Source organism: Streptomyces sp. CC53 (assembly GCF_001865245.1).
Taxonomy (GTDB): domain Bacteria; phylum Actinomycetota; class Actinomycetes; order Streptomycetales; family Streptomycetaceae; genus Streptomyces.
In genome coordinates this window covers 4,086-61,756 of record NZ_MKXB01000169.1, presented here as the reverse complement: position 1 = coordinate 61,756, position 57,671 = coordinate 4,086, and the positions used below count along the sequence as shown (strand labels likewise).

48 protein-coding genes and 1 pseudogene (1 of these 49 only partly in view) are annotated in these 57,671 nt (G+C 72.0%); 28 read left to right on the top strand and 21 right to left on the bottom strand.

The genetic code is table 11. The annotated features are described in order from the left end of the window. A protein-coding gene (gene hemB, locus BJP40_RS20570) for a porphobilinogen synthase (protein WP_071265412.1) crosses the window boundary here: on the top strand, window positions 1–685 show its 3' portion. 314 nt of this gene lie to the left of the window's left edge; 685 of the gene's 999 nt are visible here — the last part of the coding sequence; its start codon lies off the left edge, out of view; it ends in the stop codon at window positions 683–685. Between the two features lie 240 nt (window positions 686–925). On the opposite strand, the gene BJP40_RS20565 is transcribed toward hemB, so the two are convergent. The 6 genes from BJP40_RS20565 to BJP40_RS20540 all read right to left on the bottom strand — a co-directional run bounded on the left by BJP40_RS20565 (window position 926) and on the right by BJP40_RS20540 (window position 4,960). After that, the gene (locus tag BJP40_RS20565; RefSeq protein ID WP_071281630.1) at window positions 926–1,669 is read right to left on the bottom strand and encodes a hypothetical protein; all 744 of its coding nucleotides are present in this window, start codon (window positions 1,667–1,669) and stop codon (window positions 926–928) included. Next, window positions 1,666–2,220 carry a SigE family RNA polymerase sigma factor gene (locus BJP40_RS20560; protein WP_071281629.1) on the bottom strand — a complete coding sequence of 185 codons (555 nt, stop codon included), beginning with the start codon at window positions 2,218–2,220 and terminating at the stop codon, window positions 1,666–1,668. Before BJP40_RS20560 ends, BJP40_RS20565 begins: the two co-directional genes overlap by 4 nt. Before the next feature lie 70 nt (window positions 2,221–2,290). Beyond that, the gene (locus BJP40_RS20555; RefSeq protein WP_071281628.1) at window positions 2,291–2,869 is read right to left on the bottom strand and encodes a hypothetical protein; all 579 of its coding nucleotides are present in this window, start codon (window positions 2,867–2,869) and stop codon (window positions 2,291–2,293) included. Between the two features lie 105 nt (window positions 2,870–2,974). After that, window positions 2,975–3,679 (bottom strand): DUF4253 domain-containing protein, encoded by a 705-nt coding sequence (locus BJP40_RS20550; protein ID WP_071281627.1) that lies wholly within the window; start codon window positions 3,677–3,679, stop codon window positions 2,975–2,977. Between the two features lie 157 nt (window positions 3,680–3,836). Further along, window positions 3,837–4,427: a hypothetical protein gene (locus BJP40_RS20545; protein ID WP_071281626.1), complete on the bottom strand. Its 591-nt coding sequence runs from the start codon at window positions 4,425–4,427 to the stop codon at window positions 3,837–3,839. Further along, window positions 4,424–4,960, bottom strand: a complete 537-nt coding sequence (locus BJP40_RS20540; protein WP_071268568.1) for an SRPBCC family protein — start codon at window positions 4,958–4,960, stop codon at window positions 4,424–4,426. Before BJP40_RS20540 ends, BJP40_RS20545 begins: the two co-directional genes overlap by 4 nt. A 149-nt stretch (window positions 4,961–5,109) precedes the next feature. On the opposite strand from BJP40_RS20540, the gene BJP40_RS20535 reads away from it, so the two are divergent. Further along, a complete protein-coding gene (locus BJP40_RS20535) occupies window positions 5,110–5,385 on the top strand; it encodes a DUF1876 domain-containing protein (protein ID WP_071268569.1) in 276 nt (91 codons plus the stop codon). Window positions 5,386–5,488: 103 nt separating this feature from the next. Here the strand turns inward: BJP40_RS20535 and argS are convergent, their stop codons facing one another. After that, entirely contained in the window at window positions 5,489–7,279 is a 1,791-nt protein-coding gene (gene argS, locus BJP40_RS20530; RefSeq protein WP_071281625.1) for an arginine--tRNA ligase, read from the bottom strand. Between the two features lie 274 nt (window positions 7,280–7,553). On the opposite strand from argS, the gene lysS reads away from it, so the two are divergent. Together lysS and BJP40_RS20520 are read left to right on the top strand one after the other, a co-directional pair. Next, on the top strand, window positions 7,554–9,305 hold the full coding sequence (gene lysS, locus BJP40_RS20525; RefSeq protein WP_071281624.1) for a lysine--tRNA ligase: 1,752 nt from the start codon (window positions 7,554–7,556) through the stop codon (window positions 9,303–9,305). Window positions 9,306–9,742: 437 nt separating this feature from the next. Beyond that, window positions 9,743–9,958: a hypothetical protein gene (locus BJP40_RS20520; protein WP_071281623.1), complete on the top strand. Its 216-nt coding sequence runs from the start codon at window positions 9,743–9,745 to the stop codon at window positions 9,956–9,958. Window positions 9,959–10,284: 326 nt separating this feature from the next. Here the strand turns inward: BJP40_RS20520 and BJP40_RS35765 are convergent, their stop codons facing one another. The 3 genes from BJP40_RS35765 to BJP40_RS20505 form a co-directional block, all read right to left on the bottom strand. Beyond that, window positions 10,285–12,123: a DUF2637 domain-containing protein gene (locus BJP40_RS35765; RefSeq protein ID WP_071281622.1), complete on the bottom strand. Its 1,839-nt coding sequence runs from the start codon at window positions 12,121–12,123 to the stop codon at window positions 10,285–10,287. A gap of 160 nt (window positions 12,124–12,283) precedes the next feature. Next, complete coding sequence (locus BJP40_RS20510) at window positions 12,284–13,030, bottom strand: DUF3558 domain-containing protein (RefSeq protein WP_071281621.1); 747 nt, start codon at window positions 13,028–13,030, stop codon at window positions 12,284–12,286. 122 nt (window positions 13,031–13,152) lie between these two features. Beyond that, window positions 13,153–14,013 carry a hypothetical protein gene (locus BJP40_RS20505; protein WP_071281620.1) on the bottom strand — a complete coding sequence of 287 codons (861 nt, stop codon included), beginning with the start codon at window positions 14,011–14,013 and terminating at the stop codon, window positions 13,153–13,155. A gap of 174 nt (window positions 14,014–14,187) precedes the next feature. On the opposite strand from BJP40_RS20505, the gene BJP40_RS20500 reads away from it, so the two are divergent. Continuing rightward, window positions 14,188–15,381: an RtcB family protein gene (locus tag BJP40_RS20500; RefSeq protein WP_071281619.1), complete on the top strand. Its 1,194-nt coding sequence runs from the start codon at window positions 14,188–14,190 to the stop codon at window positions 15,379–15,381. Between the two features lie 7 nt (window positions 15,382–15,388). Here BJP40_RS20500 and BJP40_RS20495 read toward each other — a convergent pair whose 3' ends face one another. Further along, on the bottom strand, window positions 15,389–16,153 hold the full coding sequence (locus BJP40_RS20495; RefSeq protein ID WP_071281618.1) for an SDR family NAD(P)-dependent oxidoreductase: 765 nt from the start codon (window positions 16,151–16,153) through the stop codon (window positions 15,389–15,391). A gap of 131 nt (window positions 16,154–16,284) precedes the next feature. Between BJP40_RS20495 and BJP40_RS20490 the strand changes: the two genes are divergently transcribed. Then, window positions 16,285–16,761 (top strand): hypothetical protein, encoded by a 477-nt coding sequence (locus tag BJP40_RS20490; RefSeq protein ID WP_071281617.1) that lies wholly within the window; start codon window positions 16,285–16,287, stop codon window positions 16,759–16,761. Between the two features lie 251 nt (window positions 16,762–17,012). On the opposite strand, the gene BJP40_RS20485 is transcribed toward BJP40_RS20490, so the two are convergent. Then, complete coding sequence (locus tag BJP40_RS20485; protein WP_071281616.1) at window positions 17,013–17,750, bottom strand: Mut7-C RNAse domain-containing protein; 738 nt, start codon at window positions 17,748–17,750, stop codon at window positions 17,013–17,015. 345 nt (window positions 17,751–18,095) lie between these two features. Continuing rightward, complete coding sequence (locus tag BJP40_RS20480) at window positions 18,096–18,758, bottom strand: hypothetical protein (RefSeq protein ID WP_079171332.1); 663 nt, start codon at window positions 18,756–18,758, stop codon at window positions 18,096–18,098. 397 nt (window positions 18,759–19,155) lie between these two features. Here BJP40_RS20480 and hemL point away from each other — a divergent pair, with 397 nt between their 5' ends. From hemL to BJP40_RS20440, 8 genes are all read left to right on the top strand, one after another. Then, window positions 19,156–20,475, top strand: coding sequence for a glutamate-1-semialdehyde 2,1-aminomutase (hemL, locus tag BJP40_RS20475; RefSeq protein WP_071281615.1), 1,320 nt, complete (start codon window positions 19,156–19,158; stop codon window positions 20,473–20,475). Next, window positions 20,472–21,155, top strand: a complete 684-nt coding sequence (locus tag BJP40_RS20470) for a histidine phosphatase family protein (RefSeq protein WP_071281614.1) — start codon at window positions 20,472–20,474, stop codon at window positions 21,153–21,155. The genes hemL and BJP40_RS20470 overlap by 4 nt, the downstream gene beginning before the upstream one ends. Before the next feature lie 401 nt (window positions 21,156–21,556). Next, window positions 21,557–22,807, top strand: a complete 1,251-nt coding sequence (locus tag BJP40_RS20465) for a hypothetical protein (protein WP_071281613.1) — start codon at window positions 21,557–21,559, stop codon at window positions 22,805–22,807. Between the two features lie 147 nt (window positions 22,808–22,954). Beyond that, window positions 22,955–23,569: a TlpA disulfide reductase family protein gene (locus BJP40_RS20460; protein WP_071281612.1), complete on the top strand. Its 615-nt coding sequence runs from the start codon at window positions 22,955–22,957 to the stop codon at window positions 23,567–23,569. A 3-nt stretch (window positions 23,570–23,572) separates the two neighbouring features. Continuing rightward, window positions 23,573–24,310 carry a cytochrome c biogenesis CcdA family protein gene (locus BJP40_RS20455; protein ID WP_071281611.1) on the top strand — a complete coding sequence of 246 codons (738 nt, stop codon included), beginning with the start codon at window positions 23,573–23,575 and terminating at the stop codon, window positions 24,308–24,310. A 6-nt stretch (window positions 24,311–24,316) separates the two neighbouring features. After that, window positions 24,317–26,221: a cytochrome c biogenesis protein ResB gene (locus BJP40_RS20450; RefSeq protein WP_079171330.1), complete on the top strand. Its 1,905-nt coding sequence runs from the start codon at window positions 24,317–24,319 to the stop codon at window positions 26,219–26,221. Beyond that, complete coding sequence (gene ccsB, locus BJP40_RS20445; RefSeq protein WP_071281610.1) at window positions 26,218–27,306, top strand: c-type cytochrome biogenesis protein CcsB; 1,089 nt, start codon at window positions 26,218–26,220, stop codon at window positions 27,304–27,306. Before BJP40_RS20450 ends, ccsB begins: the two co-directional genes overlap by 4 nt. A gap of 97 nt (window positions 27,307–27,403) precedes the next feature. Further along, window positions 27,404–27,823, top strand: a complete 420-nt coding sequence (locus BJP40_RS20440; RefSeq protein WP_071281609.1) for an SRPBCC family protein — start codon at window positions 27,404–27,406, stop codon at window positions 27,821–27,823. A gap of 107 nt (window positions 27,824–27,930) precedes the next feature. On the opposite strand, the gene BJP40_RS20435 is transcribed toward BJP40_RS20440, so the two are convergent. The 3 genes from BJP40_RS20435 to BJP40_RS20425 form a co-directional block, all read right to left on the bottom strand. After that, window positions 27,931–29,478, bottom strand: coding sequence for an ABC transporter substrate-binding protein (locus BJP40_RS20435; RefSeq protein ID WP_071281608.1), 1,548 nt, complete (start codon window positions 29,476–29,478; stop codon window positions 27,931–27,933). A gap of 5 nt (window positions 29,479–29,483) precedes the next feature. Beyond that, a complete protein-coding gene (locus BJP40_RS20430) occupies window positions 29,484–31,574 on the bottom strand; it encodes a hypothetical protein (RefSeq protein ID WP_071281607.1) in 2,091 nt (696 codons plus the stop codon). A gap of 383 nt (window positions 31,575–31,957) precedes the next feature. Beyond that, on the bottom strand, window positions 31,958–32,401 hold the full coding sequence (locus BJP40_RS20425) for a PLD nuclease N-terminal domain-containing protein (protein ID WP_071268602.1): 444 nt from the start codon (window positions 32,399–32,401) through the stop codon (window positions 31,958–31,960). Between the two features lie 156 nt (window positions 32,402–32,557). On the opposite strand from BJP40_RS20425, the gene BJP40_RS20420 reads away from it, so the two are divergent. Genes BJP40_RS20420 through BJP40_RS20410 form a run of 3 tightly spaced genes read left to right on the top strand, consistent with a single transcriptional unit; the run spans window position 32,558 to window position 35,533 of the window. Then, the gene (locus BJP40_RS20420) at window positions 32,558–34,009 is read left to right on the top strand and encodes a menaquinone biosynthesis decarboxylase (RefSeq protein ID WP_071281606.1); all 1,452 of its coding nucleotides are present in this window, start codon (window positions 32,558–32,560) and stop codon (window positions 34,007–34,009) included. Next, complete coding sequence (mqnP, locus tag BJP40_RS20415) at window positions 34,006–34,923, top strand: menaquinone biosynthesis prenyltransferase MqnP (RefSeq protein ID WP_071281605.1); 918 nt, start codon at window positions 34,006–34,008, stop codon at window positions 34,921–34,923. The genes BJP40_RS20420 and mqnP overlap by 4 nt, the downstream gene beginning before the upstream one ends. Before the next feature lie 43 nt (window positions 34,924–34,966). Continuing rightward, window positions 34,967–35,533 (top strand): Uma2 family endonuclease, encoded by a 567-nt coding sequence (locus BJP40_RS20410; RefSeq protein ID WP_071268605.1) that lies wholly within the window; start codon window positions 34,967–34,969, stop codon window positions 35,531–35,533. 5 nt (window positions 35,534–35,538) lie between these two features. Here the strand turns inward: BJP40_RS20410 and BJP40_RS20405 are convergent, their stop codons facing one another. Next, window positions 35,539–36,159, bottom strand: a complete 621-nt coding sequence (locus tag BJP40_RS20405; protein WP_071281604.1) for a rhomboid family intramembrane serine protease — start codon at window positions 36,157–36,159, stop codon at window positions 35,539–35,541. A gap of 116 nt (window positions 36,160–36,275) precedes the next feature. On the opposite strand from BJP40_RS20405, the gene BJP40_RS20400 reads away from it, so the two are divergent. Next, window positions 36,276–36,977: a UbiX family flavin prenyltransferase gene (locus BJP40_RS20400; protein WP_226962517.1), complete on the top strand. Its 702-nt coding sequence runs from the start codon at window positions 36,276–36,278 to the stop codon at window positions 36,975–36,977. A gap of 100 nt (window positions 36,978–37,077) precedes the next feature. Here BJP40_RS20400 and BJP40_RS20395 read toward each other — a convergent pair whose 3' ends face one another. Then, complete coding sequence (locus BJP40_RS20395) at window positions 37,078–37,266, bottom strand: hypothetical protein (RefSeq protein WP_071281603.1); 189 nt, start codon at window positions 37,264–37,266, stop codon at window positions 37,078–37,080. A 131-nt stretch (window positions 37,267–37,397) separates the two neighbouring features. On the opposite strand from BJP40_RS20395, the gene BJP40_RS20390 reads away from it, so the two are divergent. From BJP40_RS20390 to BJP40_RS33690, 8 genes are all read left to right on the top strand, one after another. Beyond that, the gene (locus tag BJP40_RS20390) at window positions 37,398–37,853 is read left to right on the top strand and encodes an Lrp/AsnC family transcriptional regulator (RefSeq protein ID WP_071268608.1); all 456 of its coding nucleotides are present in this window, start codon (window positions 37,398–37,400) and stop codon (window positions 37,851–37,853) included. A gap of 103 nt (window positions 37,854–37,956) precedes the next feature. Continuing rightward, window positions 37,957–39,120, top strand: a complete 1,164-nt coding sequence (gene mqnE / locus BJP40_RS20385; protein ID WP_071268613.1) for an aminofutalosine synthase MqnE — start codon at window positions 37,957–37,959, stop codon at window positions 39,118–39,120. A 423-nt stretch (window positions 39,121–39,543) separates the two neighbouring features. Next, complete coding sequence (locus tag BJP40_RS20380) at window positions 39,544–40,206, top strand: UdgX family uracil-DNA binding protein (RefSeq protein WP_071281602.1); 663 nt, start codon at window positions 39,544–39,546, stop codon at window positions 40,204–40,206. A gap of 18 nt (window positions 40,207–40,224) precedes the next feature. Further along, window positions 40,225–40,749, top strand: coding sequence for a GNAT family N-acetyltransferase (locus tag BJP40_RS20375; protein ID WP_071281601.1), 525 nt, complete (start codon window positions 40,225–40,227; stop codon window positions 40,747–40,749). Window positions 40,750–40,917: 168 nt separating this feature from the next. Continuing rightward, the gene (locus BJP40_RS20370; RefSeq protein ID WP_071271304.1) at window positions 40,918–41,166 is read left to right on the top strand and encodes a DUF4229 domain-containing protein; all 249 of its coding nucleotides are present in this window, start codon (window positions 40,918–40,920) and stop codon (window positions 41,164–41,166) included. A gap of 381 nt (window positions 41,167–41,547) precedes the next feature. Next, on the top strand, window positions 41,548–42,855 hold the full coding sequence (locus BJP40_RS20365; RefSeq protein WP_071281600.1) for a dicarboxylate/amino acid:cation symporter: 1,308 nt from the start codon (window positions 41,548–41,550) through the stop codon (window positions 42,853–42,855). A 155-nt stretch (window positions 42,856–43,010) separates the two neighbouring features. Further along, window positions 43,011–43,616, top strand: coding sequence for a TetR/AcrR family transcriptional regulator (locus BJP40_RS20360; RefSeq protein WP_071281599.1), 606 nt, complete (start codon window positions 43,011–43,013; stop codon window positions 43,614–43,616). Then, window positions 43,577–44,074, top strand: coding sequence for a hypothetical protein (locus BJP40_RS33690; RefSeq protein ID WP_143065979.1), 498 nt, complete (start codon window positions 43,577–43,579; stop codon window positions 44,072–44,074). Before BJP40_RS20360 ends, BJP40_RS33690 begins: the two co-directional genes overlap by 40 nt. Window positions 44,075–44,134: 60 nt before the next feature. On the opposite strand, the gene BJP40_RS20350 is transcribed toward BJP40_RS33690, so the two are convergent. After that, window positions 44,135–47,407, bottom strand: a complete 3,273-nt coding sequence (locus BJP40_RS20350; protein WP_177204431.1) for a DNRLRE domain-containing protein — start codon at window positions 47,405–47,407, stop codon at window positions 44,135–44,137. Between the two features lie 665 nt (window positions 47,408–48,072). Here BJP40_RS20350 and BJP40_RS20345 point away from each other — a divergent pair. Together BJP40_RS20345 and BJP40_RS20340 are read left to right on the top strand one after the other, a co-directional pair. Continuing rightward, on the top strand, window positions 48,073–55,113 hold the full coding sequence (locus tag BJP40_RS20345; protein ID WP_256220783.1) for a polymorphic toxin-type HINT domain-containing protein: 7,041 nt from the start codon (window positions 48,073–48,075) through the stop codon (window positions 55,111–55,113). Between the two features lie 848 nt (window positions 55,114–55,961). Then, a complete protein-coding gene (locus BJP40_RS20340; RefSeq protein ID WP_256220782.1) occupies window positions 55,962–56,306 on the top strand; it encodes a hypothetical protein in 345 nt (114 codons plus the stop codon). Here BJP40_RS20340 and BJP40_RS20335 read toward each other — a convergent pair. Both BJP40_RS20335 and BJP40_RS20330 read right to left on the bottom strand, forming a co-directional pair. Then, entirely contained in the window at window positions 56,301–57,140 is an 840-nt protein-coding gene (locus BJP40_RS20335; protein ID WP_071281595.1) for an IS5 family transposase, read from the bottom strand. The two genes, BJP40_RS20340 and BJP40_RS20335, sit on opposite strands and share 6 nt — an antisense overlap. A gap of 236 nt (window positions 57,141–57,376) precedes the next feature. After that, window positions 57,377–57,671 (bottom strand): annotated as a pseudogene (locus BJP40_RS20330) (hypothetical protein); the annotation flags it as partial.

Below are 57,671 nucleotides of genomic sequence, written 5' to 3'. Positions count from 1 at the left end.
CCAGGTCGCCATCCGGGACGTGCGGGCCGAGGTGGGCGACGACCTCGTCGTGATGTCCGACCTGTGCCTCGACGAGTACACCGACCACGGGCACTGCGGCGTGCTCGACGCGGAGGGGCGGGTCGACAACGACGCCACCCTGGAGCGGTACGCCGAGATGGCCCAGGTCCAGGCGGACGCCGGCGTCCACGTCGTGGGGCCGAGCGGCATGATGGACGGCCAGGTCGGCGTGGTCCGCGAGGCGCTCGACACCATCGGCAAGGAGGACGTGGCGATCCTGGCGTACACCGCCAAGTACGCGTCCGCCTTCTACGGTCCGTTCCGCGAGGCCGTCGGGTCGTCGCTGCGGGGCGACCGCAAGACGTACCAGCAGGACTCCGCCAACGTGCGGGAGTCGATGCGGGAGCTCGCCCTCGACCTCGACGAGGGCGCCGACATCGTCATGGTCAAGCCGGCTGGCCCCTACCTCGACATCCTGGCCAAGGTGGCGGACGCCGTAGACGTGCCCGTCGCCGCGTACCAGATCAGCGGCGAGTACGCGATGATCGAGGCCGCCGCCGAGCGGGGCTGGATCGACCGGGACAAGGCCGTGCTGGAGTCCCTCACCGGCATCCGCCGGGCCGGCGCCCGGATGATCCTCACGTACTGGGCGACCGAGGCCGCGCGCTGGCTGCGCGCGGGGTGATGCGCGGCTGAGGCACCCCCGTGGGGCCGGTGGCGGGGACCCGGGGGTCGCCCGTCGCGGCCCTGGGGACGGTACGGGCTGGGCCGGCGGGCCGGCCGGCTGCGGGTGTGCCGTGGTGCGGGGCCGGCCGTGGGGCCGGCTCCTGGTGTGCTGAGGGGTGTGCCTGGTCGGCCGCCGGCGGGGCGCCTGCGGGGCGGAGGGCCTGGCGGGGCGTGGGCCGGGCCGCCCGCCCGGGCGCCGCTAGGAAGTGGCCTGCAGGGTCGCCACCGGGACGCCCTTCGTGTCGTACAGGGTCACCGCGAAACCCGTGCGGTCGCCGTCCGCGGCGGGTGGGGTGGGGGCGTACCAGCCGCCCCAGCCCGGTCTGCCGGGCAGCTCCACCAGGGTCCCGGGGACCTTGGTGCCCCGGCCGTCGGTGAGCTCCAGACGTGCGGCGCTCCTCGTGCCGTAGAACAGGCCCGAGTGGAAGCCGCCTTGTGCGCCCGTCACCGACTGGTGGGTGACCCCGGGGGCCGACGTGTCGAGGTTGGCGGTGGTGATGGGACTGAAGTCCTCCTCACCATCGGTGTCCGACGTGTGCTTGCCGTCCTCCGTGAGCCACAGCGTCCAGCCCTTCCCCGCGTCCACCCGTTCGCCCGGGGACACCACGGTCGGCGGCGCGGCCGGCGGTGTGCCGGGGGAGGGCTCCTGGGAGGCGGGCGGGCTGCTGGGGCGCGGGGGCGTCGCCACCGGCGCGGAGACCGGGTCGGTCAGCGCCCGTACGACCAGGAGCGGCAGGACCGTGGCCACCAGCGCCGCGCCCGTGGCCAGGGCGGTGGCCCGGCGTCTTTGCCGGGCCCGGCCCTCGCGCCGGACGGCGGCCAGCGGCAGCGGTCCCGGGCTGACGCCGTGGGCGGCTTCGGCGAAGGCCGCGCGGAGCCGGCGGGCGGCCTCGTCGGTCCCGTCGGCTCCGGCTCCGGGCTCTGCTGCGGAGGAGGGGGTCATGGTCGGGCTCCGGGGGTGGCATGGGGGTGGACGTCGCGCACGGTGAGGCCGGGGTGGGCGCGCAGGGCCTCAAGTCCGCGGCGGGCATGGGTCTTCACCGTGCCGAGGGAGCAGCCCAGGACCTTCGCGATGTCCTGCTCGCTGAGGTCCTCCCAGTAGCGGAGCACCATCACGGCCCGCTGCCGGGGCGTGAGGTCCGCGAGCGCCTCCAGCAGGGCGGTGCGCTGCTCGACCGCCTCGGCGTGGCCCGCGTGGGCGTGGCGGGCCGAGTCGGGCAGTAACGGCGTCAGCAGGTGCACGACCCGTCTGCGGCGGACCCGGCTGAGGTTGTTGTTGACGAGCGCCCGGCGGACGTACAGGCCGAGGTCCTCCCGCGGCACCTTCCCCCACCGGCCGTACAGCTTGGCCAGCGTCGTCTGCACCAGGTCCTCCGCCTCGTGGAAGTCCCCGGTGAGGAGCTGGGCGGTGCGCACCAGGCGGGGCCAGGCCGCCGAGGCGAACTCGGCGAAGCCGTCGTCTTCGGAGCGCGACGTGTACGGCACGGTGGGCATCCTCGTGGTGGTGTACGGGTGGCGGGACCCGCCCCGTCGCCGGGTCCCGCCACCGGTTCGGTGCGGCCGGTCAGAAGTCCCGTGCCGGCAGCTCGGCCAGCAGCTTCCCGGCCCGGTCGTACAGCGCGACCCCGGGGATGCCCGACTGGTCGTACACCGGCGTGGTGAGGTGCCACGCACCCCAGCCGGGCCTGCCCGGCAGTTCGACGAGGGCGGCCCGGACGGTGGTGGAGCCGCCGTACGTGAGCTCTACGCGGCCGACGTGCCGGGTGCCGTAGTAGAGGCCGGTGTGGAGGATCCCGGTGTCTGAGCCGTCGGTCTGGAGGCTGACACCGGGCTGCGTCGGGTCGATGTTGCCGTCGACGACGCTGCGGAAGTTCTCGTAGCCGTCGGGGCCGGACCAGTGCTTGCCCTCCTGCGTCAGCCACATCTCCCAGCCGGGGGCCACGCCGACGCGCTCACCGGGCAGCACGACGCGGACGCGCCGGTCGTGGAGCCGCTTCCCGGCGGGTGCGGCGGCCGTGGCGGCGGCACCCGCCGGGGCTGCCGTGTGCGTGGCGGTCACGGTGGGGGCGGCTGCGACCGCGGCGGTCGGCGCCGCCACCAGCGCGACAGCCGCGAGGGACGCGGTCAGCACGTGCTTGTTCATCCTGGTGCTCCTTGTTCGTGCGGTGTCGTACGGGCGGAGTGGCGCCTCTCCACCTCTACAAACGCCGTGGACCGCGGAGTCGGATGACAGCGTGGGGGCGCTACCTCAGTCCCACCAGAACCACCAGTCCGTCCTGTTGAGCACGTCCTCCTCCGCGTACTCCTCGATCGAGCCGACTCCCTGACTCACGATGTCCGGGCAGAACGCGAAGTGCTCCCGCGCCACCGCGAGCGCGTGCCCCCTCGTGCGGGGCGGCGCGGCGACGGACACCGACATGATGTCGGGGCCGAGCCCGACGACGCGTATCCCGAAGCGGTCCTCCCACGAGCGCAGGACCGAGGCCAGCCGGGCCGCCTCCGTGAAGTTGCAGGCCCCGCTCCAGCCGAGGGCGGTCACGATGTCCGCGCTGCTGCGGGCAGGCACGAGGGCGGCGCGCGCGCCGGTGAAGTACTTGTCGTCCGTGAGGAGTTCGTCCGCGAGCAGCGCGGCACGGTCGTCCGGGTCGGCGGTGCGGGTCCCCGGCGCGGCGGGTCCCGCCCAGGGCTCCTCGCGGCCGGTCTCCTGGACGTGTCCCCACAGCGCGGACAGGGTCGCAGCGGGGTCGTGGTCGTCGGCGTCGCCCGACAGGTCGGTGGGCGGGAACTGCTTCTCCGTCAGCAGCACCGGCTGCAGTCCGGTCGCCTCGCGCGCGGTCAGCAGTCGGGACCAGATCTCGGGCGCAGCGGGCTCGTCCGCGTACCAGTACGACGGCTGGACGTGTACGGTGCCGGGCGGCAGGTCCAGGTCCAGCGCGTTGGGGTTGATGACCATGTCCTCGACCCTACGGCCCGCCACTGACAGTCAGCCGGGCGTGCGGGTGCAGCGGGCCTCCGCTGTCACGGAGTTGGTGGCTCCGGTCGAGCCGGGCGTGTACCCCGCCGCTGCCGCCGCCGCCGCGCGCCGCCGTCGCGCCCCGCGGCCGTCGTGCTCAGTGGCCGTACGGTGGCTCGAAACAGCCGCCCTCCATGTACACGCCGTTCGTCCTCACCTCGACGTTCGACGGCTGGACGAACCCGGTGACGCAGGCGCCCGGCTCGACGAAGAGGCCGATCCGGGTGCCCTCCGGGGTGACGTAGTGGTCGGTCTCGTAGCGCGCGGGCATGTGCTGGACGGCCTCGGTGAGCCGCTGCTCGTCGTATCCGAGGGTGCGCAGCGCTGCGCGGACGCTCGCCGCGTCCCAGGTCTTCTGTTCCCTGAGCCGTTCGAGGACGGGCCGGATGCGGTCCGCCTCCCTCTGCGCGTTGCGCGCGCCTTCGGCGGACATGCCGGCCGAGCGGCGGTAGGCGTTGTTGCCGCCGTGGTGGGGAGCGCCGTCCACGACGCCGGGCTCCACGTACGGGGAGGCGCCCGATGGGGAGGCGTGCGCGGTCGTGGTGGGCGTGCCTGCGGCGGGTGGCGACGGGACTGCGGGGTGTGCCGTCGGGTCGGCGGGGCGTGCCGTCCCGCAGGCGGTGAGGGTGGCGGCGACGAGGCCGGCGACCGCCGCGGCCCGCGCCCGGGCGGGGGGACGGCGGCTCACGGACGGGTCTGCCGTTCTTCCGCCAGTGCCTTCACCCCGCGCAGGGTCGCTTCGATGTTGGTGCGGAGCTGGCCCAGCCGGGCGGCGACGATCTGCTCCTCGTGCTCCGGCGCCTTCTCGATGAACGGTGTGACCCCGGAGGGCGCGGGACCCATGCGGGCCGTCTGGCGCAGCAGGGTGCCGGTGCCGTCGGCCAGGGGCTCCAAGGCGAAGCTCCAGGTGGCCATGGGGTGGGTGAAGTCGGGGTTCCGGTCGGGCCGGGCGGAGACGACCGCCCAGGTGAACCGGGTCGGTGCGTCCAGGACCTCCACCCGCGAGTGGGTGCGCCACTCGCCGACCGTCTCGTGCACGTTGCGGCCCTCGAACCGGGCGCCGACGGTCGGGCCGGTCGCCCCGTCCAGCCACTCGGCCTGCCGGAGCTCCGGGCTGAGCCGCGCCGGGAGGGTGATGTCGGTGACCAGCTCCCAGACCCGCTCCGGGGGCGCCTCGATGGTGATCTCGACTGTCGCGGTGGGGCCGTCTGCGTAGCGCATGCGGCGAGCGTACGTTCGAGCCGTGCGGCGGTGGAGGCTGTAGCCGAGGGTGTGGGCAGCGTCACGGTAGAGATCCGGCCACGCGGAGGACGGGCGGATCAGGCGGGCGCGGAGCACCCTGGAGGAAGGACCACCCGGAGGTGACCGCCATGCAACAACACACGCTCGTCGGATGGCACGTCGACATGGAGTTCCAGGAGGACGGCAACCGCACCAAGTCCGCCGCCATGGTCCGGCTCGCTGACGGCACCGAGGTGCGCGGCCACGGCCAGGCCCAGCGGCACCCCTCCGACTCGGAGCAGCTACGGGTCGGTGAGGAGATCGCCGGGGCCCGGGCGCTGATGGACATCGCCACGCAGCTGCTGCAGAAGGCGCACGTCGAGATCGACGAGGTGAAGGGCAAGCCCTCCCGCCCGCTCATCTGACCCGGCCGCTCACGCCGAAGGGGCGGCGGCCGCTCGCCGCCGCCCCTCGCGTACGCCTGCCGCAGGAACTCCCGGTCCGCAGCGGGCCGGGAGCCCGGGTGGCTCAGAGCCGCTCGGGCGTCCGGATGCCCAGCAGGGCCATGCCCTGCCGCAGGGTGCGGGCGGTCAGGTCGCACAGGAACAGCCGGTTCTCCGTCTGCTCCGGCGTGTCGGCCTTCAGCACCGGGCACTCCGCGTAGAACGTCGTGTACAGCGACGCCAGCCCGTACAGGTACGCGGCCAGCTTGTGCGGCTCGTACGTCTCCGCCACCTCGGCCAGCGTCTCCCCGAACCGGTCCAGGTGCAGGCCCAGCGCCCGCTCGGCGGGGGCCAGGTCCAGCTCCGGGTGCGCAGCCGGCACGGCGGCGCCCGACTTGCGCAGGATGGACTGGATGCGGGCGTACGCGTACTGCAGGTACACCGACGTGTCGCCGTTCAGGGACACCATCTGGTCCAGGTCGAACTTGTAGTCCCGGGCCGCCGACGTCGACAGGTCGGCGTACTTGATCGCGCCGATGCCCACCTGGGCACCGCGTTCCGCGATCTCCTCCTCGGACAGCCGCTCGTCCTCCGGCAGGCTCTCGGCCTTCTCCCGGACCACCGCGGACGCCCGGTCGATCGCCTCGTCCAGCAGGTCCACGAGCCGGACCGTCTCGCCCTCACGGGTCTTGAACGGCTTGCCGTCCTTGCCGAGGACCGTGCCGAACGCGAGCTGGACCGCCTTCGTGCCCTCCTTCAGCCAGCCCGCCCGGCGGGCCGTCTCGAAGACCATCTTGAAGTGCAGCGACTGCCGCGCGTCCACCACGTACAGCAGCGTGTCCGCGCCCAGGTTCTCCACCCGGTCGCGGATCGCGGACAGGTCCGTCGCCGCGTACCCGTACCCGCCGTTCGACTTCCGCACGATGAGCGGCACCGGGTTGCCGTCCGGGCCCTTCACGTCGTCGAAGAACACGCACAGGGCGCCCTCCGAGCGGACGGCGACCCCGGACTCCTCCAGCAGGCGGCAGGTCTCGTCCAGCATGTCGTTGTAGCCCGACTCGCCGACCACGTCCGGGTCGTCGATCACCATGTCGAGCTTGTTGAAGACGGAGTAGAAGTAGATCTTCGACTCGTCGACGAACCGCTGCCACAACGTGAGCGTCTCGTCGTCGCCGGACTGGAGGAGGACGACCCGGTCGCGGGACCGCGCCTTGAACTCCTCGTCCGCGTCGAAGAGCGCCCGGGACGCCTTGTACAGCCGGTTCAGGTTCGACATCGCCTCCTCGCCGGAGGCGGCCGTGTCGCTGGTGTCGGCCTTGTGGTCCAGCTCGTGGGGGTGCTCGATCAGGTACTGGATCAGCATGCCGAACTGCGTGCCCCAGTCCCCGATGTGGTGGCGCCGGACCACCTTCTCGCCGGAGAACTCCAGGATCTGCACCATGGCGTCGCCGAAGACCGCCGACCGCAGGTGGCCGACGTGCATCTCCTTCGCCACGTTCGGCTGCGCGTAGTCGATCACCGTGGTGCCGGGGTCCTGCGCGTACGGCACGCCCAGGCGGGCGTCGGCGGCGCGGGCCGCCAGGGTCTCGGTGATCGCCCGGTCGCCGACCGTGATGTTGAGGAAGCCGGGGCCGGACACCTCGACGTCCTGCAGGACGGCGTCACCCGACGGCAGCGCGTCCACGACCTTCGCCGCCAGCTCACGCGGGTTGCCCTTCAGCTTCTTCGCGAGGGCCAGGATGCCGTTGGCCTGGAAGTCGGCCCGGTCGCTGCGTCGCAGCAGCGGGTCGGCGGCGCCGGCCTCCGGCAGGGCAGCCGAGAGGGCGTCCGCGAGACGCTGCTGGACGGTCGAAGCGAGAGAAGGGACCGAGGCCATGAGCTTCCGTTCCTGATCGTCGAGACGCCGCCGGGAACCGCTGGGGCTCACCGACGACTTTTTCCGGTTGTCAAGTGTCCCACGTGGCGGCAACCTCTTTTCTCCCGACGCCCGCACCTGTGGACAACCGCCGGCAGTCGCCGCCCCACGGCCTGTGGACAACCCCGGGCGGGTGACTTCCGTCTGGGAGAATGGGCGCAGGGCGACACCCCGCGGCGCACGCGGGGCTCCACCCCGCACCACCTTCGAAACCCACACCAGAGACATCAAGGACGTGCCGATCGTGGCTCAGAGCAGCACCGAGACCGACTGGGTCTCCCGTTTCGCGGACGAGGTCATCGCCGAGTCGGAGCGACGTGCGCCTGGCAAACCGGTCGTGGTCGCCTCCGGTCTCTCGCCCTCGGGCCCCATCCACATGGGCAACCTCCGCGAGGTCATGACCCCGCACCTCGTCGCCGACGAGATCCGCCGCCGCGGCCACGAGGTCAGGCACGTGATCTCCTGGGACGACTACGACCGCTACCGCAAGGTCCCGCAGGGCATCCCCGGAGTCGACGACACCTGGGCCGACCACATCGGCAAGCCCCTGACCTCGGTGCCGGCCCCGGCCGGCTCCCCGCACGCGAACTGGGCCGAGCACTTCAAGGCCGCCATGGTCGAGTCGCTGGCCGAGCTCGGCGTCGAGTTCGACGGCATCAGCCAGACCCGGATGTACACCTCCGGCGCCTACCGCGAGCAGATCCTGCACGCGATGAAGCACCGTCACGACATCGACGCGATCCTCGACCGCTACCGCACCAAGGACAAGACCACCGGCCAGCCCAAGGCTAAGGTCCAGAAGCAGCAGAAGCCGGTCGACGAGGCCGAGCTCGCCGCCGCCGAGGGCTCCGGTGCCGCCGGCGAGGACGACGGCTCCGGAGGCTCCGCCGGCTACTTCCCGTACAAGCCGTACTGCGGCCGCTGCGAGCGCGACCTCACCACCGTCACGTCCTACGACGACGAGACCACCGAACTCACCTACACCTGCGTGTGCGGCCACTCCGAGACCGTGCACCTGCGCGACTTCGACCGCGGCAAGCTGGTGTGGAAGGTCGACTGGCCCATGCGGTGGGCCTTCGAAGGCGTGATCTTCGAACCCAGCGGCGTCGACCACTCCTCCCCGGGTTCCTCCTTCGTCGTCGGCGGCCAGATCGTCCGCGAGATCTTCGACGGCGTGCAGCCCATCGGCCCCATGTACGCCTTCGTCGGCATCTCCGGCATGGCCAAGATGTCGTCGTCGAAGGGCGGGGTGCCGACCCCCGCCGACGCCCTGAAGATCATGGAGGCGCCGCTGCTGCGCTGGCTCTACGCCCGCCGCAAGCCCAACCAGTCCTTCAAGGTCGCCTTCGACCAGGAGATCCAGCGGCTGTACGACGAGTGGGACAAGCTGGAGGCCAAGGTCGCCGACGGCACCGCCCTCCCGGCCGACGCCGCAGCCCACTCCCGCGCCGTCCGCACCGCCGCGGGCGAACTGGCCCGCACGCCGCGCCCGCTGCCGTACCGCACCCTCGCCTCCGTCGTCGACATCACCGCGGGCCACGACGAGCAGACCCTGCGCATCCTCGGCGAACTCGACCCTGCCAACCCGCTGGCCTCCCTCGACGAGGTCCGGCCCCGGCTGGACCGCGCCGAGAACTGGATCACCACCCAGGTCCCGGCGGACGCCCGCACGATCGTGCGCGAGGAGCCCGACACGGAGCTGCTCGGCTCGCTCGACGACGAGGGCCGGGAGTCGCTGCGGCTGCTCCTGGAGGGCCTGGACACACACTGGTCGCTGGACGGGCTGACCACGCTCGTCTACGGCGTGCCCAAGGTCATGGCCGGCCTCGACCCCGAAGCCAAGCCGACGCCCGAACTGAAGGCGGCCCAGCGCTCGTTCTTCGCGCTGCTCTACCGGCTGCTCGTCAGCCGCGAGACCGGCCCGCGCCTGCCCACCCTGCTGCTCGCCGTCGGCGCCGACCGCGTCCGCAAGCTGCTCGCCGCCTGACGGCGGGTACCGGCGGGCGCGCCTCCGCCCGGCGGTGGGGGCCGCGAGGGCCGGCCCCAGCCCGTGGGCGGGTCCGCCGCCTGACCCGGGCCCCGGGCGGGCCGGCCAGTGGTGCGGCGGGCCCATGAGGTCCGGCAGACCGCCGGCGCGGCGCGCCGCACCGCGTCCCGCGCCGGCCCGCGCCAACCTCCGGTGGTGCTGTGCTGCGGGCCGCTTCCGGTCCGGCGGTGCACCTGGGCGCGGGGGCGGCCTGGTGCCGGGCCCAGAGGCGGGGGCGGCTCGCGGGACCCCTCGCCGGCCGTCCCGTCCGTGTGCTGTCGGGCCTCACCCCGCACCGTGCGGGGTGAGGCCCTCCGGCCGCTCTGCATCCTTCGGATGACCGCGGCATCGCCCCCGCGTACGACGCGGGCGGGCCGCCCCCGCGGGACCGTGGACGCATGAGGGAACTCGTCACGCCTGCCGGTTGGTTCGTCGGCGTCCAGGGTGTCCTGGGCATCGCAGGGCGGTATTTCGGCGACCACCCGTGGGGGGTGCTGCACCACTGGTGGGACGTCCCCACACCCGCGTACGCCGTGCTCGCCCTCGTCGGCGCCGCTCTCGCGGTGTACGGGGAGAGCGCCAAGGCACGGGCCCGTTCCGCGGGCCGCACCTGACCTGACCGTCGGGGCTTCCGCCGGGGCCTGTCCGGCCGGTCATGCAGCCGGTCCTGCACCGGCCTGAGCCGGGAGGTCGGGAGGGACACGAGGAAGGCCGGGCCGGAGGATTCCTGGCACGCCGGCCCTGGTAGGAGGGTGACCGATGGGTGCCCAGGAGCGCGAACGCAAGATGTCGTCCCCCGCGGAGACACAGTGCGTGGCCTTCGGGTCGGGACCGCGAGCCGCAGCATCGGGAGCCGAGCACGCCACCGAAGGACCTCTGCCCCAGGACACTTGTACGCCAACGATGCTCGGCCTGATGGCCGGGGTCAGGGCAGTGCCGGCTAGGCGATGTGTTCGGCCTCCAGCTCCGCCTGGTAGCGGTTCTTGAACTCCGGCAGCAGTCGCCGCAGCAGGGCCGCGCTGCGCGGGTGGCTCACCCCGTACGCGTCCGTGAGGTGGATGTCCAGGACGTCCGTGCTGGGCCAGTTGCCGTTCTGCCGGGCGTACGTGCGGAACACGTCGTACGCGAGGTCCGCGAACTCCTGCGTGCCCGACGGGTCCGTGTCCTCCTCGCCGTCGTCCCCGGCCGCGTCCGCGGCCCCGTCGGCGGCGGCCGCCTCCTGGGGAGTGGGGGCGTACGTCCCCGTGTAGGTGTCGGGCGCCACCTTGGGCGCGGCGAACCAGGGGCTGTGGTGGGTGTTCGGCACCTGCTGCGCCTGCGCCTGCGCCTGCGCCTGATCCTCGGCGGAGGCGCCGACGTGGCCGTGCTCCAGCCCGTACGCGGGGTGCTCCTGGCCGTACACGGGCGGGCCGTACTGCGGCTGGGGGAATCCGGGCTGGGGGTACCCCTGCGGGGCGGGGTCCGGGGCGCCGGGCGCCTGCGGGCCGTCGGGTCCGGACACCTGGGCCTGCGGGGCGTCCGCCGCGTACACCGCGTCGGCCTCCGCCACCGCGTCTGCCGGTGTCTGCGGCTGCACCGGGGGCTGCGGACGGAACTGCCGGGGGTGCGGCTGGGCGTAGGGGCGCTGCCGGCCGAGGGACTGGGCGGCGAGGCGGGCGGCCTCGGCGTCCAGCTCACCCTGCACGGTGGCCTGCGGCTGTTCCGGCGCGCCGGCCTGGGCGGCACCCTCCACACGGGCCCGGGCGGTACCGCCCGCGGGGCCCGTCTCGACGTCCGGTTCCGGGCTCTGCCCGGTCGGCGGTCCGTCGGCCTGCGGGGCGTCCGGGGCATGCCCCTGCGGGGCGGGGGCATCGGCCCGGTCCCGTACCGCCTGCGGTCCGGGGTCCTCCGGCGCGTCCTGGTCCGACCCGGCCGCAGCTTCCGGGTGCGGCTCCGGCTGCCGGTCCGGGCGCTGCGGCGTCGCCTGCCGCGGCAGTTCGCCCGCCGCGCCGGCGGGCCCGGCGGCCACCGCGGCGACGGCGGCGTCCGTCTTCACGGTCTCCACCGTCACGGTGGTGCCCGCCGCCACCGGCGTGGGCGGCAGCAGCACCGGCTCGATGCCCGCCGCCGCGAGGCCGGCCGGGGCCGTCTCCGCGAGCGGTACCCCGATCCTGGCGAGCCGCAGCGGCATCAGCGCCTCCACCGGGGCCTTGCGCCGCCAGCCGCGCCCGAAGCGGGCCTGCAGCCGCGCCTGGTAGATCATGCGGTCCTGTTCGAGCTTGATGACCTGCTCGTAGGAGCGCAGCTCCCACAGCTTCATGCGGCGCCACAGCCGGAACGTCGGCACGGGGGACAGCAGCCACCTTGTGAGGCGTACGCCTTCCATGTGCTTGGCGGCGGTGATGTCCGCGATCCGGCCGACCGCGTGCCGGGCGGCCTCCACGGTGACCACGAACAGCACCGGGATGACGGCGTGCATGCCGACGCCCAGCGGGTCGGGCCATGCCGCCGCGCCGTTGAAGGCGATCGTCGCGGCCGTCAGCAGCCACGCCGTCTGCCGCAGCAGGGGGAAGGGGATCCGGATCCACGTCAGCAGCAGGTCCAGCGCGAGCAGCACGCAGATGCCCGCGTCGATGCCTATGGGGAAGACCAGGGAGAAGTCGCCGAAGCCTTTCTTCTCGGCCAGGTCCCGTACCGCCGTGTACGACCCCGCGAAACCGATCGCGGCGATGACCACCGCGCCCGCGATGACGACACCGATCAGGATGCGGTGCGTCCGTGTGAGCTGCATCGCGGCCACCCGCGGTCCCTCCCCCACTCAGATCCGAAACTCGGGGGCACAGCCTGACACACGCCCGCCGGAACCCAACCCCTGGGGTTCACCGCGGGTGAGCACGCCCTGCGGGGGCCGTCCGGGCAAGGCCGCGCGGGGCGGCCCCTGCTGGCGGGCCGTCACCCCGTCAGGAGTTCGCCTTCGCGACGGCGGCGACCGCCTCCTTCGCGGCCTTCACGGCGCCCTCGACCATGTCCTCGCTGGAGGGCGCCTTCGCCCCCGCGTAGCCGGTGCCGTTGTACGAGACGGTGACCACCACGTTCTCCGTGCGGGCCACGACCACCGCGTAGCGGAAGTCCGCGTCGGTCTTCGTCAGGTCGTACGTGACCGTGGTCGCCTCGTTGCCGACGCCCTCCGCCGGGGCGGCGGCGACCTTCTTGGCACCTTCGAGGGTCTGCGTCTCGGCCACCTTGTCGGTGTACTTGCGCTGGGCCCGCTGCTCGGCGCTGCCGATCGCCTGCTCGGACTCGAAGCGCAGCAGCGACACGTCGATCCAGCGGTAGTCGGAGCCCTTGACGCCCTTGTCGTCCAGGCCGTTCCAGGAACAGGCGGCCCGGGCACCCAGGTCGGTGGACCGGCCCGGCGTGCCGCCCTTCTTCTTCGCCTCCGGCACCAGCTCGTCGACCGTCTTCTCCCCGAGGGTCTTGCACGCGTCCGGCAGCTTGGCGAACTTCGCGGGCGCGACGCTGGGCGAGGGCTTGGCCGAGGGCGACGGCGACGCGGAGCCGGCGGCCGCGGCCGAGGACGGGACGCCCGCCCCCTTGCTGCCGGACGCGTCGGAGTCGTCCGAGGAGCAGGCTGCGGTGACCAACAGCGCCGGGACGACGGCTGCACAGGCGAGTATGCGGGTGAGGCGCGGGGCTGATCGGTGCATGGTTCCTTCAGTCGGTCGCTCTGTCTGTCGCTTGTCGGCCGCTTGCCGGCCCGGCCACGTTAGCCCGATTCGGCTGCGCGTCGGCAGGTCCCGGATGTGCCGGGGCCGAGCCGTGACGGCGCTCACTCCTCGAAGCGGTCCGCCAGCTGACGGGCCAGTTTCCGTGCCTTGTCCTGCAGTTCCTCACTGTCCGGAACCTCACCGACACGCGCGGCCTGCGCCGCGTACCGCACGGTCACCAGGACGTTCGATGTGCGGAACACCACGCTCACGGTGCGCTGCTGGGCGGTGGCGCCCGCGGGGGTGACGACGTCGTTCAGGAACGCGATGTCGCCGAGACCCTCCAGCGCGCGGGGGAGCAGTTCGTCCGGGGTGGTCGACGGTGCGGGTGCCGCCGGGGCGGAGGCTCCGGCCGACGTGCTGGGCGCGGGCGCGGCTGTCTGGGCCTGCGGCCCGCCGCCCGTGTCGGCGGTGGCGCTCGGGCCGCCGGACGCGGACGGGCTCACCGCCCCGGCGGAGGCGTCCGGGGTGCGTGCGGGCAGCCCGGCCTCGGCCTCCTTGGTGGCGAAGACCTCCTGGGCGCGGTCGTCGTCGCTGACGGCCGGGTCGTAGGAGACGACGCGTTCGAAGTCCAGCGTGAGCTGGTGGCTGGCGGCGGCGCCGTCCGCCTTCCAACTGCACCCGGCGCGCCGGCTGCTGTCGTACGTGACGGAGGCGGCGCCCCGCAGGACGCGGTCGCGCTGCTCGGGCGGCAGTTCGGTGGCGCCGGGCAGCAGTTCCTGCAGGAGCGTCCGGCCCACGGAGCCGCACGGTTCGAAGAGGGTGCTGTAGCGGCCGGGTGCCGCTTCGGCGCCGGCGGCCGCGCCGGTCTTGGAGTCGAGCGCGGCGCCGCCGTCGGCGGAGCCCGAGGTGCATCCGCCGAGCCCGGTGGCGAGCAGCGCGACGAGCGCGGCCAGGCTGGGTGCGTACGCCCTTCGTTGCACGGTCCCGGGCTCCCTTCGCTGCGGGTCGACGCTGAAAACGGCTTGCCGGTGCTCGGCGGCCGGTGAACACAATGTGTATCGCACGCACAGCCGTCGCTGCCCTTCCACTGCCCTATGTGTGGCTACTGGCACCGGTTTTTGTGCTTTCGGGCTTTTCAGGGGGATAGAGGAACCATGTCGTACGTAGAGGTGCCCGGGGCGAAGGTCCCGATCCGGATGTGGGCGGACCCCGCCGCCGTGGAGGACGTCGCGATGCAGCAGCTCCGCAACGTCTCGACGCTGCCCTGGATCCAGGGCCTGGCCGTCATGCCGGACGTCCACTACGGCAAGGGCGCGACGGTCGGTTCGGTCATCGCCATGCGCGGTGCGGTCTGCCCGGCGGCGGTCGGGGTGGACATCGGCTGCGGCATGTCGGCGGTCAGGACGTCGCTGACGGCCGACGACCTCCCGGGCGACCTGTCGGGTCTCCGCTCGAAGATCGAGGCGGCGATCCCGGTCGGCCGCGGGATGCACGACGAGATGGTCGACCCGTCGCAGGTCCACGGCTTCTCGCCGACGGGCTGGGACGACCTGTGGAGCCGTTTCGACGGCGTCGCGGAGTCGGTCAGGTTCCGCCAGGAGCGCGCCGCCAGGCAGATGGGCACGCTCGGGGGCGGGAACCACTTCGTGGAGGTCTGCATCGACACGTCCGGCGCGGTGTGGCTCATGCTGCACTCCGGGTCCCGGAACATCGGCAAGGAGCTCGCCGACCACCACATCGGCGTCGCCCGGTCGCTCCCGCACAACCAGGATCTCGTGGACCGTGACCTGGCCGTGTTCGTCGCCGACACGCCCCAGATGGCCGCCTACCGCAACGACCTGTTCTGGGCGCAGGAGTACGCGCAGCACAACCGCGCCCTCATGATGGCGCTGCTCAAGGGCGTCGTCCGCAAGGAGTTCAAGAAGGCCAAGGTGTCCTTCGAACGGGAGATCTCCTGCCACCACAACTACGTGGCGGAGGAGCGCTACGACGGCATGGACCTCCTGGTCACCCGGAAGGGCGCGATCCGCGCGGGCAGCGGCGAGTACGGCATCATCCCCGGCTCGATGGGCACCGGCTCGTACATCGTGAAGGGCCTCGGGAACGACGCGTCGTTCAACTCCGCCTCCCACGGCGCGGGCCGCAGGATGAGCCGCAACGCCGCCAAGAGGCGGTTCACCGCGGGTGACCTGGCCGAGCAGACGCGGGGCGTGGAGTGCCGTAAGGACGCCGGGGTGGTGGACGAGATCCCCGCCGCCTACAAGCCCATCGAGCAGGTCATCGACCGGCAGCGCGACCTGGTCGAGGTCGTCGCGAAGCTGAAGCAGGTCGTCTGCGTCAAGGGCTGAGCCCGGGTCACAGCTCCCGGTGGACCTTGGTGTTCGACGCCTGGGCGCGGGGGCGGACGACCAGCAGGTCGATGTTGACGTGCGGCGGCCGGGTGACCGTCCAGGCGATGGTGTCGGCCACGTCGTCGGCCGTGAGGGGCTCGGCCACGCCCGCGTACACCTTCGCGGCCTTCTCCGTGTCGCCGTGGAAGCGGGTGGTGGCGAACTCCTCGGTCTTCACCATGCCCGGGGCGACCTCGATGACGCGCACCGGGGTGCCGACGATCTCCAGGCGGAGCGTCTCCGCGAGGACGTGGGAGCCGTGCTTGGCGGCCACGTAGCCCGCGCCGCCCTCGTACGTCCCGTGGCCGGCCGTGGAGGAGACCACCACGACCGTGCCCGCGCCGCTCGCCGTGAGGGAGGGGAGCAGCGCCTGCGTCATGTGCAGGGCGCCGATCACGTTGACCTCGTACATGCGGCGCCACTCGTCGGGGTCGCCGGTGGCGACGGGGTCGGCCCCCAGGGCGCCGCCCGCGTTGTTCACCAGGACGTCGCAGCGGTCGAGCGCGTCCGCGAGGGCGTCGACCGCCGCCCGGTCGGTGACGTCCAGGGGGTGCGCGGCCGCCTCGTGGCCCGCCGCGGTGAGCTCGGCGGCGAGGGCCTCGATGCGGTCCTTGCGCCGGGCCGTGAGCACCACGCGGTGGCCGGCTTCGGCGAGGCGGCGCGCGGTGGCCGCGCCGATGCCGCTGCTGGCTCCGGTGACGACGGCGACGGGGCGGGCGGCGGCGGTCATGGCGGGCGCTCCTCGCATGGGTCCTGTGGGCTGCGGGTGATCAGGCGCCAGCATAGGTGGCCCGGGTGAACGGGGGACACGGCCGCGTGGCTGCCGCGGTTCATACCGTCTGAAATGGATACCTTTCGGCCATGTCTGCGATGCGTAGAGCCGCCTTCGCGGTGGCTGCCGCCACGGCCGCGGCCGTGGGTGTCCCGCACCACGCGCTGGCCGCCGTGCCCGAGGCCGACGTGGCGCACCACGGGTACGCCGCACTGTCCTCCGGCGGGCGGCTGGACGTGCTGGTGCTGAGCCGGAACCTCGGGCCGTCGGATCTGGAGGACGCCACCCTGCGGGTCACGGTCTCGGTGCCGCTCGTGGAGGTCGGCCGCACCCTGCCCGCGGGGTGTCTGCGGGGCGGCGACCGGGTGGTGCTGTGCTCCACCGGGGCCCTGCCCGCCGACGGCACCGCGCAGGAAGTGGCCCTGCAACTCCAGGTGGCGGGCACGCCGTACGAGGTGACGGTGCGGGTCGACACCGTGTGGTGCGGCGGCGCGGCCGACCGGTACCCGGACGACAACGACCAGCGGGTGCTGGTGCCCGCCACCGGGGACCCGTACGCGTTCTGACCGGGGCGCGGTCACCGGAGTCGTGCCGCCGACGGTCGGGGAGGGGCGCGGAGGCGCCGGCGGGCGGCCGTGACCGGGGCCGGTGGTCCGGCGCCCGTACGCGACGGGGTCCCCGACTCCCGCGGCGCGCTGCCCGGCGGGTGGCCGGTACTGCTCCGGGATACCCGTCAGAGCGCCGGTGAAGGCCGCCCTGTTCGAGTCGACCGAGCTCGACCGGCCCGTGGAGTCCGCGGTCCGGGCGGGTCCCGCCGTCAGGCCGCCGTGCCGTCGCCGAAGTCGCGCAGGGCGGTGCGGACGATGGTGTCGAGGCGGGAGTGGTGGGCGCCCCGCCAGTAGACCCGGTCGCACGCGGTGCAGCGCGCGAACACGTCGTAGGTCCGCTCGGTGCCCTGCTCCAAGTGGTGCCGCACCTCGTCCTTGTGCGCCTCGGTGAGCTCGCCGTTGCAGGCGGTGCACCGGGTCCAGGGCGCGAGCCTTGGGGCGAACCGCTCCAGGACGTCCCGGAGCTGGTCGTCGGGCCGGTGGCTGTACACGTACGCGCCGGCCCAGAGCTCCCGGCGGCGCAGCAGGCCCCGGTCGCGGGAGAGCATCACGCGCCGCTCCTGTGCGGAGCGGGTGGCGAGCGCGGCGTCGCCGATGTCCTCGCTCTCGTACGCCGCGTCGACGCCGAGCAGCCGCAGGCGCCGGGCGAGGGTGCCGAGGTGGACGTCCAGGAGGAACCGGAGGGGCGCGCCGGGCACCTGCTGGGGGCGGTCGACCCCGCGCACCTCGATCTCCTCGCCGTGCGCGGGCACGTGCGAGGGGGCGACGGCCCGGCCGTCGGCGAGGAGGACGCCGACCTCGGTGAGGGGGACGCCGAGGGACTCGACGACGTGGCCGAGAGTGGACACGCCGTCGGTGGTGACGGCCGTGCGTCCGGTCCGGCGGGGGGCGGGTACGAAGAGGCCCAGGGAGGGGGCGAAGCGTATGTGGATCTCCGGTCCGTTCACGCGGCCAGGATGCCATCGGAGGCTGTGCCCGGCCAGGCGTTTTGGCCGCCCCTGGTGAGGGGGTTCCCGCCTGCGGGGCACGTAGCCGGGATGTTCCCGGTGCCGGGAGGGCCGGTCGTGTGCCGGTGCCGGTGCCACGCGCGGTGCCCTGTGCGCCGCTCGGGGCGCGCTCGCGGCGGTGGAGGCACACCGGTGGCCGCAGGGACGCCACCGGGTCAGGACCCCGGTGCCGCAGAATGCCGCTGACCGCTGACCGCTGACCGCTGACCGCTGACCGCTGACCGCTGACCGCTGACCGCCGGGGCCGGGGGCCGGTCGCGTGGCGGCCGCGCCCCGCTGCGGGGGCTACCCCCAGACCAGGCAGTACGGCTGGTGGCCGGCCTCGTGGAGGCGTACGGAGAAGTCCTGCCACTCGTGCAGCAGCCGGTAGACGGTGAAGGCGTCGCTGGGGCCGCTGCGGTCGGGGACGGTGGACCAGATGAAGGCGGCGGCGCCCACGGACTCCTCGCCGACGCCGCGCAGCGGGTCGACGACCGTCGTGGGGAGCTTCACCACGGCGTAGTCGGGGTGGAGGACGACCAGTTCGAGCGGGGGGACCTTGTGCAGGGGCATCCCCTGGAGGCCGGTGAGGACCATCGCGGCTATGGTCTCCGGCTTGATCTTCGTGAACAGGCCGCCCATGCCGAGCTCGTCGCCCCCGAGCTCCTCGGGACGCATGGAGACGGGGACCCGCGCGGCCGTGGCGCCGTTGGGGGCGCCGAAGTACTTGTACGTCACGCCCATGCCGCGGCCGCCCCTGCCGGCCAAGGGGTCACCGCTCATGGCCATGGGCCCGCCTCCCACGGGGGTGCCCCGCTCCGCCGCGTCGTGCCGCTCCGCCGCGTCGTGCCGCTCCGCCGCGGGGCCGTCCCGCTCCACGGGATCCCGCTGTCGCCGGTGCCTCCCCCGCCGGGCAGGCCCGGGACCCCGGTCGCCCGTCCCGTCGCCCCGTCCGCCACCGCGCTGCATATCTCCACCCGACTGCTTGCTGGGCGGCACGGTCCCCGCCGTGCGACCCGATCATCGTGTCAGTGACCTCCCCCGCGGGCGTGTGGTGAAACACCTGTTCCGCTGGAACGTCCGGGCCTCTGACACCATGGTTTCCGTGAGCTGTCCCTATGACGCCCCAGTTTCGCAGACGCGGAGGACTGGCGCCTTGCCCAGAAGAAGGTTCGGAAACCCTTCGTGAGCCTGCTGAAACAAGATCGTGAGGTAAGGACTCCCGATCGAGCAAGGGCGTCGGCCCGATCGCGTCAGTCCGGGGGTCCGGAGTGGCGCGAAAGGGGCCGCTGCTCGCGCGCCCGGTAGCTGCACGCCAGCCGTCCGCTGGCCGCCCGTCCACTCGTTCTCGCAGGTCAGGACTCAAGTGTCGTATTCATACGAAGCCCCAGTGTCACAGTCGCTCTTCGACCGTGCGTCCCGCGTGACGCCCGGCGGCGTGAACTCTCCCGTCCGGGCCTTCCGCGCCGTGGGCGGAACGCCCCGGTTCATGGTGTCCGGTACGGGTCCGTACCTCACGGACGCGGACGGGCGGGAGTACGTCGACCTCGTGTGCTCGTGGGGGCCGATGATCCTCGGCCACTCCCACCCGGAGGTGCTCGCCGCCGTGCAGGAGGCGGTGGCGCGCGGCACGTCCTTCGGCACGCCCGGTGAGGGCGAGGTGGCTCTCGCCGAGGAGATCGTGGCGCGGGTCGCGCCGGTCGAGCAGGTGCGGCTGGTGTCCAGCGGCACCGAGGCCACCATGTCGGCGATCCGGCTCGCCCGCGGCTTCACCGGGCGCGCCAAGGTGGTCAAGTTCGCGGGCTGCTACCACGGCCACGTGGACGCGCTGCTGGCGGCGGCGGGCTCCGGGGTGGCGACCTTCGGGCTGCCCGACACGCCAGGTGTGACGGGCGCCCAGGCGGGCGACACGATCGTGCTGCCGTACAACGACCTGGAGGCGGTGCAGGAGGCGTTCCACCGCCACCCGGGCGAGATCGCCTGTGTGATCACGGAGGCGTCCCCGGGGAACATGGGCGTGGTGCCGCCGCGGCCGGGCTTCAACCAGGGCGTGAAGGACGCGTGCGCGAAGAACGGCGCGCTGTTCGTCTCGGACGAGGTGATGACCGGATTCCGCACCTCGAAGGCCGGCTGGTACGGCGTCGACGGCGTGGTGCCGGACCTGATGACGTTCGGCAAGGTCATGGGCGGCGGTTTCCCGGCGGCGGCCTTCGGCGGCCGGGCGGACGTCATGGCGCACCTGGCCCCGGCGGGCCCCGTCTACCAGGCGGGCACGCTGTCGGGCAACCCGATCGCCACGGCGGCGGGCCTCGCTCAGCTGCGGCTGCTGGACGACGCGGCGTACGCGAAGGTCGACGCGGTCTCGCGGGAGATCCAGGGGCTGGTCACCGACGCGCTGGCGAAGGAGGGCGTGGCGCACCGGCTGCAGACCGCGTCCAACATGTTCTCGGTCTTCTTCACCGACCGCGAGGTGTTCGACTACGAGGACGCCAAGCGGCAGGAGTCCTTCCGTTTCACTGCGTTCTTCCACGCGATGCTGGCGGAGGGCGTGTACCTGCCGCCGTCGGCGTTCGAGTCCTGGTTCGTGTCGACGGCCCACGACGAGCGCGCGGTCGAGCGGGTCGCCGCCGCGCTCCCGGCCGCCGCCCGCGCCGCCGCCGAGGCGACACCGGAGGCCGCCGCATGAGCACGGGCAAGGACGTCACCGTCGTCCACCTGATGCGCCACGGCGAGGTGCACAACCCGGACGGCATCCTGTACGGCCGCCGCGCCGGCTACCACCTCTCGGAGCTGGGCCGGCAGATGGCCGACCGGGTCGCCGAGCACCTGGCCGACCGGGACGTCACGCACGTCGTGGCGTCGCCGCTGGAGCGGGCCCAGGAGACGGCGGCGCCCATCGCGAAGGCGCACGCCCTGGACCTGGCCACGGACGAGCGGCTGATCGAGGCGGGCAACGTCTTCGAGGGCAAGACCTTCGGCGTGGGCGACGGCGCGCTGCGCAGGCCGGGCAACTGGCGCCACCTCACCAACCCGTTCCGCCCCTCGTGGGGCGAGCCGTACATCGACCAGGTCGTGCGGATGATGGGCGCCCTGAACGCGGCGCGTGACGCGGCCCGCGGCCACGAAGCGGTGTGCGTGAGCCACCAGCTGCCGATCTGGATCGTGCGGAGCTTCGTCGAACGGCGTCGGCTCTGGCACGACCCGCGGCGACGGCAGTGCACGCTGGCGTCGCTGACGACGTTCACGTACCACGGTGACGCGATCGTGTCGGTCGGCTACAGCGAACCGGCGCGGGACCTCGTGCCGCCGCACCTGCTCGCGGGCGCGAAGCCGGTCAAGGGGAAGTCGAAGGCGTTCGGCGCGTAGCGCGCAGGCCCTGCGGGGGCGGCGGCTCCGCCCCCGCACCCCCGCGGCGGGGTGCCCGTCGTGTGGCGGGCCGCACCCGGGGCCGTGCTCCCGCGGCCGGGGTGCGCTCTTCCCCGTGGCCCGGTGCGGCCCGCCCCGACGCGCCGCGGCGGTTGCCCCGGTGCCGCAGCCCCGGGCGGGCGGGTCGGCCCGTGGCCGGGTGTGCCTGGCGGCAGGAGCCTGCGGCCACGGGATGCACGGGGCCTGTGGGCTGTTTTCGGCCAGAGTGATTCCGTACCAAGATCCCTGCATTTGCCTTCCCTTCGCTGCCCAGCAGCGGGAACCAGCGGTTCTTTTTCGCCATCTTTCCTGGTGCCGGTTCGGACGTACGTCCGGAGCACGCGAGCACGGAGGGGGAAGGCATGCGCGAGATCACCCGAAGGGCACTGCTGGGCGCCGGAGCCGGGACCGCCGTGACCGCCGCGGCGGCCGGTTGTGGGCTCGTCGACGGCGGCGGGGGCGGTACGGCTTCCCCGAGCCGCGGCGCCGACGGCAAGGGCGGCGGTCAGGGAGGGCGCGGCGGCGGTAGGTCCCAGGGCCGGCTCATAGGGGACGGCTCCACGGCCGACACGGGAAAGCAGCCGCACCAGCCCGAGCGGCCCGTGCCGCTGGAGCCGGGCCAGACGCCACCGCAGTTCGTGGTGTTCTCCTGGGACGGCGCGGGCGAGGTCGGGAACGGCCTTTTCCCCCGGTTCCTCGACCTGGCGAAGAACCACGGCGCCGCCATGACGTTCTTCCTTTCCGGAATCTATCTGCTGCCCGAGTCGAAGAAGACGCTCTACCGCCCGCCGAACAACCGCATCGGCGCCTCCGACATCGGATACCTCACCGACGACCACATCAAGGACACCCTCACCAACATTCGCCGCGCCTGGCTCGAAGGCCACGAAATAGGGACCCACTTCAACGGTCACTTCTGCGCGGGATCCGGCTCCGTCGGGAACTGGTCCCCGGAGCAGTGGCGCAGCGAGATCGACCAGGCGGTGGCATTCGTCACCGAATGGAAGACCAACACCGGCTGGAAGGACGAGGAACCGCTGCCCTTCGACTACCGCAAGGAGCTCGTCGGCGGGCGCACCCCCTGCCTGCTGGGGCGGGACGGCCTGCTGCCCACCGCGAGGAAGCTCGGCTGGCGCTACGACGCCTCCTCGCCCGGCGGCCTCCAGGTGTGGCCGGGCAAGCACCGGGGCCTGTGGGACCTGCCGCTCCAGGCGATGCCGTTCCCCGGGCACTCCTTCGAGGTCCTGTCCATGGACTACAACATCCTCGCCAACCAGTCCGGGAACACCACGAAGGGCGTGCCGTCCCGCTATCCCGGTTGGCGGAAGCAGGCGACCGAGGCGTATCTGAGCGGATTCCGCCGCGCCTACGAGACGAACCGCGCGCCGTTCTTCGTGGGAAACCACTTCGAACAGTGGAACGGCGGCATCTACATGGACGCCGTGGAGGAATCCCTCAAGGGAATGGCGGGCAAGAAGGACGTGCGGCTGGTGTCGTTCCGGCAGTTCGTCGACTGGCTCGACGCGCAGGACCCGGAGATCCTCCGGAAGCTGCGCGGGCTCGGTGTCGGGGAATCCCCTGACGGCGGCTGGACGTCGTACCTCCGGGTGTGACCGCTCCGCGGACATGATCACGAGGATCCGCTCGGCTTTCCTTATGGCGCCTTCACTTAGCCGGCGCTGACAAGGGGCTTCATGGGTCTTTCGGGCATCGCAGGGGGGTGGGCAAGATCCCGAAATGGGCCATGCGAAACTTTTCACATGAGCCTCAGCCGTGCCCCCCGAGGGCTTCTGCTCACCGCCGGTGCCGTGGCGGCCGTGCTCCTGCTCACCGCGTGCAGCGGTGACACGGGCAAGTCCGGCGGCGGCGGAAACACCAACTTCGTCACCAACGCCGGCGGCATCTCCACGGTCGCCAAGGGCGAGCGCCAGGCCCCCCACAGCCTTGCCGGTGAGACGCTGGGCGGCGAGAAGCTCGACGTGGCCGACTTCAAGGGCAAGGTCGTCGTCCTGAACGTCTGGGGCTCCTGGTGCGCGCCCTGCCGTGCCGAGGCGCCGCACTTCGCCAAGGTCGCGAAGGAGCTGAAGCCCGAGGGCGTCGAGTTCGTCGGCATCAACACCCGCGACCCGCAGAAGGACAAGGCCCTCCTCTTCGAGGAGGAGTTCGGCATCACCTACCCGAGCCTCCATGACCCCATCGGCAAGATCGTCGTCAACGGCTTCCCCCGGGGCACGCTGAGCCCGCAGTCCATCCCCTCCACCGTCGTCCTCGACCGCGACGGCAAGATCGCGGCACGGTCGCTGAAGGAGCTCGGCGAGGACGACCTGCGGTCCCTCCTCAAGCCGCTCATCGCCGAGAAGGCGTCGGGGAAGTAGCCGATGAACGACACCGTCCTCAGCGGGGCCCTCCTGCTGGCGCTGCCCCTCGCCCTGCTCGCCGGCCTGGTGTCCTTCTTCTCCCCGTGCGTCCTGCCGCTGGTGCCCGGCTACCTCTCGTACGTCACCGGGGTCACCGGTACGGACCTCGCGGAGGCGCGGCGGGGCCGCATGGCCGCGGGGGCTGCGCTGTTCGTCCGGGGGTTCACCGCCGTGTTCGTCTCCGGCGGCGCCCTCTTCGGGTACTCCGGGCAGACCCTCCTCTCCCACCAGGAGCTGCTCAACCGGATACTCGGCGTGGTCATGATCTTCATGGGGTTCTTCTTCATGGGGTTCATGTCCTGGGTGACCCGCCGTGAGTTCCGCTTCCACCGGCGTCCGGTCTCCGGACTCGTCGGGGCGCCGCTGCTCGGTGTGCTGTTCGGCGTCGGCTGGACCCCGTGTGTCGGGCCGACGCTCGCCTCCGTGAACGTCCTGGCCCTGAACGAGGCGAGCGCCGGGCGCGGCGCCCTGCTGACGTTGGCGTACTGCCTCGGCCTCGGCGTGCCGTTCATCGTGACCGCCGTCGCCTTCCGCAGGGCGCTCGGCGCCTTCGGCTGGGTGAAGCGGCACTACGTGTGGGTGATGCGGATCGGCGGCGGCATGATGATCCTGACCGGTGTGCTGCTGCTGACGGGGGCGTGGGGCGTCCTCGTACAGCAGATGCAGAGCTGGTCGCAGGGGTTCACGGTGGGAATCTGAGGCACGATGAGCAACACGGAACGCACCGGGGCGACGGAGTCGGCCGGGCACACGCAGCAAGCCCACCCGGAGCCCGCCGGGGCCCTGGGCGGCACCGGCGACCCCGAGAGCCCCGCCGGTGCGGAAGGCAGCAGCCGGCCACAGCCCGCCGGGCCCGCGGGCGGCACCCGGGGGCCGGAGCCCGCCGGGCAGCCGGACGAGCGCGGCGAGCCGGGCTCCGTCGAGTCGCAGGACGCGACCGGGCAGGGGTTGAGCACCGCGCCCGCCCAGGAGCCGGACGACTCCGTCACGCTCCCCGCTCTCGGTGCCGTCGGCTGGGTCCGCTGGTTCTGGCGGCAGCTGACGTCCATGCGGGTCGCGCTGCTGCTGCTGTTCCTGCTGTCCCTCGGCGCGGTCCCCGGCTCCCTCATCCCGCAGAACAACGTCGACGACACCAAGGTCCGCGCCTTCATGGAGGCGCACGAGACCCTCGGGCCGGTCTACGACAAGCTCCAGCTGTTCGACGTGTACAGCTCGGTGTGGTTCTCCGCGATCTACATCCTGCTGTTCGTCTCCCTCATCGGCTGCATCGTGCCCCGCACCTGGCAGTTCGCCGGCCAGCTCCGCAGCCGTCCGCCCGGCGCGCCCCGGCGGCTGACCCGGCTGCCCGCGTACGCGACCTGGCGCACCACGGCCACGCCCGACGAGGCCCGCGCGGCCGCGCTGCGGATGCTCCGCAAGCGCCGCTTCCGCAGCCATGTGGCGGGGGACGCGGTCGCCGCGGAGAAGGGCTACCTCCGGGAGGCCGGCAACCTCCTCTTCCACGTGGCGCTGATCGTGATGCTGGTGGCGTTCGCCTGCGGTCAGCTCTTCCGCTCCGAGGGCGGCAAGCTGATCGTGGAGGGGGAGGGCTACGGCTTCGCGAACACCCTCACCCAGTACGACGACTTCCGCTCCGGCAGCCTCTTCGGCCTCGACGCCCTGGAGCCGTTCAGCTTCGAGCTCAAGCAGTTCACGGGCACGTACGAGACGAGCGGTCCGCAGCGCGGCACGCCCCGCACCTTCGAGGCGGACATCCGCTACTCGGAGGGCGGCGGCCCCGAGAAGAAGGCCGTCGTCCGCGTCAACGAGCCGCTGAGGATCGGCGACGCCAAGGTGTACCTGATCTCCCACGGGTACGCGCCCGTGGTCACCGTCCGCGATGCCCGCGGCAAGGTGGTGTCCAGCGAGCCCGTGCCGCTGCTGCCGATCGACGCGAACGTCACCTCCACCGGCGTGCTCAAGGTGATGGACGGCTACCGCGACGCGAAGGGCGAGAAGAAGCAGCTCGGGTTCCCGCTCTTCTTCGTGCCGACGTTCGCGGGCAAGGGGCAGGGACAGATGTTCTCCCAGTTCCCCGGCCTGGCCTTCCCCGCGCTGAACCTGTCCGCCTACCACGGCGACCTGCGGGTCGACTCCGGCATCCCGCAGAACGTGTACCAGCTGGACACCAGCAAGATGACCCCGTTCAAGGACGGGAACGGAGAGATCTTCAAGAAGACGCTGCTGCCCGGCGAGACCATCACCCTTCCCGACGGGGCCGGTACGGTCACCTTCGAGAAGGAGATCCGCGAGTGGGCCGGCTTCCAGGTCTCCCAGCAGCCCGGCAACGGCTGGGCCCTCGCCGGTTCCGTCGCCGCGCTCGCCGGCCTGATCGGCTCGCTGTTCGTGCAGCGCCGCCGCGTCTGGGTCCGGGCCGTCGCGGGTGAGGACGGCGTGACCGTCGTCGAGATGGCGGGGCTCGGCCGCAGCGAGACCGCCAAGCTTCCGGAGGAGCTGGCCGAGCTCGCGGCCGAACTCCACGCCGTGGCGCCCACCGCACCGGAGCCCGAGGCTCCGGCGGCCGGCGCCGACACCGACCAGGCTGTTCCCGCCGAAGGGGCCAAGCAGTGACCGACATCGCCGCCGCGACCAACGAGAATCTCGCGCAGATCAGCAACGTCCTCGTCTACTCGGCCATGGCCGTCTACACGCTGGCGTTCCTGGCGCACATCGCCGAGTGGGTGCTCGGCAGCCGCAGCAAGGTCGGCCGCACGGCCGCCGCGCTCGCCCCCGCGCGCCGGGCCGCCGCGGCGCCCGCCGTCCAGGTCCGCACCGCGGGCGGCGGCACCCGGGTCCTGGACAAGCCGAAGGTCGTCACCCGCGCCGCCGCCGGCGCCCGCGACGTCCCGGACGGTCCGGGAGCCGCGGGCGGGGACGTCAAGGGCGATCTGTACGGGCGGATCGCGGTCTCCCTCACCGCCCTCGCGTTCCTGCTCCAGGCTGGCGCCGTCGTGGCACGGGCCCTGTCGGTGCAGCGGGCGCCCTGGGGCAACATGTACGAGTTCTCGCTGACGTTCTCCACGGTGGCGACCGGCACGTACCTCGCGTTCCTCCTCGCGGGGAAGAACGTCCGCTGGCTGGGCCTGCCCCTCGTGACGACGGTCCTCCTCGACCTGGGCGTGGCCACGACCTGGCTGTACACCGAGAGCGACCAGCTCGTCCCGGCCCTCGACTCGTACTGGCTGTGGATCCACGTCTCCACCGCGATCTTCTGCGGCGCGGTGTTCTACATCGGCGCCGTCGCCACGGTCCTGTACCTCCTGAAGGACAAGTACGAGGTGAAGGCGGCCGGCGGCGGGAAGCCGGGGGCGTTCGCGCGGTCCGTGATGGAGCGGCTGCCGTCGGCCGCGTCCTTCGACAAGCTGGCGTACCGGGTGAACGCGGCGGTCTTCCCGCTGTGGACGTTCACGATCATCGCGGGCGCGATCTGGGCGGGTGACGCCTGGGGCCGCTACTGGAACTGGGACCCGAAGGAGGTCTGGTCCTTCATCACCTGGGTCGCGTACGCCTGCTACCTGCACGCGCGGGCGACGGTCGGCTGGAAGGGCCGCAAGGCGGCGGTGCTGGCGCTGGTGGCGTTCGGCTGCTGGCTGTTCAACTACTACGGCGTGAACATCTTCGTGGACGGCCTGCACTCGTACGCGGGCGTGGAGTGACCCGGAGGCCACCCGCAGGCGGGCGTGGAGCGGTCCGGGGCCGGCCCCGGACCGCGCTGCGGTAGCGGCGCCGCGACGGCCGCGCGACGCTGGAGACATGGACGTCGCGCACGCCCCGCACGGCACGCGGACCGTCCGGCACGTGGTGCACCTGCCGCGCCCGGAGGAGGACGTCTGGCCCGCCCTCGCCGCACGGCACGGACTGCGGTCGTGGCTGGCCGCGGTCGAGGTGCTGGAGCCGCGGCTCGGCGGCGCGGTGGTGCTGCGGTGGCTGGACGACCCCGCCGGTGCGGCCCTCAGCGGCACGGTCACCGCGTGGGACGTGGAACGCGTCGTCGAGTACACGTTCCCGGGCGGAGCCGGCCGCGTCCGCTTCCACCTGGAGCCGGGGGAGCACGGTGACCGCGCGGCCACGGTGCTCCGCCTGACCCACACGTTCGACGGCCCGGAGGCGCTGGGCGAGCAGCAGGAAGCGGCCTGGCGGGTGCGCTTCGACCGGTTGGCGGCGGTGCTCTGACGGCGGCGCCGCTGCGGCTGCGGCCCCCGGCCGAGCAGGGGGCCGGCCCGGGCGCCGGGCTCGCTGCGGGGCGGCCTCCGTACCGTGGGCCGCCCCGCCGCCGCAGGTCACTGCCGCGGCGGCAGGCAGTCCTCCGACGGGGGCTTCCCCTCCGGCCAGGCCATCGCGACGAACACGGGCGTGCCGCGGGTCACCTGCACCACCGGCACCGCCTTGTTGTACGGGTTGCCGTAGTTGTCCAGGCAGATCCAGCCGCTCGCCCCCTGCACCTTCAGCGAGCCCTTCACCTGCGGCCACTGCCGTGCCACGTCCGCCACCGGCGGCAGGTGCCGCCCTGCCGGGGTCGCCTCGCGGACGGCCCGCACGGCCGCGCCCAGCGCGTCGTAGGCGATGATGGCCTGCCCGTCGGCCAGGGCGGTCGGCCCGATGGGCCCCGCAGGCGCCTTCGCGACCTCGGCGAGGGTCCGCACGAACGTGTCGTAGGCGGCCGTCGACCCGCCGGTCGCGGGCGCCTCGTACCCGTCGCGGGCGCGCCACGCGTCGGGGTGGGCGAGCGCCGCGTACCGGACCGTGAGGCCCTTCTCCAGCGCCGAGCGGTCGAGCTGCGGGTCAGCGCCGAGGTAGGAGCCCTCGTCGCCGGTGAGCACCGTGAACGCGCGGTCCTTGCAGCCGCGCGCGCCCAGGGCGTTGACGAACTGCCGCAGCTGGACGTGGCGCCCCGCGAAGAAGATCGTCTCCGCGCGGGTGTCGCACACCAGGTGGGTGATCTGGCGGAACGTGTTGGCCGTGGTGCCCTCGGCGTTCGGGTCCTCGTCCGAGGTGAAGAGCTGCGGCTCGTAGGGGGAGCGCGCGAGCAGCGCGGAGAAGGCGTCCTTCAGGGTGTCGGTGTAGTGGTCGCCGGTGCGGGTGTCGTGGACGAGGAGCGCCTTCGCGGCGTCGACCCGGCCGAAGTGGGCCAGCGCCCGCGCCTCGTCGCCGTTGGTGGGGGAGACCCGGGCGAGGCCCGGGTAGGGGGAGCCGCCGGGGCCGTTGGCGATGTCGTCGGCGGTGATGGTGGTCCCGACGGGGGCGATGCCCGCGCCGGTGAGCTCGCCGACGGCCGAGCGGACGGCGGTGGAGCTGGTGGCGATGCCGGACACGGCCCGCAGGTGGTGCGGTGCGCCCGTCATCGTCTTCAGCTGCTCGACGGGCACCTTCCAGTGTGTGTTGTCCTTGCCGGTGTTGGCGAGCAGCAGCCGGATCTTCGGAGCTTCGTTGTTCTGCCGGTTGGCGCGGTACTGCTGGGCGAAGGCGCCCTGGAGCTCGTGCCGCATCTTCGTGCGGAGGCCCGCGTCGGCCGATGTCAGCGGCAGCAGCAGCGCGATCGTGGCGTACTCGCCGTCCTCCAGGGACGCGTTCTCGCGGCCGATGGCGGCGGCGACCTGCGTCAGCCCGTCCGCGCCGAAGGCGTAGCCGTCCCCGGCGGTGGCGACGCCCACGCACTCGTCGCTGCCCACCGGGCGGACCACGCCGGGTGCGCAGGAGCGGTCCTCGGGCGTCGTGACGCGCCGGACGACCGTGACGGTGCCCCACGCCAGCAGGGCGAGCACCAGGGTGCTGGTCACGATCCGCTGACGGGTGGTGTAGAAGACGCGGTAGCGCAGGGGGTTGCGCATGCTCGTCACGCTCCGTCCTCGCTCCCCGGCGGCAACGACGGGCTCCGCCAGGCTCGGATGTCCCTCGGCCAGTGGGTGGCCGCGTCCCACAGCGCGCTGCTGCCCGTCAGGTGCCGGCCCGACAGCTGGCGCAGCTCGTACGCCATGCGTTCGACGACCTCGGCGTCGGGCAGCGCCAGCGGGTCGGTGAGCAGCCACAGCGCGTGCAGCAGCCGGCGCACCGCCATGTGCAGGGCCGCCGCGTCGCCGGTGAGCCCCGCCGGCGGCTCCCCGCCCGGGTCCTGCCCGAGGGCGAGCGCGCGCCGCGGATCGGGCCCCGGGCGGTGGACCTCGCGCGGGTACGGCGCCGAGGCGACGAAGCGCAGCCGGGCCAGCCAGCCCTGCACGTCCGGCTCCGGGAAGGAGGTGCGCAGCTCGGTCACCGCGCTCTCCGTGCTGCCCAGCGCCAGCTCCTGGCGCAGCCGGTACGGGGCGGGGCCCTGCCCGTAGTGGCTGCGGAGGGTCTCGTGGGCGGCCCGCCACGCGGCGTACGCGGGCGCGTCGCCGTCGTGGAAGCGCAGCCGGTGCAGCAGCAGGGCCCGCAGGAGAGGGTCGGCCACGAAGTGCGCGGGCTGCGCCGGGTGGGTGGGCCCGGTCTGCCAGCCGTCGGCGCGGAGCGCGTCGCGGGCCCGCAGCGCCACGTCGCCCTCCGCGGAGGCGGCGCGCAGCCGGGTGCGCGCCAGCACCCGGGCGGAGCCCTCGTCGTGGGCGGCGGCCAGCACCGCGAGCACCGCCGGTTCGTCGCGGTGCAGGCCGGGCAGCAGCTGGGCCAGCAGCGTCTCGGCGACCGGGACGCCGGGGGAGTCCTCGCGCAGGTCCACCGTCAGGTCCAGCAGTGCGCCCGGGGTGAGCGCGCCGCGCAGTGCCGCCGGCGCCTGGCCGGCCGCCCGGCCCAGCAGGTCCACGCCCAGCGGGCGGCCCCCGGTCAGCCGGTGCACGGCACCCGGCAGGTCGGCGGGGGTGTGCCCCGCCCGGTCGTACCCGTCGAACAGACTGCGGGTGTGGGCGGTGCTCAGCGGGGTGAGCGCCACGGCGAGGACGCCGGAGGTGATGTCGTCGCCGCGCGGGCAGGGCGCCAGGTGGGCGACCTCCGGCAGGCGGCGCCGGGTGGCGTGCCGCAGGCCCTCGTGGTCCGGGTGCAGGGAGGCGGCGATGACGACGAGCTGGTCGCGGCGGCCGTCGGCCCGGTCCCGCAGGAGGGGCTCGACGAGGCGGCGGCCGAGCGGGGCGTGTGCGTTGTCGAGGAGGACGACGGGCCGGCCCCGGCGGGTGCCCAGCCGCATGAGGCTGGTGTAGGCGCGGCGCAGGTCCTCCACGAGCGCGGCGACCAGGCGCCGCTCGGCCGTGGCGCGGCGCGGCCCGCCCTGCCGGAAGTCCACGGCCAGCCGGTGCAGGCCCAGCTTCCCGTTCCCGCCCGCGTCGCGGTAGGTGCCGTACCAGCTCTCCGTGCGGCGCTGGGAGCGGCCGAACACCTCCTCCAGCACGGTCTCCACGGTGGCCTCGGCGAGGACGCCGGCCATCGGGGCGGCGCCGTCGGCGACGGTCGCGGCGAGCTTGGCGAGGACCTTGCCGACCCAGGTGGTGCCCATGCCCTTGGCCTCGTCGACGGTCGCCATGACGGGAGCGAGCCGCTGGAGGTCGCGGCGGGCGCGCTCGTCGTCCTCCTGCGACCAGCCGATGCTGGCGACGGCCGCGAGGCCCAGGCACAGGCGGGGGAACGACACGGGGCTGGCCGCGAGCACGCGCGGCGAGAGCTGCACGGCGAGTTCGGCGAGGGCGCCGGTCACCGGGTTCCAGCCGGCGCCGTGCTCGGCGGGCTCCTCGACGTGCGCGCAGTCGAGGAAGGCGAGCGGGGTGCCGTCGCGGTAGGCGTTGCGGATCTGCTTGAGGAGGGCGGTCTTGCCCATGCCGCGGCCGCCGGTGAAGACGGTGACCGGGGGGTCGTCGCCGTGCTCGTAGGCGACGCCGGTGAAGCCGTAGGGCGCGAGGCCCGTCAGGCGGGCGACCAGACCGGTCGGATCGAGCACCGCCTCGCGGCCGTACAGCTCTCTGTCCACCCGCCGCCACCCCCCGTAGCGTCAGCGTCACAAGACATGTCCTGTCACACTTTCAGGTGCATGATAGCCAAGGGTGGTTGCCGTGTCGCGGAGAGTTTCGCACTGGTGCCGGGGTCGTCACCCGACCGTGACGCGCGCCGTGCGGAGCACCACCGCAACCGGAGGCGGCCCCGTGCGGGCCGGGGCGCGGGGCGCCGGCGGAGAGGGGCCCGGCTGCCGGGCCGCGCGGGGCGGCGGGGCCCGTACGGGCCGGGGGCCGAAGCCGGGATGCGGACGGGGCTCGCCCGGCGCGGGGCACGTCGGGGCCGAGGTTCAGGGCTGGTGCGCCGGCCGGTGCGTCCCTTCGGCGTGAGGCCCGGGGGCAGCGGCGTGCAGCCCGGGGTTCAGGACCGGGGCGTGTCGCCGCCGTCGCCGTGCTGCTCGCCCTTCTGACCGCCCCGCCGGCCGTCCTGGCCGCCGTCCTCCTCGCGCTGCCTGAGCTCCTCCTCGCGGCGCCGCAGGTCGGCCTCCCAGTCCTCGAAGAGCGCCTCGTCCTTCTTCTTGTTCTGCTCGCGCAGGGACTCCAGGAACTCGGGGTTGTCGTCCGGGGCGACCCACTGCGCCCGGGAACCGCGGCGCCCCTCCCCGGCGGCGCCGCCGGCCGCCACGCGCCGGTTCCTTCCCGCCACGAGCCACACGATCGGGCCGACGACCCAGAACAGCAGGATGATGAAGACCCAGGCCACCTTCGGCAGGTGCTTCACCTCGTCCTCGGGGGTGTTCAGGCAGTCGATGAACGCGAAGATCGTCAGGACGATCGGCAGGATGAACATCAGTGCCCTGAGCATGTGGGACAGCCCCCTGGATGCGTTGGCGGGCCGCGTGCGGCAGCCCCGGTGACCCGTCCAGCGTAGCCGGTGGCCCCCGGCCGTCCGGGGGGCCGGCGTGCGCCCCGCCAGGGGCCCGCCAGGGGCGCGGCCGGGGCCATCCCGGATACTGGGCGCATGGCTTACGACGATCTCCGCTCGCTGCTCAGGGCGCTGGAGCGCGAAGGCGACCTCAAGCGCATCAAGGCCGAAGTCGACCCGCACCTGGAGGTCGGCGAGATCGTCGACCGGGTGCAGAAGGCGGGCGGCCCCGCGCTGCTCTTCGAGAACGTCAAGGGCTCCGCGATGCCCCTGGCGATGAACGTGTACGGCACCGACCGCCGGCTGCTCAAGGCGCTCGGGCTGGAGTCGTACGACGCGATCAGCGAGAAGATCGGCGGCCTGCTGAAGCCGGAGCTGCCGAGCGGCTTCGTCGGGGTGCGGGAGGCGTTCGGGAAGCTCGGCGCGATGACGCACGTGCCGCCGAGGAAGGTGAAGGACGCCCCCGTCCAGGAAGTCGTCCTCCAGGGCGACGACGTGGACCTCGACGCGCTGCCCGCGCTGTTCACCTGGCCCAAGGACGGCGGCTCCTTCTTCAACCTCGGTCTGACGCACACCAAGCACCCCGAGACGGGCGTGCGCAACCTCGGCCTCTACCGCCTCCAGCGCCACGACCGCCGCACCATCGGCATGCACTGGCAGATCCACAAGGACAGCCGCAACCACTACCAGGTGGCGGCGCGCAGGGGCGAGCGCCTGCCGGTCGCCATCGCCTTCGGCGCGCCCCCGGCCGTGACGTACGCGTCCACGGCCCCGCTGCCCGAGGACATCGACGAGTACCTGTTCGCCGGCTTCGTGCAGGGCAGGCGGATCGAGATGGTGGACTGCAAGACGGTCCCCCTCCAGGTCCCGGCGCACGCCGAGGTCGTCCTGGAGGGCTGGCTGGAGCCGGGCAAGATGCTCCCGGAGGGCCCCTTCGGCGACCACACCGGGTTCTACACGCCGCAGGAGGACTTCCCCGCGCTGACCATCGACTGCGTGACGATGCGCCGCCGCCCGCTCCTCCAGTCGATCGTCGTCGGCCGCCCGCCGACGGAGGACGGACCGCTGGGGAGGGCGACCGAGCGCTTCTTCCTGCCCCTGCTGAAGGTCATCGTGCCAGACATCGTGGACTACCACCTGCCGGAGTCCGGCGGCTTCCACAACTGCGTGATCGTCTCGATCGAGAAGAAGTACCCGAAGCACGCGCAGAAGGTCATGCACGCCATCTGGGGTGCGCACATGCTGTCGCTGGAGAAGCTGATCGTGGTGGTCGACGCCGACTGCGACGTGCACAACTACCACGAGGTGGCGTGGCGCGCCCTGGGGAACGTCGACTACTCCCGGGACCTGACGGTCGTGGAGGGCCCGGTCGACCACCTGGACCACGCGTCGTACCAGAAGTTCTGGGGCGGCAAGGCCGGCATCGACGCGACGCGCAAGCTCCCCGAGGAGGGCTATGTGCGGGACGGCGGCTGGCCGGACATGATCGAGTCCGACCCGGAGACGGCGGCCAGGGTGACCCGCCGCTGGAAGGAGTACGGGCTGTGACCGCGGCGGAGGGCGCCGTCTCCGCGGCCGCCCCGCAGCCCGGCAGGGTCAGGGCGTTCCTGCGCCTGGTGATGATCGAGCACTCGGTGTTCGCCCTGCCCTTCGCCTACATCGCGTCGCTCACGGCGATGCTCCTCGACGGCGGAGGCAGCGTCGACTGGTGGACGCTGCTGCTGGTCACCGTGGCGATGGTGGGCCTGCGCACCTTCGCGATGGCCGCGAACCGGATCATCGACCGGGAGGTCGACGCCCGCAACCCGCGCACGGCGGGCCGCGAGCTGGTCACGGGCGCGGTGTCGGTACGCTCCGCCTGGACCGGCGCACTGATCGCCCTGGTGGTGTTCCTGGGCGCGGCCGCGCTGCTGAACCCGCTGTGCCTGGCGCTCGCACCGGTCGCCGTCGTCCCGATGGTGGTCTACCCGTACGGCAAGCGGTTCACGGACTACCCGCAGGCCATCCTCGGCCTCGCCCAGGGCATGGGCCCGGTCGGCGGCTGGCTCGCCGTCACCGGGGAGTGGTCCTGGGACGCGGTGGTCCTCGGCCTCGCGGTCGGCGTGTGGATCGGCGGCTTCGACCTGATCTACGCCTGCCAGGACGTCGACTCGGACCGCGAGACGGGCGTGAAGTCCGTGCCCGCCCGCTTCGGGGTCCCGGCCGCGATCCGCAGCGCCCGCGTCTGCCACGCCGTCACGATGGCGCTGTTCGTCTGGTTCGCCGTCCTCACCGGCGCCGGCCCGCTGCTGTGGCTGGGCCTGCTGATCGTCGCCGGGGCGTTCGTGTACGAGCACACGATCGTCCGGCCGCACGACCTGTCCCGCCTGAACAGGGCGTTCTTCACCGTCAACGGTTTCATCGGCATGGCCCTGTTCGTGTGTGCGGTCCTCGATCTGGCGGTGCGCGGGCTGACGGTCTGAGTAGCGTGCGCCCTACCATCGAGTGCAAGGAAGGGAGGCTGACGTGACCGTCTCGGAGATCGACCGCCTGCACTCGCAGCTCAGCCGACTCGAGGACATGTTCCCGGGCTACCGGTCGGAGATTGTCGAGGGCGCCCTCATGATGAGTCCGGTCAAGCCACACCACAACGAGACCATCTGGGAGGTCAGGGACGCTCTGAAGCCCCAGTTGCCAGACGGGTGGGGGTTCATCAGCGACGTGGCCATCCCGTTTGACGAGAGCAATGAGTTCTGCCCGGACCTCGCGGTGATCCCGAAGGGTGAGGTGAGGAAGAACCTCAGTGCGTACTCTCCTGAACTGCTGGAACTTGCTGTCGAGGTGGTCTCCCCGAGCAGCGTGCGCAACGACTACGAGGTCAAGGTCCGGGCGTATGCGGCTCGTGGTATTCCCCACTACCTGATCTTCGATCCGTACAAGGCGCACTGCATGACGTTCTGGAACCCCGGTCCGGAGGGGTACCTCGGGCGGGATGTCATCGCATACGGGGGGAAGGCGGTTGTGGACACGGGTCTCGGCCGTTTCACGATCGACACGAGCGGCTTTCCGGTCGATCCCAGCGTCACACCTTGATGTTCTCAGGCGACCGGGCCCGGCGCTGCCGCCCGGCCCGGTCGCCGCCGGAAGCCGAACGCCGCCGCCACGCCCGCGACCAGTCCGAACAGGTGGCCCTGCCAGCTCACGTCCGACTGGGTGGGCGATATGCCGAGCAGGATGGTCGAGCCCCACACCAGGCCGATCACCAGGCCCACGCCGATGTCCAGCGCCTTGCGGTCCACGAAGCCCCGCACCACCAGGTAGCCGAAGAGGCCGAAGACCAGGCCCGACGCGCCCGCCGTGTTGCTGTACGCGGGCGACACGAGCCAGACGCCCAGACCGTCCACCGCGATGATCATCGCGGCCACCGCGAGGAAGCGGCGGATGCCGCCGAGCGCCGCGAGGAAGCCGAAGACCAGCAGCGGGACCGTGTTCGCCGCCACGTGGCCGAAGCCGAAGTGGAGGAACGCCGCCGGGACGACGTCCCGCAGCTCCTCGGCCTCCCGCGGGGAGATCCCGTACGGGTCCAGCGCGTGGCCGGTCAGCACGTCGGCGACCTCCAGCAGCCACAGCAGGGCGATCCAGCCCGCCATCAGCCACGCGGCGGCCCTCACCCGGTCCGCCCCGGTCCACTCTCTCGCCGTCGCCGTGCTGCTCCGCATCGCGCCCCCCGTGGCTGTCGTGCGTCCCACGGTGGGGAAACGCGCGGCGGACCGGGCCGGTTCCCCGGCGGACCGTGCGGACCCCCGCGCTCCGGCGGGCGGATAGGCTCGTCGGCGTGGAGCCCGTACCGGTGGTGGAAGAGCAGCAGGCAGTGCGGCAGCGGCTGCCGTGGGTCGTCGGGGTGTCCGGGGCGTCCGGCACACCGTACGCGGCGGCCGTGCTGCGGGGGCTGCTGGCCGCCGGGGAGAGCGTGGACCTCGTCGTGTCGCGGGCCTCGCGGCTGACGCTGCTGGACGAGACGGGCATCGCGTTCCGGGACGCCCACTGGCGGGAGGACCTCGCGCAGTGGCTGGCGCGGGGGGCGGACGGCGCGCCGCGCGCCTTCGACGTGGACGTGGCGGGCGCGGACATACGGCACTGGGCGGCGGGCGACCTGGCCGCCGGACCGTCCTCCGGCTCGTACCCGGCCAAGGGGATGCTGATCGTGCCCGCCTCCACGGCGTGTGTGGCCGGGGTGGCGCTGGGGCTGTCGAAGGACCTGTTGCAGCGGACGGCGGGTGTGACGCTCAAGGAGCGGCGCCCGCTGGTCGTCGCCGTCCGGGAGACGCCGCTGAACGGGCCTGTGCTCCGGCAGCTGGTGGCGCTGGACGAGGCGGGCGCCGTGGTGCTGCCCGCCTCTCCGGCGTTCTACGCGGGGGCGACGCACATCCAGGACCTGGTGGACTTCGTCGCCGGCCGGGTGCTGGACGCGGCGGGCGTGCCGCACGGGCTGTACCGCCGCTGGAAGGGGGAGCTCGGTGGCTCCCGCAAGGACTGACCGGCCGGGCCGCCCGGGGCCGGGTCGTCCGGCGGGCGGGCCCGCGGCCGGTGGGGCGGGTTCCGGTACGGGGCCGGATCCGGTGCGTGGTGCGGTGGGCTCAGTGCTTGCGGCCGCGGGCCCGGCGTGCGCGGCCGCCGGTCGCGCCGGCTTCCTCCCACACCGGGGTCTCCCGTCGCACGACGCGCTCGGACGGGGCGAAGCTGCTGACACGCGAGCGGCTGGCCTGCTCCTGCAGGTAACGCATCTGGGCGTAGGCCATCTCGATCGTGTACACGGTGGGTGTCATCTCCTCAGGGATCGTCGTTGATCGACTGAACGCACCACAGGGTCACAGATTCTCAGGTCGTTGACCCTGCTTCGCCTTAGATTCTACAGTAGAACTTGCGGTATCGCTGAACAATGGAAGGCTTCAGGTATATGGACGCCGTGGACAGGCAGCTCATCCAGGCTCTGCGCGAGAACGGCAGGGCCTCGTACGCCGAGCTCGGCCGGCTCGTCGGGCTCTCCGGGCCCTCCGTCACCGACCGCATCAACCGCCTCGAAGCGGCCGGGGTCATCACCGGTTACCGCGCCACGGTCGACGCGGCCTCGCTCGGGCTGGGCGTCACCGCCCTCGTCGGCATCCAGCTCTCCGACGCCGCCGACCACGAGGACGTGGCCCGCCGCCTCAAGGACCTGTCGGAGATCGAGGACTGCTGGTTCATCGCGGGCGACGACTCGTACATGCTCAAGGTCCGGGCCAACGACGTGGACGGGCTGGAGAAGATCATCCGCCGTCTCTCCGGCACCAAGGGCGTCTCCCGCACCCGCACCACGATCGTGCTGTCCACGAAGTGGGAGAACCGCGTCGGCGAACTGCCGGACGAGGTCTGACGCCCCGCACACCACGGGGTCGCGGGGCCCGCGAGGCGGGGGAGTACGGTGGTGGAGCCCGAAGGGGCACCGAATGGCGGAAGACGTAATGGGAGGCGGCCTGATGGACGCGGGGCTCAAGCGCGAGCTGGAGGAGAAGGTCCGGTCCGGTGAACGGCTGACCCGCGAGGACGGCATCGCGCTGTACGCGTCGGACGACCTCGCCTGGCTCGGCGGCCTCGCCCACGAGGTGCGCACCCGCAAGAACGGCGACGTCGTCCACTTCAACGTCAACCGCCACCTCAACATGACGAACGTGTGCACCGCGTCGTGCGCCTACTGCTCCTTCCAGCGCAAGCCGGGGGAGAAGGACGCGTACACCATGCGCATCGAGGAGGCCGTGCGCCTCGCGAAGGCGATGGAGTCGGAGAACCTCACCGAGCTGCACATCGTCAACGGGCTCCACCCGAACCTGCCGTGGCGCTACTACCCGCGCTCGCTGCGGGAGCTGAAGAAGGCCCTCCCGAACGTCTCCCTGAAGGCGTTCACGGCGACGGAGATCCACCACTTCGAGACGATCTCCGGCATGACCGCCTCGGAGATCCTCGACGAGCTCATCGACGCCGGCCTGGAGTCGCTCACCGGCGGCGGCGCGGAGATCTTCGACTGGGAGGTGCGCCAGCACATCGTCGACCACCGCACCCACTGGGAGGACTGGTCGCGCATCCACCGCCTGGCGCACGAGAAGGGCCTCAAGACGCCGTGCACCATGCTGTACGGCCACATCGAGGAGCCCCGCCACCGCGTCGACCACGTCCTGCGCCTGCGTGAGCTGCAGGACGAGACGAACGGTTTCCAGGTCTTCATCCCGCTGCGGTACCAGCACGACTTCGTGGACATGCAGGACGGCAAGGTCCGCAACCGCCTCCAGGCCCGCACCACCATGGCCACCGGCGCCGAGGCGCTGAAGACGTTCGCGGTCTCCCGGCTGCTCTTCGACAACGTCCCGCACGTCAAGGTCTTCTGGGTGATGCACGGCGTCCAGACGGCGCAGCTCGCCCTCCAGCACGGCGCGGACGACATGGACGGCTCGGTCGTCGAGTACAAGATCACGCACGACGCGGACAACTACGGCACGCCGAACAAGCTGACCCGCGACGACCTGCTGGAGCTGATCCGCGACGCCGGCTTCCGGCCGGTGGAGCGCAACACCCGCTACGAGGTCATCCGTGAGTACCCGGGCCCGGACCCGGACCGCCGCGAGTCGCCGCAGCCGATGCGGCTCTGAGCCGGACGCCCGCGCGGGCGGCGGCACGGCCGGTACGGTCCGGCCCACCACGAGGCGGCCGGGCCACCCGGCCGCCTCGCCGCGCAACGGGACGGGACGGGCCGCGTTCCCCGCGCCCGTACGGCCGGGTACGGTCCGCCCACCGGCCCACCGGCCCACCGGCCCACCCGCCCACCGGCCTCGGGCGTAGGGCCGCCCGTGTCGCGCTTCGCGTCCGTCCCCGCCCGGCGGGCCGCGCCCGCACCCGTACCGGCCGGTCGCCCGGACCTCCGGCCTTCGGACCGCCGCCCGCGGACCGCCGCCCCGGTCTTCCGCCCCACCTCCCCACCCGGCGGGCCGCACCCGCCCGCGCCCGCACTGCGGACCGGGCCGCCCCCGCGGCGCCGGGGGTGACGGGCGGGCCGCAGGGGGTACCCGCCGCGCATGGCGAGCACCGCGAGCAGGCAGCGCCCCGAGGACGCGTACACGGCGGCGCCCTTCGTGCCGGAGGGCGCCGGCCTGGCCGAACTGCGGGAGGCCGCGGGCGGCTGCCGCGGCTGCCCCCTGCACGAGGCCGCCACGCAGACCGTCTTCGGCACCGGCGGCGCACACGCCCGCGTGCTCCTCATCGGAGAGCAGCCCGGCGACCAGGAGGACCGCCAGGGCAGGCCGTTCGTCGGGCCCGCGGGCCGCGTCCTCGACCGGGCCCTCGCCGAAGCCGGCATCGACCCGGACGACGCCTACGTCACCAACGCCGTCAAGCACTTCACGTACGCCCACGTGCCCGAGCGCGGCAAGCGCCGCATCCACAAGGCGCCCACCCTCCGCGAGACGACCGCCTGCAAGCCGTGGCTCGACGCCGAGGTCCGGCTCGTCGACCCGGACGTCCTCGTCGCCCTCGGCGCCACCGCCGGCAAGGCGCTGCTCGGCTCGTCCTTCCGGGTCACCCGGCAGCGCGGCCTCCTCCTGCCGTACGAGGAGCGCGGCGACTGCCTGGTCGCCACCATCCACCCCTCCGCCGTGCTCCGCGCCGGCGACCGCGACCGCGAGGCGGCGTACGCGGGCCTGGTGTCCGACCTGGCGGTCGCCGCGGAGGCACTCCGCTGAGCGGCCTATCGTCGAGGCATGCCGCTGAACTTCGTCCTGGACCCGCCCGTCGACCAGCACCTCCGTGACGGTGTCCTCACCCTCTGGACGGACGTCACCAACGCCGGCGGGGCCGTCGGCTTCGTGCCGCCCGTCACCCCGGAGGACGTCCGTCCGCAGTGGGTGCAGCACCTCACCGCCCTCGCGGACGGCCGTATGCGGCTGATCGCGGGCTACGACGAGGAGCAGCGCGTCGCGGCCACCGCCTTCGTCGCCTTCAACAACCACCGCCTGATGCAGCACTGGGTGTGGCTCTACACGGTCATGGTCCACCCCCGGCACCACGGCACGGGATGCGGCCGCGCGCTGCTCGCCGCCGCCGAGGCCGCCGTGTGGGACATGCCGGGCATCGAGGCGATCCGCCTCAGCTGCCGCGGCGGCATGGGCTTGGAGCGGTTCTACGCCTCCTGCGGCTACAAGGAGGTCGGCCGCGTCCCCGACGCGATCCGTCTCGGGGACGGCGAGTACCGCGACGACATCCACATGCTGCTCCCCGTGAAGTGATCGGACCGCTCCCCCTGAAGTGATCGATACGGCACGTGCTTCACTAGTCGGACAGGACCAGTCAGCACGTCGGGTCGCCACGCGCGGTCCCGGGGCCGTACGGAGAAGGAAGGACCCGCCGTGTCCGCCACCCCCACCAGGTCGAGCGCCACCGTCAAGTACACCCTCATGCGCTTCGGCGTCTTCGCCGCCTGCTTCGTCGTCCTGTACGCCCTCGTCGCCTTCGGCCTGGTCCCGCGCGGCCTCGGCAACTCGAACGGGCTGTGGGTGCTGCTGCTGTCGATCGTCGTGTCCGCGCCGCTCAGCTACGTCCTGCTGCGGCGCCAGCGGGACGCGATGTCGGCGCAGATCGTCGAGCGGGTCGACAAGGCGAAGGAGCGGCTGAACGCCAACCGCGCGCAGGAGGACCACGCGTAGCGCTATCGCGTTCGTCACACGCGGCACCAGCGTTCCGGGCACCCCGGGACGGGAACACGGCTCCCGTCCTGGGGTGTTGCACATTCCAAGGTCGAAGCCGGACCCCATCCCCTGAAAGTACGCCTTTGAGGCTCTCAAAGTTCAGGTGTTAACGTTCAGAGCATGAAGACCGCAGCGCGCCTCCCGTACCGGGCCATGAGCACCCCGCTCGTGGCGCGCCTGCACGTCGACCTCTGCCGCTGTTTCTCCGCGGCGTGTCGCGGCCTGAGGCCCTGAGGCCCTGCCTGCCCCGGCCCGGCTCTCCCCGGCGGCGCCGCCCCGAGCGCGCGGGCGCCCCGCAGCACCCTTCCCCCGTACGTCCCCCTCGCGCACTACTGGAGTGTGTCCGTGTCCGCGCGCCCCCTCGCCAAGGTGCCCTTCTGGGCCCAGATAGTCGCCGGTCTCGTCCTCGGTGTGGTCCTCGGCTGGATCGCCCGCAGCTACGACGTGACCTGGCTCTACACCACCCTCGACAAGGTCGGCCACATCTTCGTCCAGCTGCTGAAGCTGGCCGTCGCCCCGCTGGTCTTCTTCGCGATCCTGGTGTCCGTCACCAACCTGCGGAAGGTCGACAACGCCGCCCGGCTGGCCTCCCGCACCCTCCTCTGGTTCATGATCACCTCGCTGATCGCGGTCGCGATCGGCCTGGCCATCGGCCTGCTGACGAACCCGGGCGCCGGCACGGGCCTGACGCCGATGGACGGCAAGAAGCCGGAGAACGCCGGCTCGTGGCTGGACTTCCTGACCGGCATCATCCCGACGGACGTCATCACGCCGTTCACCGAGCTGAACGTCCTGCAGATCGTCTTCATGGCGGCCGTCGCCGGCATCGCCGCCCTCAAGCTCGGCGACAAGGCGCAGCCCGTCCTCTCCCTCAGCGAGTCCGTGCTGCAGCTCCTCCAGAAGGCCCTGTGGTGGGTCATCCGCCTCGCCCCGATCGGCACCACCGGCCTCATCGGCTACGCCATCGCCGAGTACGGCTGGGACCTGATCGGCAAGTACGCCACGTTCACCGCGGACGTCTACATCGGCTGCGCCCTCGTGATCTTCGGCGTGTACCCGCTGCTCCTCGCCACCGTCGCCAAGGTCAACCCGCTCCAGTTCTTCAAGGGTGCCTGGCCGGCCATCCAGCTGGCCTTCGTCTCCCGTTCGTCGGTCGGCACCATGCCGGTGACGGTCCGCGTGACCGAGCGCCTGGGCGTGCCGAAGGAGTACACGAGCTTCGCGGTGCCGTTCGGCGCGACCACCAAGATGGACGGCTGCGCCGCGATCTACCCGGCGCTGGCGGCGATCTTCATCGCGCAGATCTTCAACGTCGAGCTCGGCATCCAGGACTACGTCCTGATCGCCTTCGTCTCCGTCATCGGCTCGGCGGCGACGGCGGGTCTCACCGGCGCGACGGTCATGCTGACCCTGACCCTCTCCACCCTCGGCCTGCCCCTGGAGGGCGTCGGCCTGCTCATGGCGATCGACCCGGTCCTCGACATGGTCCGCACCGCCACGAACGTCGCCGGCCAGGCGCTGGTGCCGGTCGTGGTCGCCGCCCGGGAGAAGATCCTCGACCTGGACGCGTACAACTCGGCGTCGGCGTCCCCCGTGGACGACCCGGAGCCGGCCGCCGACCGCGAGGCCGTGGCCGCGGCCGCGTAGGGCCCGACGCCGCGGAGCGTCGGCGCCGCGCAGGGCGGCGGCGGAAGACACCGCCGCCCGAGACGGCCTGACGCCCCCTCATCTGCGGTCCGTGCCCCTCGGCGCCTCGGCGCCGAGGGGCACACCCATGCGAAACCGCCCAGTAGTCTGTCGCCATGGACACCAGGGCCAAGCGCCTGCCGCGTGAGGTGCGGGAGCAGCAGATGCTGGACGCGGCGGTCCGCGTCTTCGGCCGCAGGGGCTACCAGGCGGCGTCGATGGACGAGATAGCCGAGGCGGCGGGGGTGTCCAAGCCGCTCGTGTACCTCTACCTCACCTCCAAGGACGCGCTGTTCAGCGCGTGCCTCCGCCGGGAGGCGTCAGCGCTCCGGTCGGCGATCGAGCAGGCGGCCGCCGACGCCCGCCGGTCCCCGGAGCGCACCCTGTGGTCGGCCCTGCTGGCGTTCTTCAGCCACACCGCGCAGCACCCGGACGGCTGGGCGATCCTGCACCGCCAGGCCCGCACGCACGGCGAACCCTTCGCCGCGGAGGCCGCGTCGCTGCGCGCGGAGATCGTCGCGTACGTGGCGACGCTGGTCACCTCCCACGCGAAGGTCCCGCAGCGGGTGGCGGCCCCCCTGGCCCACGCCCTGGCGGGCGCGGCCGAGTCCCTCGCGGACTGGGCGAACGAGACGCCCGGCACGTCCGCCCACGACGCCGCGACCACCCTGATGACCCTGACGTGGCCGGGTCTCTCCCGCCTCACCGCGGAAGCGCCCTGACCCGTGCGGCACGTACGGATCACCCCGCTCCCCGACGGGTACGGGTACAACCTGGACCCGCAGCCCTACCGGGACGCCCTGCCGGGCCTGCTCGACGCGCTGCCCCGGGGGCGCGGCGCTTCGCGGCGGACCCGGGGCACTACGACTTCACGGGCCCCCGCTGCGTCAAGGACCTGACCCTCGCCCGGTCGACGCTCACCGACAGCGAGGGCACGCTCACGCTGGACCTGGCCTTCGCGCCCAACGAGTGGAAGCACCCGGACGCCCTGCATCTGCGGTACGCGGACGTGCGCGCCTTCCGCCCGGACGCCGACGAGCCCGACGGCCTCCTCCCCCGGCTGGGCGCCCTGCAACTCGACGAACTCCTCCCGCACCGGACGGGCGTCTCCCATGAACTGGCCTTCGTCTGCGGCACCCTGACCGTCCACGCCGCCGACCTGACGGCAGCCTGGCACTGAACGCCGACTCCCCCGGCCGGTGGTTCCGGTCGGGGGAGTCGCGCCCTGGGACGTGCGGGGTCAGCCGATGGCCTGGTAGCCGGCCCAGCTGGTGCCGACGGATTCCTTGATGAGGTAGAAGGCGGTCGTCGAGGTGAGTCCGATCGCCCGGCCAGGGTAGACGCGTGCCGGGCCGGCGGCGAACAGCGCGATGACGTCGGGCACGCCGTCCCCGCTGATGTCCGGGGTCCCCGTCACGATGGGCAGCGCCGAGCGGGACCAGCCGGACGGGCCGTACGTGTCGAGCTGCCCCGCGGAGGCCGCCTTCGTGCCGATCGACGCCAGGTCGAGGCCGCCGCCCGCCGCCTTCTTGCCGTACCGCAGGTGGAGCTGCCCGGTCGGGTTGTTCCGGTACACGAGGTCGGGTGCCCCGTCCGCCGTGACGTCCCCGACCTGCACGAGGTCGCGCTCGCTCCACGATTCGCCGGTGAGGTGCGTGGCCTTGGCGAAGCTGACGCCGGTGTAGCCGGTGAAGGCCCACAGGTCCGCGCCCGCCAGGGCCAGCAGGTCGGACCGCCCGTCCCCGGTCACGTCGCCGACGGCGAGGATCTGCCGCAGGGACGCCGGCGAGGGTGCGCCGGAGGGCAGCAGCACGTCCACCCGCCGGGTGACGTCGAAGCCGCCGTACCCGTCGCCGGGGTACACGTACAGCTTGCCGTCGGGCATCCGTGCCACCAGGTCCTGGATCCCGTCGCCGGGGAGCCAGTCGCCGTTGTGGGTGATGAGCGCCCCCGTCCAGTAGCCGTCGGCCACGAGCTGGGCGGAGCCGTCGGCCGTGTCGGTCGTGTACGCGGCGGGCATGGACGTGTGGAGCCGGTCGCTGCCCCTGGCCCTGGCGTGCAGGGCCAGGTTGCCGTCCGCGTCGACGGTGTACAGGTCGGGCACCTGGTCGCCGGTGACGTCCATGGGGGTGTCGGACACCGGCGCGGGCCGCACCTGGAAGGTGTACACGGTCGCCCGGGAGATGTTGCCGGTGCCGTCCACGGAGCGCACGTACAGCGCGGTGGGCCCGGCGTGCGGCGGGGTGAGCGTGACGGTCACGGGTCCCCCGGTCGCGGCGGTCCTGGACGCGAAGGCCGTGGTGAAGCCGTACTGGTACTCCTTCACGTCCGTCGACCCGGCCGGGGAGAACGTGAACGTGCCGGAGCCGCCGAACGTCACCGTCGACCAGACCGAACCGTCGTCACCGGACGGAGGGAAGGTGTCGGACACGACCTCGGGGCTGTTGGGTGCGGCATGGTCGACGGTGAACTGGCACGCGGAGCCCGTTTCGGCGGGCCCCCACCGGGCCGTCTCCCCGAGCGTGTCGACGGGCATCGCCTCCCATGAGTAGGCCTTGCCGCTGGTGAACTTCGACCACGGGTACGTCGCCGTGACCGTGCCGCTGCTGTTCGGCGTGAGCGTCTGGTGGACGACGGCGGAGGTGGTGGAGTCGCTGCCGCTCGGCCAGACCTTCAGGACGATGGACTTCAGGTTGCCGTCCGGGTCGCTGGCCGTGACGGTGAAGGTGATGTCCGACTTGCCGATGCCGGGATACGGGGCCGTGTAGTCGCACGTGCCGCCCGGGTAGGTCTTCATCGCCGACGCCTTGGGGGAGTTCGGCGGGCGGTTGTGGGTGACCTCGATGTACGGGGCGTTCTCGCCGTTCGCCGTGAACTTCTTCCAGGCGTAGGTGTCGCTCTCGTTGGCGGCGCGGAGCCCGAGGGTGAGGGTGCTCCAACTCCGGTCGGCACCCTTCTGGGCCGCCGAGGTGATGTTCAACGCCGTCCATTGGTCGGGGCAGTCTGCGCTGTATCCGTAGCCGTTGTTCTTGCTGTCGAGCACCTCCCCCCACGTCGGCTGGTTCTTCCAGGTGCTGGAGGAGGAGATGGACCCGGTCAGGTGCAGGTTGAACTGCCGGGCGCCGCATCCCCAGGAGTAGACCTGGCGGGCGCGGAAGTACGCCTTCTGGATCTTCGTGCCGTGCAGCGCCTGACCGAACTCGAAGGTGAAGACGGACCGGGAGAGGCCGCCCGTCGTCCGCTCGTACCCGACCCGCGCCTCGTTGGCGCCGTCGTTGAAGTTCTGCCCGTTCCAGAAACTGGAGGAGGGGTATTTCGCGTACAGCGTGGTCCAGTTGAGTTTCCGCCCCTTGAAAGAGGGGTCGATGAAGACGGGGTACACGGTGCCGGGGTCCGCAAGCATCCTGTCGGCGCCCAGGAGGTCCAGTTCGCCGTTCGCCCCGAGGGCCGCGTCGAGTACGGCGTCACGGGTCCCCGGCTGCGGGCCCGCCAGCCCGGGCAGGGCCAGGGAGGTGCCGCCCGCCGCGGGGTCCGGCGTCGGCGCCGGCTCGCCGAGGGTGGTGCGGACCGGGGCCGAGGAGTCCCACATGTACGGCGTGGGCGAGGCGGCGAACTCCTGGCCCTCGCCGTCCCGGGCGCTGACCGCCTTGGACTCGGGGTCCATGACGAACTTCAGCGTGGGGGAGGCCAGGCGGTAGGAGAGCCGGTCGAGCAGCGGGTCCTGCGCGGCCTCGCGGTTCTTCACGACGAGGACGTGGGAGAAGCCGCTGTCGCGCGCGGTGAGCAGCAGGTCGATGCCGGGCCGCACGTCCTCGTACAGCGCCCGCGGACCGCTGACCACGGGTTCCGGCAGCTTGCCGGGCCACTTGACGACCATCCGGTGCGGCCCCGTGGTGAGCTGCACGAGGTCGCTCCAGGGGCCGGGGTCCTCCTCGGCCGTGCGGTCCGCCGCGCCGCGGACCAGGGCGGTGCGCGGCACGGAGCGGGCGGCACGCTCGTCCTTCCTCCCGCTGCCCGCGCTGAAGAGCAGCGGGTCGTTGACGGCCTTGGGCGCGTACCCGCCGTCGACGCGCCGGAGGTCGGTGTCGACGGGCTTCCACTCCCCGTCGACCTCGGCGCGGATCGAGGAGCTGTGGATGCGGGTCCGCAGCAGGCCGTCGGGCTGGGCCCAGGTGGTGGAGCCGGCGCTGTGGTATGCGGTGACCTCGACGTCCTTGCCGGTGCTCCGGGCCTTCCGCATGGCCGCGTCGGCGGTGACCGGCTGCTCGGGGTCGGCCTTCGCCGTCTCGGGGCGGTCGGAAGGAGCGCCGGCGTCGGGGTCCTGTCCGGTCCGTACGCCGAGGGGTACGGCCACGGCGACCGCCAGGAGGGCCGCGAGAGTGGCGTAGCGACGGTGCTTGCGGCTGCGCTTCCCCGGCGCGGCGAGCGGATCCGGTGGGGATGCTGCCGCTCCGGGTCTCGCCTCCGATGGCGTGTTCTCGTCGCTCTCCACAGTATTTGAGGCGGCGTCCATGACTTCCTTTCCCCCCGGCGGGCGCCTGATTGTCGTGCGGCCCTTCTGGAACTCCTGCCGACACGCAGATGTGTGCCAGCAGAGCATGAACCATGTTCACGGTTTCGTCACGCCCCTTTCGAACAGGGGTGGCTGAGAACCGGAGCATCGGGTGGCGGCGTCCCTGAGGGTGGGGGCAGGGAGGCCAATTCGCTGTACGGCGGGAGGTGGATGCCTCCGGTAGGGCGTTTCACACTCAAACCGGGCAGCCGGTGAGCCCCTTTGTGCTGATAGAACGGCAAGATCCTTAGAAAAGTCGATCACGGTGACATGTGCAGCGATGTGCCGCGACGCCCCATCAACTCGCCTTCACCCTTTGCCTGTACATCCATCACGTGATTGAGGTCACAGCTGTTCGAGGCTTGTGGATTTCACGTTCACCGCGCCTGCACAATCAGCTGGCTATTTGTCGTTTTCCCCGCGGGCCCATCCTCTGGCGGCACGCGGTGGAAGTGGGGGGTCACATGTCCTCGTCCGTTTCAGGACGCACCTTCCGCGTGCCCGAAAGCCTGAACCGGCTTTCCCCGCACGTGGTTTCGCGAGCGGCGTCGCGCTGGTCGAGCGCAGCGCTACGCCGCCGCAGACGCGCCGCGCGCGCCCGCCGCCTCGGCGTGGCGCTCTCGGCCGTGCTCGCGGCGACACTGCTGCCCGCGGAAGCCTGGGCCATCGCACCCCCGGCCCCCCGCACCGGCCCGGCGCTGGGCGCCCTCCAGCAGGAGGAGCCGGTGGATCCCGACCAGGCCGAGATGGAGGAACTCAGCGCCTGGTCCGGCTCAGCCGTCGAGCCGCCCACCGTGTTCGACCCCACGGCCGCCACGCCCCCCGCGGGCGGCACCGCACCCGTCAGCCTGGACGGTGCGGGTGAGGACCTCGTGCCCGTCGGCACCCTGCCCGTCAGCATCGGCAAGGCGTCGCCGACCGAGGCCGAGCCGACCCCGCCGGCTCCCAGCGGCACCTGGGACGTCGCCGTCGAGCCCCGCACCAGCACCGAAGCGGCGGACGTCGACGGCGCCCTCATCACGGTCACCCCGCCCGAGACCGGATCCACACCGGTCGACATCGAGCTGGACTACGGCCAGTTCGAGGACCTGTTCGGCACCGAGTGGTCCTCCCGCCTCAAGCTGACCCAGCTCCCCCAGTGCTTCCTCACCACGCCCGAGCTGGAGGAGTGCACCACCCCCGTCGACGTGCCCAGCAGCAACGACCCGTCGGCCGACACGGTCCGCGCCACCGTCGACCCGGCCGCGAGCCAGGCGCAGGGCCTGTCCACCCAGTCCGGCGGCGGTCCCGTCGTCCTGGCCGCCACCGACTCGGCGGCCGGCGCGGGCGGCACGTACAAGGCGACCCCGCTCTCCGCGACCGGCACCTGGTCGGCGGGCGGCAGCAGCGGCGGCTTCTCCTGGACGTACCCGCTGACCCTCCCCGAGCCACCGGCCGGCCCCGCACCGAAGATCGCCTTCTCCTACTCCTCCCAGTCGGTCGACGGCCGCACCTCCGTCGCCAACGGCCAGGCATCGTGGATCGGCGACGGCTGGGACTACCACCCGGGCTTCATCGAGCGCCGCTACCGCTCCTGCGACGACGACCGCTCCGGCACCCCGAACAACGACAACAGCACGCACAAGAAGAAGTCCGACCTGTGCTGGGCCGGCGACAACGTCGTGATGTCGCTCGGCGGCGCCGCCACCTCCCTCGTCCGCGACGACGCCACCGGGAAGTGGGTCGCCCAGAACGACACCGGCGCCCGGATCGAGTACAAGGCCAAGGACGGCAGCGCCAAGGCCTCCCAGACCGGCAAGTACGACGGCGAGCACTGGGTCGTCACCACCCCCGACGGCACCCGCTACTGGTTCGGCCGGGGCACCCTGCCCGGCCGCGCCACCGCCACCAACTCGACGGCCACGGTCCCCGTCTTCGGCAACCACAGCGGCGAACCCTGCCACGCCACCGCCTACGCCGACTCCTCCTGCACCCAGGCATGGCGCTGGAATCTCGACTACGTCGAGGACGTCCACGGCAACGCCATGATCGTCGACTGGAAGAAGGAGCAGAACCGCTACGCCAAGAACGAGAAGTTCGCCCAGGCCGTCTCCTACGACCGCGACAGCTACCCGACCCAGATCCTGTACGGCCTGCGCGCCGACGACCTGGACGGCGCCCCCGCGGGCAAGGTCGTCTTCAAGACCGCCCAGCGCTGCGACGAATCCGCCACCTGCTCCGACGCGAAGTTCGAGTCCAAGAACTACCAGGACAAGCAGCCCTGGTGGGACACGCCCTCCACGCTCCACTGCAAGGTCGGCGCCAAGAACTGCTACATCACCTCCCCGACCTTCTGGAGCCGCGTCAAGCTCGTCGAGGTCGAGACCCACGGCCAGCGCACCCCCGGCTCCACCGCCCTGTCCCCGGTCGACACCTGGACGCTGAAGCAGTCCTTCCCGAAGCAGCGCACGGACACCCACCCCCCGCTGTGGCTGGAGTCCATCACCCGCACCGGCCACAACCGGCCCGGCTCCCCGGAGGAGGTTGCCGACAAGGCCCTGCCACCGGTCGTGTTCCTCCCGAACGTCGAGGAGATGCCGAACCGGGTCGCGAAGAGCGCCACGGACGAGACGCCGGACTTCGACCGCCTGCGCGTCGAGACGATCCGCACCGAGACCGGCGGCGAGATCCACGTCGACTACTCCGACCACTGCCCCGTCGGCACCGAACACCCCTCGCCCGCCTCGAACACCACCCGCTGCTTCCCCGTCCACTGGTCGGCGGACGCCGAGGCGTTCACCGACGAGCGCATGTCCAAGGACGGCTACAAGCCGCCGGTGGAGTGGTTCAACAAGTACGTCGTCGAGGCGGTGACGGAGAAGGACCGCGTGGCCCGCCAGCCCGACGTCACCACCACGTACACCTACGAGGGCGGCGGCGCCTGGGCCAAGAACACCGACGAGTTCACCAAGCCCGCCCTGCGCACCTACGACCAGTGGCGCGGCTACGCCGGCGTCGTCACGAAGAAGGGCGTCACCAGCGCCGACCAGACGGCCCACGACGCCACCCAGCAGTCCCAGACGCGCACCCGCTACTTCCGCGGCATGTCCGGCGACGCCGGCCGCGACACCGTCACCGTCAAGGACTCCACCGGCACCGAGACCCTCGGCGAGGACCTCCTGCCGTACCAGGGCATGCCGGCGGAGACCCTCACCTACACGAAGGCGGGCGGCACCCTCGTGTCGCGCACGCTGTCGTGGCCGTACGGCAAGGAGACCGCCTCCCGGGCGCGCACCGGCCTCCCGGCCCTGAAGGCGTACCGCGTCGCCACGTCCCGCACGGACACCGTCGAGACCATCAGCGAAGGCCGCACCCGCACGCAGCGCACCCAGCTGACGTTCGACCCGACGTACGGCGTGACCCTCACCGCCCAGACGCTCACGCTCACCCCGAACGGCACGGGCGGCATGACGACCGGCGACGAGAAGTGCACCACCACCTCGTACGTCCACAACACCGCCAAGCACCTCATCGGCCTCCCGCACCACTCCCGCACCACGGTGGGGACCTGCGCCGAGGCGGCGACGGCGACCGGCACGCAGATCATCTCCGCGAAGCGCGTCTCGTACGACGCCCTCGCCGCCTTCGGCACCGCCCCGGTCAAGGGCCTGCCGTTCCAGATCGACACCGTCGACGCCGACGGCACGGGCTGGGTCACCTCGGCCCGTACCGTGTACGACGCGCTCGGCCGCAGCACCAAGGTCACGGACGCGGCCGGCCACGCGACGACGGTCGCCTACACGCCCGCCACCGGCCCGGCGTTCCAGACCGCCTCCACCAACACCGCCGGACACACCACCACGACGGCCCTCGACCCGGCCCGCGGCACCGCCCTGTCCGTCACCGACGCCAACGGCCGCAAGACCACCGGCACGTTCGACGCGCTCGGCCGCGCCACGGAGGTCTGGTCGCCGTCCCGCACTCAGGGCACCGACGCGGCGTCCGCGAAGTTCGAGTACCAGATCGAGGACAACAAGGTCCCGTCGGTACGCACGCTGGTCCTGCGGGACAACGGCACGTACAGCGACACCGTCGAGATCTACGACGGCCTGATGCGCCCCCGCCAGACCCAGACGGAGGCGCTCGGCGGCGGCCGGATCATCACGGAGACGCTGTACAACGCGAACGGCACCGCCAAGGAGACCCGCCACGGCTACCTGGCGGAAGGCGAGCCGGAGACCCAGCTCTTCGCACCGCTGTCGCTCACGCAGATCCCGAACGCGACCCAGACCTCGTACGACGGCCTCGGCCGCCCGCTGCGCGCGACCACCCTGTACGAGGGCGACCCCCAGCACTCCTCCACGGTCGCCTACGCAGGCGACTGGACCCTCACCCGCTCCGGCATGTCGGCCGTCGAGGCGACGACCCCGCTGTCCGGCAGCCGCGCCGCGCGCACGTGGACGGACGCGCTCGGCCGCACCACGAGGATCCAGCACTTCACGACCACGGACCTCACGGCGATCACCGGCACGCAGCCCGCCGCCGGCACCGAGCCCGAGGACCCGCCGGCGAGCATCGACACGTCGTACGCCTACGACCCCCGCGGGCTCCTCTCGCAGGTCACCGACGCCGACGGCAACAAGTGGACGTACACGTACGACGTGCGCGGCCGCATGACGTCCTCCACGGACCCGGACGTCGGCGCCGGCTACTTCGGCTACGACACACTGGACCGGCAGACCTGGACGAAGGACTCGCGCGACCGTGCCCAGTACACGTCGTACGACGTCCTCGGCCGCCAGACGGAGCTGCGTGACGACTCGCCGACGGGCCCGCTCGTCGCGAAGTGGACGTACGACACCCTGCCGGGCGCCAAGGGCCTGCCGGTGGCGTCCACCCGCTACAACGAGGGTGCGGCGTTCACGTCCGAAGTCACGGGCTACGACCAGGAGTACCGCCCCACGGGCACCCGGATCACCATCCCGTCCACGCCCATGACGACGGGCCTGGCGGGCACCTACACGTACGGCAGCACCTACACGGCCACGGGCCTCCTCCAGTCGGTGGACCTCCCCGCGACCCCCGGCGGGCTCGCCGCGGAGAAGGTCATCACCCGCTACGACGGCGAGGGATCGCCGCGCACGACGTCCGGTCTCGCCTGGTACACGGCGGAAACGGTCCTGAACCCGTTCGGCCAGGTGCTCCGCACCGCGTCGGGCGAGGCCCCGAACAGGGTGTGGTCGACGTCCTTCTACGACCAGGACACCGGCCGGCTCGTGAAGTCGACCACCGACCGGGAGACCCTCAACCCGAGCCGCCTCTCGACCCTGACGTACGCGTACGACACGGTCGGCAACATCACGTCGGTCTCGGACACCCAGTCGGCGACGAGGGTGGACCGCCAGTGCTTCGCGTACGACCCGATGGGCCGCCTGGCCCACGCGTGGACGGCGAAGACACCCGGCTGCCCGCGCACCTCGCCGGAGCAGGGCGCCGGCCCCGACCGCGCGGACGTCTCGCCCAGCGTCGACGGGGCGGGCTACTGGCACTCGTACGCGTTCGACGCGATCGGCAACCGGACGGCCATGAAGGTCCACGACCTCACCGACGAGGCTCTGGACGACGACTACACGTACACGTACGGCACGAAACTCGCGGCCCCGCTGCCCACGGAGACCCGGCAGCCGCACACCCTCACACGGGTGAACGCGACGGTCCGCACCCCGGGCCAGACGGTGACCTCCCAGTCGACGTACGCGTACGACGCCTCGGGCAACACGACCGAGCGGGTCATCGGCGGCGACACGCAGGCCCTGGCCTGGGACCGCCGCAACAAGCTCACGTCCGCCGACACGGACAACGACGGCACACCGGACGTGAAGTACCTGTACGACGCGTCCGGCAACCGCCTGGTCGAGGACGACGGCACGACCCGCACGCTGTACCTGGGCGAGGCGGAGATCGTGGTCACGACCGCCGGCACCCCGGTGGACGCCCGCCGCTACTACGCCCACCCGGGCGCGCCCACGACGGTCCGCTCCACGGGCGGCAAGGCGACGGGCCACAAGCTGACGCTCGTCCTGACGGACCACCACAACACCGGTGAGACGGCGGTCGACCTGGCGGCCGGCCAGGCGGTGACCCGCCGCAAGTTCGACCCCTACGGCAACCCGCGCGGCACCGAACCGACCACATGGCCGGACCGCCGCACGTTCCTCGGCGTCGGCATCGACGACCCGAAGACGGGCCTGACCCACATCGGCGCCCGCGAGTACGACGCTTCGACGGGCCGGTTCATCTCGGCGGACCCGATCATGGATCTGACGAACCCGCTGCAGATGAACGGGTACACCTATGCGAGCGCCAACCCGCTGAGCAACTGGGACCCGTCGGGCCTCTTCGAAATCACGGGCTGCGAGCGCGGCTGCAGCGACGGCAAGGGCGGCGGCTACCACGACTCCGTCACCAAGAACGGACAGGGCCACACGGTCTACAAGACCACTTCGGTAACCGTGAAGTCGACCAACACGAGCCACACCACCGTGAAGGTCACGACGTCGTACAACGCGGCCACGGGGAAGAAGCGGATCGGCCTCAACACTGACCAGAAGCATAGGACGTGTCCCCGGTCCTACGGCGACTGCCTAGAGTGGAAGCCTGTATCAGCCAGGGCAATCGACATGGAGCAAGTCCATGCGGCACTTGAGCTAGGCGGCTTCATCCCCTTCGCGGGAGGCTTCGCCGACGGCCTCAACACTGCTCTCTATGCACTGGAAGGGAACTGGGCCGAAGCGGGCTGGGCTCTGGTCGCCGTAGTGCCCGTCATCGGTGACGGCATTGCGACGGCACGTAAGATCAAAAGGCGAACTGACGGCGCCGGTGATGCCTCCAACAGGGGGCCCACGATATGCCCTACCGCTGTCGGCGGTGACAGTTTCGTCGCAGGCACCGAAGTCCTGATGGCTGATGGGTCGACCAAACTCATCGAGGATCTCCAGACCGGGGACGAGGTCGTCGCGACCAACCCCGAGACCGGCGAGACCGCGGTCAAGACCGTCACCGCCACAATCCTGACGGAGACCGACAAGTCCTACGTGGATGTCACGGTGTCCACGGAAGACGGCGCGCGGACCATCGTCACGACGGACCACCACCCCTTCTGGGCCGAGTCGGAGAATGCCTGGCTCGACGCCGGCGAGCTCAAGCCCGGCATGAAGCTCCGTACGGAGACCGGCACCACGGTTTCCGTCACCGCCACCCGTTCCTACGAGGCCCGCCAGAACACGTACAACCTGACTGTCGCGGACCTGCACACGTACTATGTGCTGGCGGGGACCACTCCGGTCCTCGTTCACAATTCCAATGGATGCATTCACGCGTCCGTTGCATACCAGGATTGGGCCACCAAGGGGGCCCATATCCACATCGGGAAGAATGAGGTAAGGATCTTCCCGAATGGTCAAGGCGGGATTGGGGCTGAAGGTATTCGCCTTCGGTCCGGGACGGCTAGTCCGAAAGAGGTTCAGAAGGTTCTGGATGAGATTCATTCGAATCCGAGCCTCAGGGCCGACATCATCGAGAAGGCCAAGTCGGCTCGCGCCAGTATGAATGCTGGAGAGTTTGGCATGCAGTCCAATCGGGCAGCCGAGATACACTTCCTCATCAAGGCATTGGAGAAGATGGGGTGACTGGTCTGAGTTTCTTCAGCGATGTGTCCGTGACTGGTCAAGTTCGAGGGTTGGGGTTGGGGTCCAGTCCCGCTCAATGGGAGCAGGCTCTCGGCGACGGCTACGTCGATGACGTGCGCAAAGGCCGCATGCGTCGAGACTATGGTCTCGTGGAGCTGTCATTCCTGCGATCCGAAGGATCATGGGATTGTGTCGGGATTAGTATCCAGGTGCACCGATTGCCGCTGCCTCACGGAGATGTGATTCCTGAGTCGCTATTCCGTGCGTATGGAGCCTTCCCGGATCGAATCTCATTCTCCGGCTTGATGCAATCTGTCCTTGAAGTCGGTATCAGAGTGGAAGTGATCGAGGATGCTACTCGATCGCGCTATAGGAGATTCTGGATCCCTGAATCCCGCGCACTCATTCACGTGATAGATGAGCGTTTGAGTGAGCCTGGAATTCCGGCGCCAGGGGATGTGTGGTCCATTGCCCTGTCGCGTGACGCGGAGATTTGGAAGGCCCCGCTTAAATAGATCACTGTTGTTCTTCCGCTACACGGACAGGCGCCCCACCAGTTCTTTGGTGGGGGGCCTGCGGCGTCCTGACGGCAACGATGACGGCAACGTCAGCGGACGACGGCTGCGGCAGGCGGGTCGTCAAGGTCGTCGTCCTGGCCGCCAAGGGCGTGGCCCAGGGCATCGATGGCGTCACGCTGGAGTCTGAAAGAGCGTTTTGTCCCGTCGGGGGTGTTTGGTAAGTCGCGCGGTGTCAGCGGGTTGGGGCCACGCACGGAAGCGTGTGAGTATCCGCCCGTGGAGTGCGATGTGTGTGGAAGGGCGATGTGGCGATGGCCGGTGCAGCCGGCTGTGTTGGAAGAGGAGATCTGGTCCTGTTCCTGGTGCCATGCCGTCACGCATGTGGGTGGCGAGTGGTTCGAGGTCTCGCGGCCGCCGTACTTGCCCGTGGGGATGCGCTGGGAGAGGGCCGTCGCGGACGGCCTTTGCGACGACGTCGCCCACGCCTTTGGCGTCTTTGACAGGACGCTGTGCGGAATCCAGGTAGCAGGCATGTCGCCTTCGGACCACTGGTGGCTGCCGGATCGGGAGAACGCCTGTGGCGCCTGCCGGGAGGTGGCGGGTGTCATCGATGACCGCTGGCCGCAGGCCATGAGGGGCGAGGACGCGCGGGTCAGCGTGGCCCGGCGGCTATGAGTCCTTCCAGTTTGGAGTCGACTCTCTGGTGAGCCTGCGGCTCATCAGATCGATCATCGCGATGCGAATCATTGCTTCGGAGCGGTGCGGGTGGGTTTCGTAGTCGCGGGCGAGGCGGCGGTGGTTCATGAGCCAGCCGAAGGTTCGCTCGACGACCCAGCGCCGCGGGATGACCTTGAAGCCCTTCTGGCCCGGGTCGCGGCGGGTGACCTCGACGTCGATGCCGAGGATGGCGCCGTGTTCGATGGCCTTGGTTCGATAGCCGGTGTCGGCCCATGCCTTGGTGATCGTGGGGTGGGCCTTGGAGATGTGGGAGAGCAGGTGGATGCCGCCGGCGTTGTCGGAGACGCTGGCCGCCGTGACCCAGACCGCGAGGAGGAGGCCGAGGGTGTCGACGCCGATGTGGCGCTTGCGTCCGGCGATCTTCTTGCCCGCGTCGATGCCTTGCCCGGCGGTCGGGACGTTGGCGGAGGTCTTGACGCTCTGGGCGTCCAGCACGCACGCGGTCGGTTCGGCGTCCCGGCCTGCGGCCTCTCGAACTAGCCGGCGGAGCAGGCCGTTGAGCTGGTCGAACACGCCGTCCTTCTGCCAGGCGGCGAAGTAGCCGTAGACGGTTTCCCACGGCGCGAAGTCGTGGGGAAGGTAGCGCCAGGGGATCCCGGTCCGGTCCACATACAAGACCGCGTCCATGATCCGGCGCAGGTCGTGTTCGGGTGGCCGCCCGATGTCCAGGCCCTTCCCTCTCCGCTCGGCCCGCCAGGTCGACAGAATGGGCTCAAGCAGTTCCCATCGGGCATCGGACAGGTCACTCGGATACGGCCGCTGTCGGGACACGTTTCGATAGTCCCGTCGGCAGACACGCAGCCACAGGGCGCAAACAGAGGTGACTGGGGGCGCCTTGGGATCAGACAGGAGCGAACGGGCGGAAACGGCTCCGTCGATCGAGTCAGCCGTCTCTCACATCACGGATAGCGACCCTAGCCTCAGCAGTCCCAGCCCACTCAGCCACCCATACGGCCGTCAAACACCCCCGACGGGACAAAACGCTCTTTGAGACCGCGTTTGAGATCTCACTCATTGACGTGTGAGAGTCGTCGGGGGCCGGGTCGGGTTGCCGGTCGGCCGCGGGTGAGTCGGCGGACCATGATGCCGATCATCGCCCAGCGGATCATGGTCTCGGAGTGGGCGGGCTGCTGTTCGTAGTCCCGGGCGAGGCGGCGGTGTGCGGTGATCCATGACAGCGTCCGCTCGACCGCCCAGCGCTTGGGCTGGACCTGGAAGCCCTTCTGGCCGGGGTCCTTGCGGATGATCTCCAGCTCGCGGCAGAGGACTGAGGCTGTCCAGTCGACCAGGCGCCCGGCGAAG

Bases quoted from the DNA above. Each gene is read 5' to 3' on its own strand.
- BJP40_RS20350 (WP_177204431.1), bottom strand. From the start codon at position 47,407: ATGGACGCCGCCTCAAATACTGTGGAGAGCGACGAGAACACGCCATCG.
- BJP40_RS20560 (WP_071281629.1), bottom strand. From the start codon at position 2,220: ATGCCCACCGTGCCGTACACGTCGCGCTCCGAAGACGACGGCTTCGCC.
- BJP40_RS20510 (WP_071281621.1), bottom strand. From the start codon at position 13,030: ATGCACCGATCAGCCCCGCGCCTCACCCGCATACTCGCCTGTGCAGCC.
- BJP40_RS20495 (WP_071281618.1), bottom strand. From the start codon at position 16,153: ATGACCGCCGCCGCCCGCCCCGTCGCCGTCGTCACCGGAGCCAGCAGC.
- BJP40_RS20435 (WP_071281608.1), bottom strand. From the start codon at position 29,478: ATGCGCAACCCCCTGCGCTACCGCGTCTTCTACACCACCCGTCAGCGG.
- BJP40_RS20370 (WP_071271304.1), top strand. From the start codon at position 40,918: ATGCGCTTCGGCGTCTTCGCCGCCTGCTTCGTCGTCCTGTACGCCCTC.
- BJP40_RS20450 (WP_079171330.1), top strand. From the start codon at position 24,317: ATGAGCAACACGGAACGCACCGGGGCGACGGAGTCGGCCGGGCACACG.
- BJP40_RS20520 (WP_071281623.1), top strand. From the start codon at position 9,743: ATGAGGGAACTCGTCACGCCTGCCGGTTGGTTCGTCGGCGTCCAGGGT.
- BJP40_RS20555 (WP_071281628.1), bottom strand. From the start codon at position 2,869: ATGAACAAGCACGTGCTGACCGCGTCCCTCGCGGCTGTCGCGCTGGTG.
- BJP40_RS20500 (WP_071281619.1), top strand. From the start codon at position 14,188: ATGTCGTACGTAGAGGTGCCCGGGGCGAAGGTCCCGATCCGGATGTGG.
- BJP40_RS20550 (WP_071281627.1), bottom strand. From the start codon at position 3,679: ATGGTCATCAACCCCAACGCGCTGGACCTGGACCTGCCGCCCGGCACC.
- BJP40_RS20440 (WP_071281609.1), top strand. From the start codon at position 27,404: ATGGACGTCGCGCACGCCCCGCACGGCACGCGGACCGTCCGGCACGTG.
- BJP40_RS20405 (WP_071281604.1), bottom strand. From the start codon at position 36,159: ATGCGGAGCAGCACGGCGACGGCGAGAGAGTGGACCGGGGCGGACCGG.
- BJP40_RS20455 (WP_071281611.1), top strand. From the start codon at position 23,573: ATGAACGACACCGTCCTCAGCGGGGCCCTCCTGCTGGCGCTGCCCCTC.
- BJP40_RS20465 (WP_071281613.1), top strand. From the start codon at position 21,557: ATGCGCGAGATCACCCGAAGGGCACTGCTGGGCGCCGGAGCCGGGACC.
- BJP40_RS20425 (WP_071268602.1), bottom strand. From the start codon at position 32,401: ATGCTCAGGGCACTGATGTTCATCCTGCCGATCGTCCTGACGATCTTC.
- BJP40_RS20460 (WP_071281612.1), top strand. From the start codon at position 22,955: ATGAGCCTCAGCCGTGCCCCCCGAGGGCTTCTGCTCACCGCCGGTGCC.
- argS (WP_071281625.1), bottom strand. From the start codon at position 7,279: ATGGCCTCGGTCCCTTCTCTCGCTTCGACCGTCCAGCAGCGTCTCGCG.
- BJP40_RS20540 (WP_071268568.1), bottom strand. From the start codon at position 4,960: ATGCGCTACGCAGACGGCCCCACCGCGACAGTCGAGATCACCATCGAG.
- BJP40_RS20565 (WP_071281630.1), bottom strand. From the start codon at position 1,669: ATGACCCCCTCCTCCGCAGCAGAGCCCGGAGCCGGAGCCGACGGGACC.
- BJP40_RS20360 (WP_071281599.1), top strand. From the start codon at position 43,011: ATGGACACCAGGGCCAAGCGCCTGCCGCGTGAGGTGCGGGAGCAGCAG.
- BJP40_RS20535 (WP_071268569.1), top strand. From the start codon at position 5,110: ATGCAACAACACACGCTCGTCGGATGGCACGTCGACATGGAGTTCCAG.
- BJP40_RS20470 (WP_071281614.1), top strand. From the start codon at position 20,472: ATGAGCACGGGCAAGGACGTCACCGTCGTCCACCTGATGCGCCACGGC.
- BJP40_RS20480 (WP_079171332.1), bottom strand. From the start codon at position 18,758: ATGCAGCGCGGTGGCGGACGGGGCGACGGGACGGGCGACCGGGGTCCC.
- BJP40_RS20395 (WP_071281603.1), bottom strand. From the start codon at position 37,266: ATGACACCCACCGTGTACACGATCGAGATGGCCTACGCCCAGATGCGT.
- BJP40_RS20420 (WP_071281606.1), top strand. From the start codon at position 32,558: ATGGCTTACGACGATCTCCGCTCGCTGCTCAGGGCGCTGGAGCGCGAA.
- mqnE (WP_071268613.1), top strand. From the start codon at position 37,957: ATGGACGCGGGGCTCAAGCGCGAGCTGGAGGAGAAGGTCCGGTCCGGT.
- BJP40_RS20380 (WP_071281602.1), top strand. From the start codon at position 39,544: ATGGCGAGCACCGCGAGCAGGCAGCGCCCCGAGGACGCGTACACGGCG.
- BJP40_RS20490 (WP_071281617.1), top strand. From the start codon at position 16,285: ATGTCTGCGATGCGTAGAGCCGCCTTCGCGGTGGCTGCCGCCACGGCC.
- BJP40_RS20390 (WP_071268608.1), top strand. From the start codon at position 37,398: ATGGACGCCGTGGACAGGCAGCTCATCCAGGCTCTGCGCGAGAACGGC.
- BJP40_RS20375 (WP_071281601.1), top strand. From the start codon at position 40,225: ATGCCGCTGAACTTCGTCCTGGACCCGCCCGTCGACCAGCACCTCCGT.